Raw genomic sequence first — 55,627 nt, 5'->3', positions numbered from 1 at the left:
AGGGGATGCACCTGCTCACGCCCGCCTACATCGCCTGGCAGGTGGAGCAGACGCGGCGCGCGCTGGGCGTGGAGACCCTGGACGCCTTTCTCATCGACCAGTCGGAGGTCCACATCCCCGAGCTCCAGACCAAGGAGGACCTGAACACCAGGCTCCAGAAGGTCTACGCGGTCCTGGAAATGATGGTCCAGGCCGGCAAGCTGCGGAGCTACGGGCTGGCCACCTGGAAATCCTGCCGGGTGGCCACCAACGACACGCTGTTCCAATCCCTCACCAGCCAGGTGGGAGTGGCGGAGAAGGCCGCCGGCGATCCGCAGAGCCACCACATGCGCCTGGTGACCATGCCCTACAACGTCAATATGCTGGAGGGCTTCACCCGCTTCAATCAGGCCACGGGCCAGGGCAACGTGGCCTCCACGGTGCAGGCCGCCTACCAGCTGGGGCTCTACTTCATGGCCACCCATACCCTTATGGGCGGCCGGCTCCTGGAGCAGCAGCCCCCCATCCTCCGCCAGGCCATGGGGGAGCTTGCTAGCCCCGCCCAGCGGGCGCTGCAGTTCGCCCGCTCCACCCCCGGCGTGGGCACCGCCATGGTCTCCATGGCCCGGGAGGAGCACGTAGCGGAGGCCCTGGAGCTGGGCCGCACCGATCCCATGCCCCGCAAGGCATTCCTCAAGATGTTCGAGCAGGCGGAGGATGACGCCGAGGGGGCCGAGGAGCCGGCGGGAGGCTGAGCCGGCAGCCGGCAACAGCGTATTAACCACGAAGTACACGAAGGACAGCAATAAAAACGCAACAAAAGCAGGGTGGGATAGGCCCTTCGAAATCGCAGGCTCGCGGGCCGAAAAGACCAAGGAGCCCGGGGAAGCCGTTACTTAGTATAAGATGCCGAGCTATTAGGCCATCCGCCAAGCCGTTACGGTTTTACCCGATTTGCTTTTTATTTTCTTTTGCCGTTCTTCTTGGTAAGCGTCGTTGCCGTTTTCGTCTTCCTGTAATCAACCCTGCTTCGAGCCCTCGGTGGTCGCCCCCGGGCGCAGCTCCTCCAGGTGGCCGCGGGCCCGCTCCAGCAGAGGGCCTTCCAGGCCGTTGCGCTCCGCCACCACCAGGCCCAGCGAGGCGCCCGGTTCGCCCACTTCGAGCCGGTAGGTAGGCTGGAGCCGGTCGAAATCGAAGCGCATGTTGGCGTTTGCGATGTCCGGATGCTCCGCGGCAAAGCCCTTCAAGGGCGACAGATGGGTGGTGAAGACCCCCTGGACCCCGCGCCCGGCGAGCTCTTCCAGGACCGACATGGCCAGGGCTGCGCCTTCTTCGGGATCGGTTCCCGTGCCCATCTCGTCCATGAGCACCAGGGTCCGGTCGTCCGCTTCGGCCAGAATCTGCTTGAGCACCTCCACGTGACCGGCGAAAGTGGAAACATGGTGGAGGATATTCTGGTGGTCACCGATGTCTACCAGAATACGATGGTAGGCACCGATCACCGTGCCTTCGGCGGCGGGAATGTGCAGGCCGCAGAAGGCCATGGTGGCGAGCAGGCCGATGGTCTTTATGGCCACCGTCTTGCCGCCGGTGTTTGGGCCCGTCACGAGCACCATGGGGTGCTCGGGCTCCAGATGCACGGACAGGGGCACCGGCGCCGGACCGCCGTTCTTGTGCCCGGCCACCAGGGCCGGGTGACAGGCGGAGCGGAGATCCAGCCGGGGCGCCTCCACGAGCTCCGGGGGACGGGCGTCGATCTTCAGGGAGAGGCGTCCCGCCCCCAGGGCCAGATCGATCCAGGTGACGGCATCGAGAAGCCGCTGCAAGGGCTGGACGTGCTCCCGGACGGTGGCCGTGGCCTCCCGCAGGACCCGGCGCTCCTCGGCATCGATCTCGCGGGATAGCTGCTCGAGCCGATTGTTGAGGGGGATCCACTCCATGGGCTCCACCATGACCCCCCTTCCGCGGGAAAGGGCCTCGCGCCGGACCCCCTTGATGGCGCCGACGGCCTCGGTCTTCACGGCCAGGACGCGGCGTGGCCCGCTGTAGTGCTCCGTCTTGGGCTCCACCAGGCTCGGGGCGAGCTTTTTATCCTTGAGCTTCTTGTCCACCTGCTTGTTCAGGTCGCCCCGAACCTGTTTAACCTCGTCATGGAGGGTGGCCAGATCCTCCGAGGCCCCGGAGCGGACCTTGCCCATGGTGTCCACCAGGGCATCCAGGTGGTCGATCAGGGGACTGGCACCGTTCAGGTCGGCGGGATCGCCCACGTAGAGGCCGGGGCGCTTCTCCAGGGCGCGCCCCAGGTAGTCCCCGGCCTGCAGGAGGGTGACCAGGTTGCGCAGGGCCATGCCGTTCAAGGGGGAGGCGCCCTCCTGGCGGGCCTGGCGCAGGGCGGCCCGGACATCCGGCAGCTCGTCGAGCTGGGGGCCGTCCCCTTCCTCCAGACCCTGGCGGGCGGTGGTGACGGCACCTTGGAAGGCCCGCGCCACCTCCAGGCCGGGAGCCGGCTCCAGATTGCGGGCCGCCTCCTTTCCATAGGGCGTGGCACATTCGCCATCAAGGCTGCGGCGAATGGATTCGAATTCCAAGGTATTCAAATCGCTTTGCATGCGGAGGCTCCCTTTACCGCTGCCCAGCGGGGCGTACAACTGCTATAGTGCCCGGGTTTTCCCGCAATTCGGGCGGGCCATGGCTTGAAAAATTGGATGACTACTTATCCAGAACTCCCACAAAATGCATAGTTGAGGTCACTTCAATGCAGACTCATGATCAGGAAGCGATTTGGCTGGACTCCAATGACCGGACCGGGCTTTTCATAGATGGTCCCAATTTCCATGGCAGCTCCCGGGATATGGGATTCGATGTCGATTACCAGGCGCTTCTCAATTTCTTCCGCCAGCGCGCCAAGCTGACCCGCGCTTTCTACTACACCGCCCTCGACGTTTCCGGCGAGCACACCCCTTTGAAGCCCCTGGTGGATTGGCTTTCCTACAACGGCTATATCGTGGTCACCAAGCCCACCAAGGAATTCAAGAACGGCAATGGCAACCGCCGGATCAAGGGAAACATGGACATCGAGCTGGCCATCGACATGTTAAACCTTGCCCAGTACCTGGACCACGCCATCCTGTTTTCCGGCGACGGGGATTTCCGGCGGCTGGTGGACGCCGTGCAGCAACGGGGGGTAAAGGTGACGGTGCTCGCTTCCTCGGATGTCACCGCCGACGAGCTGCGCCGCCAGGCCGACCAGTTCGTGGAGCTGGCCGATTTCCGCCCGCAGATCGAACGGTTCGGCGAGACGACCCGCGGGCGCACGGGCATGCCGGACCACGAGCCTTCCTAGGGACGCACGCGGCTCAGGAGCTGGATGGGCGCTCCGCGTAGGAGGCCCGCAGGTAGGTAGGAACCGCCTCCCCCGCCGCCAGCACCCGACCTTCCCGCCAGGGAGCGACGGCCAGGGCGGCCACGGCATCGGCGCGAACCGGAATCTCGGCGTCGATGCCCGCCAGGGCCGGGCCAAAGCGACGGGAGAGGGGCTCCGCATGGCTCCGCCAGCCACCTCCGACCCCCCACCAGCCTTCCGGCTCGCCGCCGGGTACCGCCGCATTCTCCGGGGCGAGCACCCGTTCCTCCTCCAGAGCAGCCACCCCCTGTGGCTCCCGGTGATACGCCCCCCAATACACCTCTCCCTGCCCGGCCTCCAGCGCTACAGCCGTGCGCTCCCGTCCGCTGGCCCAGGCAGTGGCCTCCAGGCTGGAAACCGGAACCAGGGGCACACCCAGTCCCAGACCGAGTCCCTGGGCGGTGGCCACCACGATGCGACCCGCGGTGAAAGGCCCCGGGCCACGCGCGAAGGCCACCGCACCCAGCGCCCTGCGGTCCAGGGCGAGCTCGCTTAATAGCTCGTCCACCAGGGGCAGCAGATGGAGGGAGTGCTGCGCCACGCCCTCCCGGGACCGGTGATAGAGCACACCGTCAAGGAGAACGGCCACGGAGGTGGCGTCGGAGGCCCCCGCGAGCGCCAACAGGGGGCCGGGGGCCGCGAGGGGGGGAAGGGAAGCGGACATGACGGGACCTCCGGCTCAGCCCCCCGTTACGGGCGGGAAAAGGGCCACCTCGTCCCCGTCGGAAAGGGAGCGGGCGTCATCGGCATATTCTTGATTGACAGCCACCAGCACCCGCCGTTCCGGGGAGAGCACCTCCGCGTAGGCGCCCCCCCGATTCCGCAGCAGCTCCAACAGGTCCGACACGGTGGCCAGGGACTCGGGGGCCACCTGCTCCTCGCCGACACCCAGCTGCTCCCGGATGGCGGCGAAATACAAGACCTTGATCATGGCACGTTCCCCCGAAACCACGACCCCGGGGCGGTAGACCGCCCCGGGGTCGGTTGCAATGCTCCCGGGTCGGGCGCGGACGCCCCCGGGACCTGTCCCGGCCAGGCAATTACTGCGCCGAATCCATGCGGTTCAGGCGCTGCCTCGCCAGCCGGGCTTCCGAAGAGTCCGGGAAGCGCTCCCGTACCCGTTTCAGGGCCTGCCGGGCGCTTTCCTTCTCGCCCAGCTCGTAGAAGGAATAGCCGATCTTGAGCAGGGCGCCCGGCGCCTTCTGGCTGTCGGGATAATTCTTCAGGACCTTGTTGAATTCCATCAAGGCCTTCTCGAATTCCCGCAGCACGTAGTGGGCCTCTCCCAGCCAGTATTGTGCGTTGGGGGCGAGGGCGCTGTCCGGATACTGCTTCAGGAACCGCCCGAATTCCTTCGCCGCTTCCTGATAAGCATTGTTCTGGATCTTGGCGAAGGCGGCATGGTACATCTCCTCCGCGCTTCCCGATCCGGCTTCGCTGCCCTCGTCGGCATCGGCCGACTGGCCCTCCGGTTCCTGCGGGCTCGCCTTTTCGCGGTCGGACTGCTCAAGGCTGCGCAGGCGCGCATCGATGTCCTCGTAAAGCCGGCGCTGGCGCTTTTCCAGGCGATCCACGCGATGCTTGAGGACCTCCATGGAGCCCTGGTGGGTACGCATGTTGTTACGCAGCTCCTCCACATCCAGGGTCAGGGTCTCCAGGCCTTCCTGCATACCCGACGAAGAGGAGGCTTCCTGCTTCTGGGCCTTCCGCAGCTCGGCCAGCTCCTGCTCCAGGGTCGCCACCCGCTGCTGCAGCTTTTCATGGGGAGAGGGCCCGCCGCCACGGCCCGGAGCAGGCGGTGGCGGCAAGCATCCTCCGAGGGTCGCGACCACCGTTGCCACGGCGGTCAGGCGCACCAGCTTCACGTGGGCCTCCCTTACTGCTTATAGCGGAGCATTACCCGCCGGTTCTTGGCGTAGGCCTCTTCATTGTGGCCATCCACCAGGGGGCGCTCCTCGCCGTAGCTGACCACTTCCAGCCGCTCGGAATCCACCCCTTGCACCAGGAGGATACGACGTACCGACTTGGCACGGCGCTCACCCAGAGCCAGGTTGTACTCCCGGCTGCCGCGCTCGTCGGCATGACCTTCCAGGGCCACGTCCACATCGCCGTTGTTTTGTAGATACTCGGCGTGGGACCGCAGCAGCTTGCGCGCTTCGTCGGTAAGCTCGGAGCTGTCGAAGGCGAAGAAGATGCGATGCTCCTCCGGTTCGGTGACCTCGGGCTCGGCGGTCTCTTCGGCCGCCTCGGCGCCGGCGCCGCGCTCGGCACCTTCCAGGGACTCGGACTGCGCGCCCGCGCCGCCTTCCATGCCCTGGGCCTGGGCGCCTTCCCGCTCGGCACCTTCGCCGGCCTGGGCACCCTGATCCTGCTGGGCACCGGCGTCGGCTTCATCCGCCCGTTCCGCGCCGGGGCCCTGCTCGCCCGTGCTGGCACAGCCGCCCAGAAGCAACAGCAGGGCGGCCAGCCCCGTCCAGATAGTTATCCCGCCTTTTTTGTGCATCCAGTTCTCCTATCCTGCCGGTTCAAGGTTGCATCGGGGACCAGGCCGGCTCCCGTACATCCCCGGAATTTTCCCGTTTCAATCGCTGGTGAACGTTACCATCCACGGAAACCGTTGCCAGCTCCCCCTTGCCATTCGGGCCCTGGGTAGCGTACAGGATCATGCGGCTGTTGGGGGCAAAGCTCGGCGATTCGTTCGGTCCGCGCTCCGTGAGGCTCTGGATAGCCCCTTCCTCTTGCAGGTTCATTACGGCCACCGCGAAGTTCGTTCCATCCCCGTGAACGAAGGCTACCCGTTTCCCGTCCGGTGACCAAGTGGGCGCGGCGTTGTATTTCCCCTCGAAGGTCAAGCGCTCCGCCTCCCCGCCATCCACGGAAGCCCGATAGAGCTGGGGCGTACCACCCCGGTCCGAGGTGAAGATCAACCTGTCGCCGTCCGGCGACCAAGTGGGCTCGGTATCGATGGCCCAGTGCCGAGTTACGCGGGTCAGCTTGCGGGTCTGGAGGTCCAGCACATAGATCTCCGCATTGCCGTCCCGGGACAGCGATAGCGCCAGACGCCTGCCGCCGGGGGAGAATTCGGGGGCGGAATTGATCCCCTCGAAGGCGGCGAGGGTGGAGCGCTTCCCGGTCTCCAGGTCCTGCATGTAGACCATGGAGCGCTGTTGCTCGAAGGAGACATACGCCACGCTCCGCCCATCCGGACTCCAGGCCGGTGACATGATGGGGCTCTCGCTGGTCAGGATCGGCCGCGGGCTGGCGCCGTCGGAATCGGCCACCATCAGCCGGTACTCCTCGTTCTCCCGGACCACGTAGGCGATTTTCGTGGCGAAAGCGCCGGACCAGCCGATGAGCTGCTCGTGGATGGTGTCGGCGATGCGGTGCGCTACCCCGCGCAGCCCGCCCGGCTTCACCTTGTAGCGGACACCGGCGATCTGCTCCTGGGAATAGACGTCGAAGAGCCGGAAGCGCACCTCGATCCGGCCATCCCCGGCGGGCGCCATGCGTCCGATCACCAGGGCATCGGCGCCCACCAGGCGCCAGTCCTTGTACTCCACGTCCTCCGGGCGATGGGGAGCACTGATGAACGCCGAGGAATTGATCATCCGGAACATCCCCGAGCGGCGCAGGTCCCGGCTCACCAGGGCGCCCACGTCGAAGGGCCGCTCACCCGAGCCTTCCCAGGAGAAGTTCACCAACGCTACCGGCAGGGGGTTCCGGACTCCCTGCGTGATGTCGATGGACAGAATGGCGCCGGCCGGCTGCACCAGGAGGAAAAAGAGGGCCAGCGCGGCGAGGTATCGTAATTTGCGGGTCATTGCGCCATATCCGGGCTGAAGTTGAGCTCGAATTCCTGAAAGTACCGGGTCGGCCCATCGGGCATGGGGAATGGTGCCGCTTTCTCCACCGCGCGCACCACGGAGCTATTGAAATAGCCCGGCCCGTTGGAGGCCTTGATCTTGGGCGGTGCCGCCAGCGACCCGGAAGGAGTCAGCTGGACGAGCACGGTGGCCTTGAGGTCCTTGCGCTCCGTGAGGGAGGGCGGAACCAGCCAGTGGTCCTGAATGGCCGCCTGCACGGCGGAAACGAACTGGGTCCGTGCCCGGCGCAGGCGCAGGGAGGAGGGCCGGTCCGAATCCTTCGACAGCTTCTCGATGCGCTGGGAAAGTCCCTCGCCCAGGATAGGCTCCTCTTCCGGTTCTTCTTTCTGTTCCTTCTTTTCCTTGCTTTCCGGTTGCGCTTCCTGCGGCTCGGCCTCGGCCACCTTTTTTAGCGGTTCGGTCTTTTCCCGTTTCTTGGCTTCGGGCTCGGGCTCCGGCTTCGGTTCCGGCTTCGGTTCCGGCTTCGGTTCCGGCTTCGGTTCCGGCTTCGGCTCCGGCTTCGGCTCCGGCTTCGGCTTCGGCTTCGGCTCGGGCTCCGGCTCGGGCTTCGGCTCCGGCTCGGGCTTCGGCTCCGGCTCCGGCTCCGGCTCCGGCTCCGGATCGGGCTCGGGCTCCGGCTTCGGCTCGGGCTTCGGCTCGGGCTTCGGCTCCGGCTCCGGCTCCGGATCCGGCTCCGGCTTCGGTTGCGGCTTCGGCTCGGGCTCGGGCTTCGCGCTTACCAGCCGGGCCTTGATGGGCTGCGTATCCGGCGTCTCCGCGTGCCGCACCAGCGTCCAGGCCCAGCCGCCCGCGACGACGAACAGGTGTACGGCCAGGGAAAAGAGCACCCCCTGGATCCAGATCTTGCGCATCAGTTCTTCGTCGGTTGGGTTACGAGGTCAACCTGGCGAATCCCCCCCTGCCGCAGCAGGTTCAGGGTGACCACCACGGCCTCGTAGTCCACGGTCCGTTGGCCGCGCAGCAGCACGTGCTGGCCCGGCTGCTCCTCGAGGATAGCCTGCACCTTGGTGGCCAGATCCGCGCGGGGGTCGGCCACCCGGGTCTTCTGGATATAGACGCCGTCCTCACGGACCGTGATTTCCAGCGGCTCGTTCTGTGTGGTTACCGGCTGGGAGCTGGCTTCGGGCAGGTCCACGTCCACGCCCCGCGTCAGCATGGGGGCGGTCATCATGAACACCACCAGCAGCACCAGGACCACATCCACCAGGGGGATGATGTTGATCTCCCCCATGAGCTTGCGTCGACGATAGGCCATCAGCTACGGACCTGGCGTTCCAGGACACCGGTGAGGTCGTCCATGAAATTCTCCAGGCGGGTCTGGTGGTGCTCCACCCGCCGGGTCAGCATGTTGTATCCGATGACGGAGGGAATGGCCGCCGCCAGGCCGAAGGCCGTGGCGATCAGGGCCTCGGCGATGCCCGGGGCCACCACCGCGAGGGTGGCCTGGCCGGTGGCGCCGATATTCTGGAAGCTGTTCATGATGCCCCAGACGGTCCCGAACAGACCCACGAAGGGGGCACTGGAGGAAATCACGGCGAGAATGGCCAGGCTGCTATCGAGCCGGTCCACCTCCTCGCTCATGGCCACCCGCATGGCGCGGCGGCCGGCCTCGCGCAGATCCGGCAGGGGCAGCCCCTCGTCCCGGAGGCGCTGGAACTGGCGGTAGCCGGAGCGCAGCACGGAGGCCGATCCGCTGGCGGCCGCCGCATCCTGGCGATTGACGTTGGCCACCAGTTGGTCCAGGTCGCGGGCCTGGTGATACAGGCCGGAGAAGGCGGCTTCCGCCCGGGCGGTGGCCACCATCTGCCGGCTCTTGACGTAGATGATCACCCAGGACACCACGGAGGCCAGCACCAGGAGCAGCATGACGATCTGCACTACCAGGCCGGCCCCGAGGATCAGGTCCCAGGCGGTATAAGCGGTCTCCCCTTCCATAAAGTCCTGCTCTCCTCGGTTATCAGGCTATTGAGAAACGGGTGCGGGGCGCCGCGTACCGTTTCTCAATAACCCGCCAGGGTCGGCTCACGCCTCGCCGAAGCCCAGTGCCCGCCGGACCGCCTCCGGAATCGGGCTGGGCCGGAAATCTCCGGCGCCGACGCAGGCCACCTGCACGCGCCCCCGGCACAGGGGCTTCGTTTCCCCCTCGCGCAGGACCGACTGCTCGAAATCCACGCGGGCCCGCCCCAGATCGGCCACCTCGGTAACCACCCGGAGACGATCGTTGAATACCGCCGGGCGCAGGTAGTCCGCCTCCACCTTGCGGACAACGAACAGCAGTCCTTCGCGCCCCATCAGGTCGTCCTGTTCGAAGCCCAGGGCACGCAGAAGTTCCGTGCGCCCCCGCTCGAAATACTTGAGGTAGTTGGCGTAATAGACACCGCCGCCGTGGTCGGTGTCCTCGTAATACACCCGCACCGGCCACTCGCCGACAACCGACATTCAAGCCCTCCTCTTCCGGGGCGCGGGGCACGGCCCCGTCAAAGCAGGTGCCCCTGGCCGTCATCCGCGCCCGGCTCCTGCCGGACGAAGCCCATGTGGCTGTAGGCGAGCCCCGTGGCGCAACGGCCGCGGGCGGTGCGCTGCACGTAGCCCTCCTGGATCAGGTAGGGCTCGAGGACGTCCTCGATAGTGTCCGCCTCCTCGCCGATGGCCGCCGCCAGGTTGGAGAGGCCCACCGGACCGCCCTCGAATTTGCCGATCAGGGCGGAAAGCAATTTCTGGTCCAACTTGTCGAGACCGGCCGGGTCCACCTCCAGCATGGTCAGCGCCTCCTCCGCCACGGCGGCGGTTACGACGCCGTCGGCGCGCACCTCGGCGAGGTCGCGCACCCGGCGCAGCAGCCGATTGGCCACCCGGGGTGTCCCCCGGGAGCGACGGGCGATCTCCGCGGCCCCCTCGGGCTCCACTGTCACCCCCAGGAGACGGGCGGAGCGCTGGATGATCCGGGCCAAGTCCTCCAGGCCGTAGAAATCCAGGCGCATGGTAATGCCGAAGCGGTCGCGCAGCGGCGAGGTGAGCAAGCCGGCGCGAGTGGTGGCCCCCACCAGGGTGAAGGGCGGCAGGTCGAGCTTGATGGAGCGCGCCGCCGGCCCCTCGCCGATGACGATGTCGATCTGGTAGTCCTCCATGGCCGGATAGAGGATCTCCTCCACCGCCGCCGACAGGCGGTGGATCTCGTCGATGAACAGCACGTCGTGGGGAGCGAGGTTGGTGAGCAGGGCGGCGAGGTCGCCGGCCTTCTCCAGCACGGGACCGGAGGTTACCTTGAGGCCCGCGTCCATCTCGTTGGCGATGATGTGCGCCAGGGTGGTCTTGCCCAGGCCGGGCGGCCCGAAGAGCAGGCAGTGATCGAGGGATTCGCCCCGTTCGCGGGCCGCCGGAATGAAGACTTCCAGGTGCTCCCGGACCCGGGGCTGGCCGTCGTAGTCGGCGAGCCGCTCGGGGCGCATGGCGGGCTCCCCCCGGCCCTCCCCGGGGGTGGCCGCGGGATCGATGACGCGGGAAGCGTGCTCGTCTGCGGACTCCATGCGCTCCCTACCTGGCCATGTTCTGAAGACTGCGCTTGAGAAGCTCTTCCACCGTCAGCCCCTCCTCGGCGACGCCGGCCACCGCCTGCTCCGCCTTCTCGCCGCTGTAGCCCAGCTCCTGCAGGGCGGCGACCGCCTCCTGCCTGGGCCCGCCGGCCGGCGTGGACCCGCCTTCCACCGCGGCCCCGGGAGGCGCGAAGTCCCCGGGCGCGGACAGGGTGTCCCGAAGCTCCATCACCAGCCGCTGGGCGGTCTTCTTGCCGATGCCCGGGACCGAGCTCATGCGCTTCAGGTCCTCTTCCTGGATGCAGCGCCACAGCTCCGCGGGCGGCAATCCGGAAAGCACCTGGAGGGCCAGCTTGGCCCCCACCCCGGTCACCCGCAGCAGGGCGACGAACAGGCGCTGCTCCTCGGCGGTCAGGAAGCCGTAGAGCTGGATGGCGTCCTCGCGCACCACGGTGTGGATGCGCAGGTTCACCTCCTCGCCCACGGCGGGCAGGTGGTAGACCGTGGACAGCGGGGCGTCCACGGTGTATCCCACGCCGCCGGCCTCCACGATCAGGGTGGGCGGCTCCTTCTCCAGGATGGGTCCGCGCAGCCGGCCGATCACGGACGCCGCCCCCCGCCGGCCATGCGGGCCTCCGCCTGCAGGTGGTGAAGGTGGCACACCGCCACCCCCAGGGCGTCGGCGGCATCCTCGGGGGCCGCCTCGCGCAGGCCCAGCAGGTGCTGCACCATGTAGCCCACCTGGTCCTTGCCGGCGGAGCCGCGGCCCACAACTGCCTCCTTGATACGGGCCGGCGTGTACTCGCCCACGGGCAGACCGGCATCCACCAGCGCCGCGATGGCCGCCCCCCGCGCCTGACCGAGCTTCAGCGCCGACTCCACGTTGCGCTTGACGTAGACGGTCTCCACCGCGGCGGCGTCCACACCGTAGCTGCCGGCCACCGCCCGCACCTCCCGGAACAGATGGCCGAGCCGCTCCGGAAACGGACCGTCCCCGAGGCGCAGGGCGGTGTAGTGGAGGGCGCGGAGCCTGCCGCCGCTCTGCTCCACGATTCCGATCCCGGTCACCCGGGAGCCGGGATCGATACCCAGCGTTCGCATCCCGGCTCCCTCCGCGGGCCGTTTACACGCTTACCTGCTCGAACACCTCGTCGGGGATGTCGTAGTTCGCGTAGACGTTCTGGACATCGTCGTGGTCTTCGAGCGTATCCAGGAGCTTGAGGACCTTCTCCGCCTTGTCCCCCTCCACCCGAACGGTGTTGTCGGGCTTCATGGTGACCTCCGCCACCTGGGGCTCGAAGCCCTGCTCCTGCAGGCTGGCCTTCACATCCTCGAAGTCCTGCGGGTCGGTGTAGAGCACCTGCTGGCCGTCCTCGACCTGGATGTCGTCGGCCCCCGCCTCCATGGCCGCCTCCATGAGGGCGTCCTCGTCCACGGACTCCCCATCGAAGATGAGCATGCCGGTCTTGTGGAAGATGTAGGCCGCCGAGCCGTCCTCACCGAGGTTGCCGCCGCCCTTGGAGAAGGCGTGCCGGATCTCACCCACGGTGCGGTTCTTGTTGTCGGTCATGCATTCCACGAGCACCGCCACGCCGCCGGGGGCATAGCCCTCGTAAGTGACCTCCTCGTAGCTCACCCCTTCCAGCTCGCCCGTGCCGCGCTTGATGGCGCGGTCGATATTGTCCTTGGGCATGTTGTTGGAAAGGGCCTTGTCCACGGCCTGGCGCAGGCGCGGATTGGCCTCGGGATCACCGCCGCCGAGGCGGGCGGCCACCGTGATCTCCTTGATCAGGCGGGTGAAGATCTTGCCGCGCTTGGCGTCCTGGGCGGCCTTGCGATGCTTGATATTGGCCCATTTACTGTGCCCGGCCATAGTCCCGAACCTCCTGCTGATGCGGCCGGTACCCCGCCCGGCCGGGAAATTTCTTGCCCGCTAATCGCGGCTGGGAGGCCCCTTCCGGGAAACGGCCTCCGAGCCACGATCCAAACCTGGGGATGACGCCGACGCCGGGCCGCCTCCCCCGTCCGGAGGCGGCGGGCTCCGACCGCCGCTACGGGGCGTTCCTTACCCCGGCCTGCATTCTAGCACAAGCCCCCCGCCGGCTCGCCATGCTCACCGAACCGCCCTTCGCGAAGGAAGTGAGCGGCCGCTTTCGCCACCCGGCGATTGAGAAGAAGCCCAGTGTGCCCCACCGGGAAGGTACGCAGCTCGGTGCGGGGTAGCGCCGTCTCCGCCACCCGCACCAGGCCGTCGTTGGGACGGTCGAGGAACCAGCGGGTCCACCAGCGCCAGCGGGTGCCGGCAATTACCCCGGTCTCGCCGGGGAGCGCGGGCCAGGGCAGCTCGCCCGTACCGCACAGCTCCCGTCCGGCCACCCCCAGCCACCAGCGGCCCTCGCGCCAGCGCGCGATGAAGGCGGCGCCGCTGGCGCCCTGGTTGGGGGTACCGAGCATGACGGTTCGGGCCGTCTCGAACCAGGCGGGATTGCGCTGGGCCAGGGCCCGCAGGACGAGGCCGCCCAGGCTGTGGCCCACGAGTCCGAGGGGCTGGCCGGGCTCGAAGCGAGCTCCCAGCCAGTGGTCGAGCCTGCGGGCATGGTCCGCCACGGAGTGGCGGCGGGAAGGATAGCCGAAGCGGTAGGGCGTGAAGCCGGCGCGGCGCAGCCGGATAGCGAGCGGGAGCATCACCGCGGCCGGCATCCATAGGCCATGGACCAGGACCACCGGACGTTCCGCCGCTGGCCCGGTCAAGGGCGGCCGCCCCTCAGGAGCCGTCCCCTTGCACGGCGCGGCTAAGCCGCAGCCCGAGCTCCTTGAGCTGCTCCGCCTCCACCGCCGAGGGCGCCTGGGTGAGCAGGCAGCTGGCCCGCTGGGTCTTGGGGAAGGCGATCACGTCGCGTATGGAATCGGACCCGGCCAGCAGCGCGGTCAGCCGGTCCAGGCCGAAGGCCAGGCCGCCGTGGGGCGGCGCGCCGTAGCGGAAGGCGTCCAGCAGGAACCCGAACTTCTCCTGGGCCTCCGCCTCGCCGATGCCCAGGGCGGTGAACACCCGGCGCTGGGTCTCCGGGTCGTGGATACGGATGGAGCCGCCGCCCACCTCGGCGCCGTTGAGCACCAGGTCGTAGGCCCGCGACAGGGCCCCGCCGGGATCGGACTCCAGCTTGTCCAGGTGCTCCGGGTAGGGCGCCGTGAAGGGGTGGTGCAGGGGCTCGTAGCGCTTGGAGTCTGGGCTCCACTCGAACATGGGGAAGTCGGTGATCCACAGCGGCCGCCAGCCCGGAGCCAGCAGGCCGCGGTCGCTGCCGAGCTGCTCGCGCAGCGCCCCGAGCGCCTCGTTGACCACCTTCCGGGTGTCGGCGCCGAAGAAGATCATGTCGCCGTTTTCCGCCCCGGTGCGCTCCAGAATGGTGGCGATCACCTCCTCGGGCAGGAATTTGAGGATGGGCGACTGCAGGCCCTCGGCGCCCTGGGCGGCATCGTTCACCTTGATGTAGGCGAGGCCCTTGGCGCCGTAGCGGCCCACGAACTCGGTATAGTCGTCGATCTCCTTGCGCGACAGCTCGCCGCCGCCCGGAAGGCGTAGCGCCGCCACCCGGCCACCGCTGGTGGCGGGCTCGCGGAAGACCTTGAAATCCACCTCCGCCATGACATCGGTGAGCTCGGTGAGCTCCAGCGGGTTGCGCAGATCCGGCCGGTCGCTGCCGAAGCGCCGGGTAGCCTCCCCGTAGGTCATGCGCGGGAAGGGATCGGGCAGCGCCTCGGCCCCCACGGCATCGAACACCGAGCGCACCATGCCCTCCATGAGGCCCATGATGGCTTCCTCGTCCATGAAGGACATCTCGAGATCGAGCTGGGTGAACTCGGGCTGGCGGTCGGCGCGCAGGTCCTCGTCGCGGAAGCACTTGGCCACCTGGTAGTAGCGTTCCATGCCCGCGGTCATGAGCAGCTGCTTGAAGAGCTGCGGGCTCTGCGGCAGGGCGAAGAAGCTGCCGGGGTGGGTGCGCGACGGCACCAGGTAGTCGCGCGCGCCCTCCGGGGTGGAGCGGGTCAGCACCGGGGTCTCCACCTCCAGGAAGTCGCGGTCGTCGAGATAGCGCCGCATGGTCTGCACCACCCGGTGGCGCAGGCGCAGGTTGGCGGCCATCTCGGGCCGGCGCAGGTCGATGTAGCGATAGCGCAGGCGGATGTCCTCGCCCACCTCCTCCGCCTCGTCGAGCTGGAAGGGCGGCGTGTCCGCCTGGTTGAGGACCTCCAGATCGCGCACCTCCAGCTCCACCTCGCCGGTGGGCAGCTCCGGATTCACGGTACCGGCAGGCCGCTCGCGCAGCACGCCGCGCACGGCGATCACCCATTCGCTGCGCAGCTGGTGGGCGCGCTCGAAATCGAAGGCCGGCCGCTCACCCTCGCCGTACTCCTCGGGCGGATGGAGCACCACCTGCAAGAGCCCGGACCGATCCCGAAGGTCCACGAAGATAACCCCGCCGTGATCCCGGCGGCGATGGACCCAGCCGCTGACCCGGATCTCCTCGCCGATCTGCTCCCGGCGCAGGGCGTTGCAAAGGTGGGTGCGCATGATTTCCTTTCCCCGGTGCTCGAAAAGCCGAAATGGTACGGCGCCGCCCGCTTTCAGGCAAGGCGGGCGCCCGTGGGACGGTCCGGCGCGCCGATGTCCTCAGGGCCCGAACCGCAACCTTCCCTTGAAGGGACAGACTCGGCTATAGTCCTGGACTGTCCCCCCCCCCCCGGCTCGCCACCACGAGTGAGTGCGCCATGACCACATCTACCCCCCCGATGGCTCCGAGGCCGGAGCCGGAGCGCAAGCCCTGGGAGGAGCAGAGCCTGCGGGGCCGGCTGCTGTTCGTGGAGGACAGTCAGACCTCCGCGGCGGTAACCGTCCATTACCTGGAGCAGTTCGGCCTCCAGGTACGGCACGTGACCACCGCCGAGGAGGCGCTACAGATCCTCGGCTCCGAGCTCGACCTGGTCCTGTCGGATTTCTTCCTCGACGGCCGGCTCACGGGCCTCGACCTCGTGAAGCGCATCCGCGCCCGGGACGACGACCTGGCCCTCCTGCCGGTGCTCATGCTCACGAGCGCCGAGGAGACCGACCACCGCATCAGCAGCCTGCGAGCCGGCGCCAACGATTTCGTCTACAAGCCCTTCCATCCCGAGGAGCTCTATGCCCGGCTCCACAACCTCCTGGCCCTGCGCCACGCCTACAAGAAGCTCTACACGCAGAAGAAGGCCATGGAGCGCCTCTCCGTCACCGACGGCCTTACCAACCTCTACAACAAGCGCTTCCTCAACAACGAGGCCCCGGCCCTCCTAGAGCAGGCCCGGAGCACGGGCCGGCCCCTGGCCCTCCTGGTGGTGGACCTGGACCACTTCAAATATATCAATGATTCCTTCGGCCACGAGTACGGCGACCGGACCCTGAAGGCGGTGGCCCAGACCCTGGAGGAGGAGTTCCAGGAAGTGGACCTGATCGCCCGCTACGGCGGCGAGGAGTTCGTGGTGGTCCTGGACCAGGCGGACATCGGCCAGGCCGTGCTGCGCGCCGAGCGCCTGCGCCGGCGTATCGCCTCACTGGCCCTGGCTCCGCCGGTCACCGCCTCCGTGGGCATCACCGCCCAGCACGCCGACCAGCCGGGCCGGGACTACGAGCAGCTGTTCCGGGAAGCGGACCAGGCCCTCTACAAGGCGAAGAATTCCGGCCGCGACCGGATCGCGGCGTGGGCGTGGGTGCACAACCGCGCCGAGATCCACTTCCCCTGAGGCTCCGGCACCGCTAACGGCTGGCGGAACCGGGATTGTGCTCGGCGGCGCGGTTATGCCATACAGGGGGAAACTCGAACCGCGACGGGGAGTTACGTGGTCAGAACCCTGCTTTTTGGCGCGGCGCTGGCCGGCCTCTGGATCCTGCTGACGGGGGGAGCACCGATCTCCTGGATCATCGGCGGCCCCTTCGTCGCGGCGGGCGCCCTGGCCGCCCACGGCCTCCGGCCCGACCAGGAGCGCGCCATTCATCCGGTGGCGGCGCTGGCCTTCCTGCCGTTCTTTCTCTTCCATTCCCTGCGCGGCGGCTGGGACGTGGCCTTGCGGGCCTTCCATCCCGCCCTGCCACTGGCCCCGGGCCACATTACCTATCCGTGCCGCTTGCCGCCCGGGCCGGCCCGCCTGTTCTTCGGCAACGTGGTCAATCTGCTGCCGGGCACGCTGTCCGTCGGCGAAGAGGCCGAGGGCATGACCATCCACGTTCTCGACCGCACCGCTTCCCCGGATGCGGAGCTGGCCATCCTGGAGGCGCGCGTCGCCGCCGTGTTCGGCACCTCCACGGAGCGGTCACCGTGATCGAGGATGCCCTCGCCCTGGCCCTGCTCCTGGTGGCGACCGTCAGTCTGGGTCGCCTGGTGTACGGCCCCGGCTCCGTGGACCGCATGCTGGTGGCCCAGCTCATGGGCTCGGCGGGCGTGGCGGTGGCCCTCACCCTGAATAGCGGGAGCCCATCCGGGGCCCTGGTGGTGGCCCTGGTGCTGGCGCTTCTCGCCGCCGTCTCCGGCGCCGCCTTCGCCCGCCGGTTCCACCCGCCTGAACGGGATGGTGGCGATGGCTGAGACCCTGGGACTGCTGGCCATGGCTGCGGGCGTATTCTTCTTCGCCGCCGGGGCCGTGGCGCTGCTCCGCTTTCCCGATACCCTGACGCGCATGCACGCCCTGACCAAGGCGGACAATCTGGGCCTCGGCCTGCTCATCCTGGGTCTGGCCCTTCGCGCGGAAACGGCCGGCGAGGCGGGCATCCTGGTGGTCATCTGGCTGCTGGCCATGGCCGCCAGCGCGCCCCTGGCCACCCTCCTGGCCCGCCTCGCGGTCCGCCGCTCCTCCGGAGGCGCCGATCCGTGATCCTGACGGCGGCCATGGACGGGCTGCTGGCGGGACTGCTCCTGTGGCTCGCCTGGCGCCTGCTGCGGGTGGACGACCTGTTCCAGGCGGGCGTCCAGTTTATCGTCTTCGGGCTGCTGCTGGCGGTGACCTGGCTGCGCCTGGACGCGCCCGACGTGGCCCTCGCGGAGGCGGCCATCGGCGCCGGGGTCACCGGAGCACTGTACCTCAACACCCTGGCCCGGATGGAGACCCATCCCGCCGACGAGGAGCCCCGGGCCGGGCCCCGGACCGAGACGGCCCGTCGGCTGGCCGGACTGGTCGCCGGCCTGTTGGCCCTGCTCATGGTGGTCCTGATGGGCCGGCTGCTTCTGGGCGCGCCGCCGTCCGCACCGCCGCTCCCCGACACGGGCAAGCTCGACAATCCGGTCACCGCCGTACTCCTGGACGTGCGCAGCTATGACACGCTGTTGGAGACGGCGGTGCTGGTGGAGGCCCTGATGGGCGTCTGGATCCTGGGCCGGCCCCTGGCCACGGCCGCGCACCCGGCGCCCGAGGTGCTCCGGGGCCTGGTGCGGCTCCTGGTTCCGGTCATGGTGGTGGTGGCCGGGGCGCTCCTGTGGAACGGCAGCACCGCCACCGGCGGGGCCTTCCAGGCGGCCGCGGTGCTGGCCGCGGCGGGAATCCTGCTGCGCCTCGGCGGCTTCCCCCTGCCGCTGCTTCACCACCCCCGGCCGCGCGCCGCCCTGGCCGTGCTCGGCACCGCCTTCTTCCTGGCGGTGGGTCTGGGCGTGATGGGCGCCACCGGCTCCTTCCTCGCTTATCCGCCGCCCTGGCAGGGCTGGCTGGTGCTGGCCATCGAGACGGCGGCCACGCTCTCCCTGGCCGCCGTGCTGGTGGTGCTGTTCGAGGCCACCAGCCCGCCGGCCCGCGACGGGGAGGCGACCCCATGACCCCGCCACCCGACCTGATCTTCGGAGCCACCGGCATACTGCTGTTCTTCCTGGGCCTCCACGCGCTGCTGGTGCGCCCCCGCTTCCTGCGCAAGGTGCTCGGCCTCAACGTGGCCGGCGGGGGAACCTTCCTGATCCTGGTTTCCCTGGCCTACCGTTCCGGAGGGACAGCACCCGACCCGGTGCCCCATGCCCTGGTCCTCACCGGCATCGTGGTGGCGGTAAGCGCCACCGCCCTGGCCCTGGCGCTGATCCGGCGCATCCACGCCGCCGAGCACCGCGGCGACGGGGAGGATTGAGGCATGGTCTTCGCGGTTGCCCTGGTGGCCGTGCCGCTGTCGGTTTCCCTGCTGGTCTTCGTCGCTCCGGAGCTGCGCCGCTTTCTGGCGGTGGCGGGGCCCGCCGGGATTGTGATCGCGCTGGTCGGCGCCGGCCAGCGTCTGCTCACCGCCGGACCCGAGCGCTACCCCGTGGGCGCCTGGGGCCCGCCGGGCATCGCGCTGCAGCTGGACGCCCTCGGCCTCCTGATGCTGGGGCTCACCGCCGCCGTCACCACCCTGACGACGCTCTACGCCCGCGGCTACTGGGCGGGATCCGGCGGACGCGGCGACGCCGACCGCCGGGAGCGCGCCTTCTGGCCCCTGTGGTGGATGCTCTGGGCCGGTCTGAACGCCCTGTTCCTCACGGGGGACGCCTTCAACGCCTACATCTGCCTGGAGCTGATCAGCCTCTCCGCGGTGGCCCTGGTGGCGGTGGCCGGGAGCACCGGCGCCCTGCGTGCCGCTCTGCGCTACCTGCTGGTGAGTCTCGCCGGCTCGCTGGCCTACCTGCTGGGCGTGGCCCTGCTGTACGGCCGCTACGGGGTCCTCGACCTGTCGGCCATGGCGGCGGCCCTGCAGCCGGGGCCCGCGGGAGCGGCTGCGCTTGCGGTGATGACGGCCGGCCTGCTGATGAAGACCGCCCTGTTCCCGCTGCATTTCTGGCTGCCCACGGCGCACAGCCGCGCCCCGGGCCCGGTGAGCGCGGTACTGTCGGCCCTGGTGGTCAAGGCGGGCTTCTTCCTGCTGCTGCGCCTCTGGTTCGAGGCCTATTCGGGCTGGCCTCTGGCGCCTGGAACCGCGCTGCTCGGCGGGCTGGGCGCCGTGGCCGTGGTCTGGGGCTCCTTCCAGGCCCTCGCCGCGCCCAGGCTCAAGCTGCTGGTGGCCTACTCCACGGTGGCGCAGCTGGGGTATCTGTTCCTGGCCTTTCCGCTCATGAGCCTTCCCGGCGCCGCCGCGGGCTTGGGTCGGGACGGAGCCCTCTACCTGGCCGTGTCTCACGGCCTGGCCAAGGGCGGCGCCTTCCTGGTGGCGGGAACCTGCCTGTGGACGGGGGGCGGCGACGAGCTCGACCGCATCGGCGGGGTCCTCCGCCGGCTGCCCATCTCCACCGCGGCCTTCGCCCTGTGCGGGATCAGCCTCATCGGCCTGCCGCCCACGGGCGGCTTCGTGGGCAAGTGGCTCCTGCTGCGCTCCATGGCGGCGGCCGGGGCCTGGATCTGGCTGGTGGTGATCGCCCTGGGGACCTTCCTGGCGGTGGGCTACGTCTTCCGCGTACTGGTGCAGGTCTTCGACGCCCGCACCGAGCCCGCCGACCTGGCGCGCGTCCCGCCCCGGATCATGGAGATCTCCGCCCTGCTGCTCGCCCTGGGGGCCCTGGGCATGGGCTTCCTGGCGCCGGTTCTGGAGCCCCTCATGCGGGGGCTCGGGGCGGGCCGGCCTTGACGCCCGGCGCCCTGCTCCTGCCACTGGCGGTGCTCTCCGCACTGGGCCCGGGGGTGGTCATCGCCTTCCTCGCCGAGGAGCGCCACCGCCTGCGCACGGCACTGAACCTGGCGGGGGCGACCCTGCAAGTGGTGGTGGTGACCGTGCTCATCGAGGAGGCCGCCCGCGGATTCACTTACGCCCTGCGGGTGCCCTTCGTGGCCGGCATGGAGATCTTCCTGCGCGCCGACCCCCTCGCCCTGTTCCTGGCCGGACTCTCGGCGGTGCTGTGGCTCCTGACCACCATCTACGCCATCGGCTACCTGGAGGGCGCCCCGCACCGCAGCCGCTTCTTTAGCTTTTTCAGCCTCTGCGTGAGCGCCACCCTGGGAATCGCATTCGCCGGCAACCTGTTCACCTTCTTCATCTTCTACGAGCTGCTGACCCTGGCCACCTACCCGCTGGTGGTGCATCGCGGCACCGCGGAATCCCTCCAGGCGGGCCAGACCTATCTCGGCTACACCCTGGCCGGCGGCCTCGCCCTGCTGGTGGGCCTGGCCTGGCTGCAGAGCCTTATCGGTCCAGTGGAGTTCACCCGGGGCGGCGTCCTGAATGCTGGCACGGCCAGCCCGGCTACCCTGAGCGTCATCTTCGCCCTGCTGGTGGGCGGCATGGGCGTGAAGGCCGCCCTGCTGCCCCTGCACGGCTGGCTACCCATCGCCATGGTGGCACCGGCACCGGTGAGCGCCCTCCTGCACGCCGTGGCCGTGGTCAAGGCGGGCGCCTTCGGCATCGTGCGGGTAGTGGAGGAGGTCTACGGAATCGACCTGGTCACCGCGCTCGGTCTGGGCCGTCCCCTGGCCTACATGGCCGCCGCCACCATCGTTTACGGCTCTCTGCGGGCGCTTTTCCAGGATTACCTCAAGCGCCGCCTGGCCTATTCCACCATCAGCCAGGTGGCCTACATCACCCTGGGCGTGGCCCTGGGCGGCACCACCGCCACCGTGGGCGGCCTGGTGCACCTGGTCCATCAGGGCGTCATGAAGATCACCCTGTTCTTCTGCGCCGGGGCCTTCGCCGAGACCCTGGGCGTCCACCGGGTCTCCGAGATGGCCGGCATCGGCCAGCGCATGCCCGGGACCATGGCCGCCTTCACGGTGGGGGCGCTGGGCATGATCGGCGTGCCGCCCACGGCGGGCTTCATCACCAAGTGGTACCTGGGGCTGGGCGGCCTGGAGACCGGGCTGGGCTGGGTGATCCCGGTCCTGGCGCTGAGCAGCCTGCTCAATGCCGCCTACTTCCTTCCGGTGCTCTACGTGGGCTGGTTCCGGCCGGCGGAGCGCGAATGGCCCGCCTCGCACCGCCGCTTCGAGGCGCACTGGATGCTTCTGGCGCCGCCGCTCGCCACCGCGGCCCTGTCGCTGCTCCTGGGCCTCCTGGCCAAGATGCCCTTCAGCGCCTTGCAGTGGGCCAACCTCATCACCACCCGGGAGTTCGGCACATGGCTCCGCTGACGGCGCTGCCCGCTTCCTGGGGGGAACCGCTGCTCCTCGGCGCCTGGCTGGCCCCGCTGCTGGGGCTGCTCCTGCTGGCCCTGCCGCGGGGGCGCGGGCCGGGAATGGGGTGGGCGCCCCTCTGGGGACTGCCGGCCCTGGCCGCCGGCCTGCTGGTGGCCGACGGAACGGCCGTCCAGTGGCCCTGGATGCTGACCGGCACCCGCTTCGCCATGGACCCGGTGGGCCGCGTATTCCTGCTCCTGGCGGCCATCCTCTGGACGGCGGCGGCCGGGTTCAGCCGCGGCTACCTGGGCGCCGACGCCGGCCGCAAGGCCTATCCGGGCTTCTTCCTCGCCGCCATGGCCGGCAATCTGGGACTGACCGTGGCCCAGGACCCGGTGAGCTTCCTGGCCTTCTTCACGCTCATGGGCCTGCCGGCCTACGGACTGGTGGTCCATTCCGGCACCCCCTTCGCCCGCCATGCCGCCAACGTCTACCTGGGGGCCACCGCGGGCGGGGAGGTGCTCGTGCTCGCCGGCCTGCTACTGATGGCGGGAGGCGGCGGGACGACGGCTGGCGCCCTCCTGCTGATCGCCGGGCTGGGCTCCAAGGCGGGTCTGGTCCCCCTGCATTTCTGGCTGCCCCTGGCCCATCCCGCCGCCCCGGCCCCGGCGAGCGCCGTGCTGTCCGGCACCATGATCAAGGCGGGCCTGCTGGGCTGGATCCGCTTCCTGCCCCTTGGGGAGGCAGCCTTTCCGGAGCTCGGCCGGGTGCTCATCGCGCTGGGCCTGGCCGGGGCCTTCCTGGCGGTGGCGGTGGGGCTCCCCCAGCGCGACCCCAAGACGGTGCTGGCCTATTCCAGCATCAGCCAGATGGGTTGGCTGGCGGCGGCGGTGGGCGCCGGGATGGCGGCACCGGCGGCCTGGAGCGGACTGCTCCCGGCCGTGCTCGCCTACGCCTTCCACCACGGCCTGGCGAAGGGGGCCCTGTTCCTCTCCACCGCCGTAACCGGAGAACGGGCGGGCGGCCGGTTCGGGCGGGTGCTCCTCTGGACCGCCGTGGTCCTTCCCGCCCTGGCCATCGCGGGGCTGCCGGGCACCTCCGGCGGGGCGGCCAAGAAGGGGCTCAAGGAGGCCCTGACCCATACCCCGGGCCTGGCGGCCTGGGACTTCGCCACCCTGCTGACCGCGGGCGCGGCCGCCACCACCCTGCTCATGGTGCGCTTCCTGGTGGTGCTCCGCGGCGGCGGGGCCGGCCGGGGGCTGGACGCCCGAGCACTGGCCTGGTGGGGGGCGGTGGTGGCGGCCTCCCTGCTGCTGCCCTGGCTCTGGCCGCGCCTGAGCTACTGGAACCTCAAGACCCTCTCCGCCGCGGAGCTCGTGGACGGGCTCCAGCCGGTGGTGGCGGCAGCCCTTCTCGGACTCGCCTGGGCATGGGCCGCCAAGCGCTTTCGCCTGCCCGGGATCCCGCCGATTCCGGCCGGCGACCTCTATGCCGGCCTGGAGGCCGGCACCCGCTGGCTGGGGAAGCGGACCACGGGCCTGTGGCAACCGCTCGGCGCCCTCTGGCGGCCCTACAACCGGATCTGGGTGGCTGTCTACACCCATCTGTGGCTGCCGAGCCGCCAGCGCCTCACGGCCGCCGATCGCTGGGGCTGGGGCACCAGCGGCGCCGCGTTCCTGCTGATTCTCGCCGCCCTCGCCTGGGCCCTGTTCCCACCGGGCGCGGGATCCTGATCGGGAAACCCGGATTGAGGCCCTTCCGCTGGAAATCAATGCTGTGGGAATGCCCGGACGGGCGGTCCAGGCAACCGGCGGGAGCGCACCATGCTGCGCGTAGCGTCCCTCGCTCTGGCGACACTACTGGCCCTGGCTGGCTGCGCGTCCCATTCCTACGAGGTGGTCCGCATCCCCAAGCGGGACGCCGACGTCTATCCCACCTCGCGGACGCGCCAGGGCGTCTCGGTGGCCGTGGACACCATCGGACAGGGGCGCCGCGCCCGCCGCTATTTCGGCGTCGCACTGCCCGAGGCGGGGATCCTCCCCGTGAACATCACCGTGTCCAACCACGGGGAGCGAGGCATCCGGGTGCGGCCCGCCGATTTCCTGCTCCACGAGTACGGCCGGGTGGTGGATCCCGTGCCGGTGGATCGCGTCGCCGGTGTCATCGAGACCGAATACGGTGTAAAGCGGCGGAAGACCGCGGAGCGGATCCACACCTATCTGGGCGAAATCCACTTCAGCGAGCGGGTGATCGCTCCCGGCGCCACCTACCAGGGCGTGCTCTTCTTCGACATCGGCAAGCCCCCCGACCGGGAGGAGCGATTCGCCGAGATCCGGATCCTGCACGCCTTCCGGGTCTCCGGGTACCGGCTGCGCTTCAAGGTTACCCGCGTGGAGAGCCGGAAGCGGGTCGGCTTCACGCCCTTCACCCTGCGCGGGCTGCCGGATCTGTAGTGGTTTCCGGGCCATCCCTCGGCAGCAAAAAGGCCCGCGCGAGGCGGGCCTCCGTGGAGCCCCAAACGGGGGACACCGCCCCTCAGAAGCTCCCCTGGATCTGGGCCGTGGGCCCGTGCATGAGCAGGTAGGCGACCCCGAGCTGGATCTCGCCTTCGTCGGGGTCCCCCGCATTCCAGCTGGTGATGGGGTCGAAGAACATGTGCATCTGAACCCGATAGCCGATGTTCAAGGCCACGGACCAGTGGTCGCCCCGGTAGCCGGAGAACCAGCCCGCCTCGAGCTTCCCGGCCATTCCGGCGCCCAGGAAGGTCTCGCCGTCCACGCCGTATTCCTTCAGATCGGGGGCATCACTCGTCTGCGCCACGGACAGGCCATACGTGGTGATCGTGGCGCCGTAGAACTGGTGCTTGGCGCCGTTCCCGGCGTCGGAGTCCACCAGGAAGTTGCGCACCGGGTCGGAGTACAGGCCGATGCCGAGGTTGTAGACCTGCATGGCGTCGTCCTGCAATTGGGGCCCGGATATGGTGCCGTCGCCGTACTCGAACACACGCGGGATGGCGTATTTCTGGAACCCGTACCCCCAGCTCACTCCGCCGATTCCCCCGGAATACTCGATCAGGTTGACCGATAGATAGCGGTTGTCGAAGGTGTCCGGGCGCGGGTTGCAGAAGGCGTCATCGGCGTCCTCACACTCGATGTCCCCCCGGATCCGGCCACGCTCCACGTGCACCAGGTGGTCACCGATGATCAGGCCCAGGGTCAGGTCGCGCAGCCGGTTGTCCTCGTCGATGCCGATATCGCCGAACAGACCGGCCACGTCCTTTTTGTCCCAGGAGAACTTCACCGACCGGATCAGGGTCGGCTCCATCACGTACTTGCGGTCGAACTCGTCGCCGTTGGACATCTCCATCCGGGAGGCGCCCACGCCCAGATAGGACCGCTCCGCCGCCTCCGCTCCCTGCGGGGACAGCGCCACCAGCACGCCCCCGACCACGCCAAGCCAAGCCGCTGCTCGCATTTCCCGCTCCTCTCCGTACCCATTGCCCGGAGCTCCCGGACACCTTCCGACCCGCTTCCCCTTACGTCCTGGAAAAGAAGGATACGCGCGGGAACCGCACGGCTCATCCCCCAAATGGGTGATCAGCCAAAATCCGTGATCGCGCCGGTTTCGGGGGCGGTTTAACAGGCGATTCATGCGAATCGGGGATAGTGCCGGCTTCCGGACGGGCAAGGACGGCTGTCCGGGCTTTCCTGGAAAGCGGCGGGGGGATGATAAGCTACCCCCGCCGATTGTCCGCAAAACCCGGACAGACGGGTAGGACCCGGCCCATCCCTTTCATCCTGGCCCGGCGGGGAGCCATGCGCACGAAGAACCGGATACGGAGGATCCTGGGCGGACTGGCGGCCCTGACGGTGCTGATGCCCGGCGCCGCATTCGCCCAGGACACGGCCCAGCAGCGGGAGGACGTGCTCGTCCCGCTGAGCCGGCACAAGCCCATCTACGCCGTCTACGGCGAGCCCACCCCCAAGGCCCAGATCTCCTTCAAATTCGAGATCTACCCGTACACGGAGCTGTTCTTCGCCTATACCGAGACCGCCTTCTGGCTGCTCCGCGAGGAGTCGGTCCCCTTCTACGACATCAAGTTCGAGCCGGAGCTGTTCTACCGCCACGACCTGCCCACCTGGTGGCTCGATTTCGTCCGCTTGGGGCTGTTCTCGCACAGCTCCAACGGCGAGGACGGCGCCGACAGCCGCTCCTACGACGAGGGCTACCTCGAGCTGGTCACGGAGCTGGATCCCGGCGGGGTGAATTTCCACTGGTCGAACAAGTTCTTCACCTACTATGGACTGGGGGAGAACAACCTCGATATCCGCTCCTACCGCAGCGTCTACGAGACCACCATGTCCTTCCACGTGGGCCTGTTTCCGGGGGATCAGCTCCGGTGGCGCGGCTTCCTGCGCCGGGAGGATTTCGGGCCGGGACGCAAGGACCATTACCACGTGGGCGGCGTCCAGGTGGGCTACATGTTCCCCTCCCTGCTCGGTGTGGACTTCGCCCCCCAGTTCTACGTGCAGTACTACAACGGCTATATGGAGAGCTGGAAGGCGTATGACCAGCGCGAGGAGATCGTCCGGGCGGGCATCCGTCTCAAGTAGCCGCCATCCGGATACCTTCGGACAGCGGACTCCCGGGGGCTTTCCATGGCGGGAAAATATGCATAGATTGTAGGCGAAAGCGGGCGACAGCCATCCGGCGGCATGTGCAGGGGGGGCGCCTGCCCGGCCCGGATCCCGGCCAGGGATCCGGGGGCACCGGGACATGGCCGGGCAGAGGGGACCAGCCGACATGACCACCCTGGACAACCAGCGGCTCGCCGGGCTCATCGACCTGATCTATGGGGCGGCCACCGACCCCGAGAGCTGGACGCGCTTTCTGGCCGCGATCGCCGCGGCCCTGGACGCCAAGTCCGCCCTGATCCGGACCATTGACCTCGAAGGACCGCCCAGGGTCCTGATGAGCTACCACCACAACCTCGATCCGAACCTGCAGGACGAGTACTGCGCCCATCTCGTCCAGCTCGACCCCTATCTGGCGGCGCTCCGCCGCCTGCCACCCGGGCGGATGGTCACCGACGAACAGGTCCTGGACCGGCGGAGCCTGCAGAGCACCTCCTTCTACAACCACTACATGCGCCCGCTGGACAACCAGTTCATCGTCGGCGGCTTCGTGCAGCGGGAAGAAACGCGCAGCACCATCTTCGGCGTCCACCGGCACCATGGCAGCACGCCCTTCGAGCGCGAGCACCTGGAGGCGGTACAGCTCCTGGTCCCGCACATCCAGCGCTCCATCGGCCTGCAGCGCATGCTCGACCTGCAGACGCTGCGCGCCGAATCCGCGGAGCGGGCGCTGGACAAGCTGTCCATCGCCACCTTCCTGCTGGACGATGAGACCCGGGTGGTGCACGCCAACCCGAGCGGCGACCGCCTGCTGCGCCACGGCCGCGGACTGCGCATGCGATCCGGCGGGCACCTGGGAGCCCGGGACGCCGAACAATGCGACGCCCTCTCCGCGCTCCTGGCCCGCGCCCGGGCGGCAGCCTCCGGGAACGGCCCGCCTGCGGCGGAAACCATGCTCCTCCAGGGCGATACCGGGGGATCGGAACGCCTGCTGGCCGTGGCCTACCCGGTTCCCGAGCATCGTGAGTACTACCGGCAAGCCTGGCCCACCGCCCGCGTCGCGCTCTATGTGGGCGACCTGGACGATACCGGCGTCCTGCGTGCCGAGTCCCTGGCCACCCTGTACGGGCTGACCCCCGCGGAGACCCGGCTGGCCATGTCCCTGGCCCGGGGTCGGGACCTGCAGGAGCTGAGCCGGGAGTGGTCCATTTCCCCCCATACCCTGCGTACCCAGCTGAAAGCCGTATTCAGCAAGACCGGAGTGCGCCGCCAGACCGAGCTGGTGCGCCTGCTTTCCGGGGCATCCTGGAGGCTGACGGCGGAGCGAACGGCGAAGGAGGACCGCCATGCGGGCGGATACGCTATGTGACCGGACCCTCCACCTGCCCGGCGGACGCCGGGTCGCCTGGAGGGAGTACGGCGACCCCCGGGGCCGGCCGGTGGTCTATTGCCACGGCATGCCCGGCTCGCGCCTGGAGCCGTTCCCCGGCGACGGGGTGCCCGCGGATGCCGGGCTACGCTTCATCGTCCCCGACCGGCCGGGCTACGGCGGCACCGACCCCCGAGCCGGGCGAACCCTCGGCGAGGAGGCCGCGGACGTGGAGGCCCTGGCCGACCGGCTGGACCTGGAGACCTTCGACGTCCTGGGGTTCTCCGGCGGCGGCCCCCACGCCCTCGCCCTGGCGCAGCGGTTTCCCCGCCGGGTCCTGAGCCTGACCCTGGTGAGCAGCTGGGCGCCCTTCCAGCGGGCCGGCCTGGAGGGGATGGCGGACGCCAATCGCCAGCTCTGGGAGCTGGCAGAGGCGGACTTCCCGGCCTTCGCGCACGCCCTGGGGGAGGCGGTGTCGGCCATGGGCGGCGCCTACGATCTGCTCGTCGGCGGGGCGCCGGAGGCGGACCGGGCGATCTTCGAGGACGCGGCGGTGGCCGCCGCCTACCGTCGCAGCCTGGAGGAGGCCATGCGGCAGGGGCTCGACGGCATGCTAGAGGACGCCGCGGCGCTCATCGCGCCCTGGGACTTCGACGTGGCGGAGATTCGCTGCCCGGTCCGCCTCTGGCACGGCGACGGCGACGTCAACGCCCCGGTGGGCATGGGGCGCTGGCTGGCCCGCCATCTGCCGGAGGCAGAGCTGACGGAATGGCCCGGCGCGGCCCACTTCGCGTCCTTCGGACGCCGGATGGAGATCCTTGCCGACCTGGCACCCGCATAGCGCCGCGAAGGCGGCCCGGGAGGGCACCCATGGGCGGTAATGTCCCCGGCATCGATACGTTCTCGACCCTGCTCGAGGCCGTCTACGAATCGGCCCTGGACCCCGGCCAGTGGCGGATTTTCCTGCGCGGCCTGGCGGAGGCGCTGAACGCCAAATCGGGCATGTTCCGGGTGATCGACGAGCGCCTGCCGGCAGTGCGCGCCAACGTGCACTACAACCTGGACCCGGAGCTCCAGGAGGCCCACCGCCAGTACTACGTGAACCGGGACATCTTCATAGAGGCCCTGCGCGGCCAGCCCGCCGGCTTCATCGCCCCGGGCGAGCAATACCTCAGCCTGAAGCAGCTGCAGCGGACCGAGTTCTTCGCCGACTACATGCAGCCGCAGGACAGCTACCACGTCTGCGGCGGCCTGGCCATGCGCAACGAGGAATTCACCATCAAGTTCGGCCTCCAGCGGGATCGGCGCACCGGCCCCTTCTCCCGGGGTGACGCCGATTTCATCCGCCGCTTCGTGCCCCACATCCAGCGCGCCGCCCGGCTGGGCCACCTGCTGGATCTGGCCCGGCAGCAGACCGCGGCCGCGGAGCAGGGCCTGGAATCGCTGGCGGTGGGGGTCATCCTGCTCGACGAGCAGGAGCAGATCTTCCACACCAACAGCAAAGCCGACGCCCTGCTCCGCAACCGCTGCGGCCTCGCCGATATGCAGGGCCGCCTGATGGCCACCAGCGGGGCGGATGCGGAGCGGCTGCGGGGCCTGCTCGGCCTGGTCCGCAGCCGGGCGGCGTCCGGGGATGCCCCCATACCGGAAACCCTGCTGCTCACTCCGGGCCCCGGGGAACCGCAGCTCCTGCTGGTGGCCTGCCCCATTCCGCCCACCCTGCCGTATTTCCGGGGCCCGTGGCCCACGGCCAACGCGGCGATCTTCGTCAGCAACCTCGCCGACGCCGGCCTCCTCAACCACGAGATCCTCATCGGCCTCTACGGCCTGACACCCACCGAAGCCCGCCTGGCGGGCGCCCTGTCGCGAGGCCACGACCTGAACAGCCTGAGCGAGGGATGGAATATCTCCCGCGAGACCCTGCGCACCCACCTCAAGCGCATCCTGGGCAAGACCGGGACCTCCCGCCAGACGGAGCTGGTCCGTCTCCTCACGGGCAAGCCCTGGAGCCTCGCCGGTCACCCCCTGGAAGCTTCCTGAGCGGTACGCCCGCTTCGGCATTCAGTCCGGCAGCTCCGGCGGCGCCATGCGCTGTGGACCGCCGGAGAGGGCCCGCAGGAAGCGCTCCAGGGCATCGAGCTCCGCCCCGGTCAGGCCAAGCGGCTCGATCCGGGGCGAGAGCCGGGCCGTAGGCGCCCGCTCGCCCGCCTGATCCGGCGGGGCGTTCTGCCACCAGCCCGCGTTGTAGAGCTTCAGCACCGACCGCAATTCCGGCACCAGTCCGTTGTGCATATACGGCGCGGTATGGGCCACCCCGCGCAGGGGGGCCGTCCGGAAGGCGCCGTAGTCGGACTCCCGGCCGGTCACCGCGTACCGGCCCTGGTAATTGCCCACGCCGTAGAAGGAGGTCCCCAGGTGATGGAAGCGGCCGTCGGTGAGATTGGCGCCGTGGTGGCAGTTCATGCACCGCGCCTTGGTCCGGAACAGGTGCAGGCCCCATAGCTCGCGGTCGTCCAGGGCCTTCCGGTCGCCGCGCATGAAGCGGTCGAAGGGCGTGTGCCGCATGGTCCGGGAGCGCACGAAGGTGGCGATGGCCCGGGCCGTCTTGCCGATCCCGATGGGTCCCGAACCGAAGACGGCGCGGAACTGCGCCCGGTACCCCTCGATACCGGACAGGCGGGCCACCACCTTATCCGGGTCCGCCGCCATCTCCACCGGATTGGTGAGGCTGGCCACCGCCTGCTCCTCCAGGGAGGCGGCGCGCCCGTCCCAGAACAGGCGCTCCGGATAGCCCGCGTTGAGGATGCTGGGGGCGCTCACCTCGCCGCGCTGACGGTCGTGGCCGTAGGAATAGCGGCGCCCGTCCGCCCAGCCGAGCTCGGGGTCATGGCAGGAGGCGCAGGCGATCTGACCGGAGGCGGACAGGCGGGGATCGAAGAACAGCTGCTTGCCGAGGCGCTCCTTGCGGGCGCTATACGGATTGGATGCCGGGTATTCCGGCTCGGGGAGGGCCGCCAGGAGCCGGGCCTCCCCATCGACGCGCGGGGCGGGCCACCGGGATTGGGGCCCCTCGTAGCGGGCCCGCAGCCCTTCGGGGACGGGACCACCGGCCGCCTTCCCGCCGGGCGGGAGGTATTGCCCGGCGGCGGCCACCAGCAGGCCGGCCACGAATCCGAGACCGATGAGAATTCCGCGCATGGTCCTCAGGCGGCGAGCTCGGCCCCGGCCGAGGCCCGAAGGGTCCGGGCCGGCCATGGGCCATAAATTAAATGAAAATCATTCCCATTAATTTCTCAGAAGGCGGGCCCCTCGTCAAACCCTTTCCGCCCGAACGGCCCCGGTTCACTGCCGCCGTTTCTCCGCCGCGCCGGGAAGGCGGCCCGCCGACCGTTCCCGAAGTATACCCGTTTCCCCTGAAGACCCAACCCGCCGGCCCGGCACGCGGCCATCCGTTCTGTAGGCCGGGAATCGAATGAGGAAAGGAGAAAGGCCGTGTCGCCGCGTGTATGGCCAATGCGGTCCTGTTGCTCGTGGTGAGAGCGCTCGGCACCCAGACGCACCTTCAGCCCGGCGAGGAGTCCGCCCCACCCGAACCCGTGCTGACGGACACCAACCCGTCCCCTGTGGACCGTATTCGCCTCCAGCCGGCGGAGGGCAAGAACATCGAGGCGGCCGCTCGGGCGGTATCGCCGAAGCCGCCTGGCTCCTACAATCGTGGCGTCCGAACCATTACCCGCTGACCCGACCGCGAGGACGGACGATGCCCCTACGGAGGCGCTGCCCGGCAAGATGCTTCCCCTGGATGCTCGCCCCGGCGCTGCTCGCATTCGCGGCCACCGCCTCGGCGACCCCCGCGCCACCCGACCTGAACGCCGATGCCTCGCTGCTGATGGCGACCCGGTCCGGCCGCGTCCTGGCCAGTGAGCACCCCGACAAGCGGTACGCCCCCGCGAGCCTGGCCAAGCTCATGACCGCCTATCTCTCCTTCCGGGCCCTGGACGGCGGCGGGATCGCGGTAACGGACCAGGTACGGATCCGCGAGGACACATGGCGGATGTCGGGCGCCCAGATGTTCCTGGGCGTCGGCGAGACGGTCTCCGTGGACAAGCTGCTCCAGGGGCTGCTCGTGGCGGGCGGCAACGACGCCGCCCAGGCCCTTGCCCGGCATGTGGCCGGGAGCGTTTCCGGGTTCGTGCGCATGATGAACCGCCAGGCCGACGCCCTGGGCATGGAGCACACCCGCTTCGCCAATCCGAGCGGCATCCGCCACGCCGACCAGTACACCACCGCCCGGGACATGGCCACCCTGGCGCGCGCCCTTATCCGCCGATTCCCGAGCCACTACCGCCGCTTCCGCCAACAGGAAATCACGCACAACGGCATCACCCAGCGCAACCGCAACCGGCTCCTGGCGTTCTTCGAGGGCGCGGACGGGCTGATGACCGGATACGGCCGGAAAGCCGGCTACCACCTGATCACCTCCGCCCGGCGGGACCGGACGCGCTTTCTGAGCGTGCTTCTGGGCGCGGGAAGCAGCGAGGCCCGGTTCCAGGACGCCATGGCGGCGCTCGACTACGGCTTCCGCTTCTACGAAACCATCCATCCCTACGGGGCCGGCGAGCGGATCCGCGAGGTGCGGGTCTGGAAGGGCGAGTCGGACCAGGTGGCCGCCGGCGTCAGCCGCGACCTGTTTCTGACCATCCCCCGGAACCGGAGGGACGCGCTCCGATTCCGGCCCGAGATCGAGCGCCCCCTGAGCGCGCCGATCCGGGACGGGGAGCGCCTGGGCCGGCTGCATGTGGACCTGAACGGCCATGCCCTGGCCCGCCGACCCCTGGTGGCGCAGCACGGCGTCGCCTGGGGCGGCTGGATGCGGCACGTGGTGGATACGGTGCGGCTGGAGTGGAAGCGGTTCTGGAAGCGCCAGCGGCGCAAGCTCCTCGCCCACGACGAGGAAAGCACCGGCAACGGCCCCCCGGGCTAGAACAGGTCGTTCAGCAGGGAGCGCGCCTCCCCGGACCCCTCGCTCCCGTTCGCGGAAGGTGGTGTCGAGAGCCCGCCTTCCGGTTCCTCGCCCTGCGCGAGCGTGGGGGTGGTGGCGGTCCGCGCCGGCGCCATGCCGGCACGGAACCATTCGAAACGGGTCCCCGGTCCGGGGGATTCCGCCAACAGGCCGGTCTCCTTGTCGATCTGGACCCGGATGAGACCATCGGGACGCTCGAAGGGCGTGTACGCCCGGCCCCGCAGGGTCCGGGCCATGAATCGCGTCCAGACGGGGCTGGCGGCCCGCGATCCGGTCTCCTTCCGGCCCAGGGAGCGCGGCCGGTCGAAGCCCACCCAGACGCCGGTTACCAGGCGGGGCGTGTAGCCCATGAACCAGGCGTCCTCCTGCCGGTTGGTGGTGCCGGTCTTGCCACCCACCGGCCGGTCCATGCCGCGGTCCACGCGCCAGCCGGTGCCGTTTTCCACCACCTCCTGCAGCATGGCCGTCATCTGATAGCTCACCTGGGGGCTCATCACCCGCCGGGCGTGCTTCCCCGGCACGGTGCCGGTGTCGACGCGCTCCGGATGCCGGTCGAGTAGGACCCGCCCCCCGCAGGTAAGGATGCGCTCGATCAGGTAGGGCTCGGTCCGCACGCCCTGGTTGGCGAAGGCGGTATATGCCCCGGTCATGGCCCAGGGGGTGACGCCGGCGGTTCCCAGGGCCAGGGTCAGGTCGTCGGGCAGGCGCTCCCGTTCCAGGCCGAAGCGGGCGGTGAAGCGGCGCCCGTAATCCAGGCCCGTGCGCCGCAGGACGCGCAGGGCCATCAGGTTGCGGGAATGTACCAGCCCCTCCCGCAACCGGGTGGGGCCGTGGAAGGTCCGGGAATAGTTCTCCGGCCGCCAGGAGGAGGCCTCTCCGGACCCCCGGAACACCAGGGGCGCGTCGTTGATGAGCGTGGCCGGGGTCATGCCGCGGGCCAGGGCCGCCGCGTAGACCAGGGGCTTGAAGGCGGATCCGGGCTGGCGGCGGGCCTGAAGGGCACGATTGAAGGAGCCGGCGCCCGGCTCGAAGCCGCCCACCACCGCCCGGGCGGCGCCGGAATCGGGATCCACCGCCACCAGGGCGCCCTCCACCACGGGCACCTGGCTGAACGCCCACCCCGAAGCGGCTGGACGGAGGTGTACCACGTCCCCGGCACGAACCACCTGGCGCGGACCGGCGGGTGCCGGCCCGCGACTCCGGGTGGTGCGGAAAGGCCGGGCCCACTCCATGGTGGACCAGGGCACGAGCACCCGCCGCCCGTCGGCCAACAGCGCCCGCACCCCCTCGCGCCCCCCTTGCCCGAAGCCGAGCACCAGGGCGGGACGCAGCGGGCCCGGTGCCTCCAGCGCCCGGAGCCGGTTCCGCGCTTCCTTCAGGCCGTCCGGACCGGGCGGTCCCAGGTGGGCCACCGGGCCCCGGAAGCCGTGCCGCCTGGTATAGGCGAGCAGTCCCTCCTGGACCGCCTCCTGCGCGAGCCGCTGCAGGCGCCCGTCGATGGTGGTGACCACCTGGAGTCCGCCGGTGGCGGCGGTCTCCTCGCCGTAGCGGGCGATCACCCGCTTGCGCACCGCCGCGGCCAGCATAGGCCGGGGCTCGGCAACCGGCGGATGATAAGCCGCGTGGACGGGGGTCTCCAGCGCCCGCAGCACCGCATCGGGGCCCACCCAGCCGGCATCCAGCATCTGATGGAGTACGTAGTCCCGGCGGGCGCGGGCCCGCTCCGGATGGCGAATGGGATTGTAGTACGCGGGCCCCTTGGGCAGGCCGGCCAGCAGGGCCCGCTCCGCGAGGGTCAGCTCCGTCACGGGCCGGCCGTAGAACGTCCGCGCCGCGGCCTGCACCCCGTAGGCCCCGCTGCCCAGGTAGACCTGATTCAGGTAGCGGTGAAGCACCTCCCGCTTGGTCAGGGCTACCTCGATCTCGAAGGCGAGGAAGGTCTCCCGCAGCTTGCGGGATATGGTCCGCTCCCGGCTCAGCAGGAAGGTGCGGGCCACCTGCTGGGTGATGGTGCTGCCGCCCTGGACGAAGGCCCCGGCGCGGATGTCCGCGATCAGGGCACGGGTTATCCCCGCCAGGTCGATGCCCGGGTGGCTGTAGAAGTCCGCGTCCTCGGCGGCGAGGAAAGCACGCCGCATGCCCTTGGGAATGTCCTTCAGTGGGAGAGGGAGCCGATACTGCTCCCCGTACTGGCCGATCAGGCGGCCATCGGCGGTATAGATCCGCATGGGGACCTTGGGGTCGTAGGAGACGATCCGGTCGATGGAGGGAACCGTGACATACAGCCAGCCGGCCAGCAGCACCAGGAGCCCGGCGCCTCCACCCAGGCCCCAGCGCATGATGCGGCGCATCCGTACGCCAATCACGCCGGACTTCTTTTCCATGTCGGCCTTTTCCGGAGAATCTTGCATTTCCCTTCGCGGGCCCGCACGGACGGCGCCGGGGACGGTCGGAGCGACACCGGACATGCCCAGCATAGGCAGATTCCCGGTTCCCCTGAAACCCCTCCCGGCATCCCGTGGTCCGGCCACTTAAGGAAACCCCGCAGCGCTCCCGCGAAACCGGGGTCTCGCCCCATACCCGCCCCACTGGACAGCGAAGGCGCGCCGGTTCGGGGGCCGGATCCGGGTTTACCTGGGCGTCCGTGAAGACCTACATTCGGAATCGGGGGACGAATTCAGAAGGGAGACACCTTATGCGCCGCAGCTGGCTGCCCCTTAGTATCCTCACCCTGCTCGCGGCGGGATGCGGCGGCTCTGGCGAAGGCCCCGGCTTTTCCCAAGCGGTGAAGAAGCAGGCGGTTTCCACCACCCGGGCCAGCGTCTGGGTGGAAGAGGCCCACATGACGCGGAAGGACGACACGTTCGTCCTTTCCCTGCGCCTTTCCAAGTTCGCCAAGGACAAGCAGGCCCGCTATGCCGGTGCGCAGTTCGTGCGCCAGCTCCGGGACGCCCTCACCGAGGCCGCGGAGCGCTCGCCGAAGATGCGGGAAAAGACCTTCGCCTACAAAATCACGGTGCGGGACTGGGAGGAGCACACGCTACTGAAAGGGTCCAAGTCCGCCGGGGCGGAGCGGGTCGCCTGGCGGCACCCCGCGCCCCGGAAGGCCCGGGAGGCCGTGGCCGAGCAGAGGAGCCAGGCAATGAAGCAGGACTAGCCCTTCCCCGCCCGCTTGGCCGCACGATTACGAGGTCGTCCTATCGCTAGGGACAATGAGCGGGCAGCCGAACGATGAACTTGGCCCCCTGCCCTTGGCCGGGGCTCTCGGCCCCGACCTTGCCGCCATGCAGCTCCACCAGGCGACGGACCAGGGGCAGGCCGAGCCCCAGGCCGCCCGAATCGGCATCCGGGACGGGCTTCTGACCGACGTCCTGAAAGATATCCGAGAGCTGCTGGGACGTAAGCCCCCTGCCCGTATCACTTACAGCGAGGACAACCTGATCCCCTTCCCGGAAACCGGTCAGATAGATGGTGCCCCCGGTCGGGGTGAATTTATTGGCGTTGGCGAGGAGGTTGTTGAGGATCTGCTCCAGGCGGGTGGGATCGGCGAAGACGGGCAAGGGGGACTCGGGCAGATCCACGGAGAGGACCTGCCGGTCCTCCTCGGTTCTGGGATGAATGGAATCGACGGCCTGCCGGGCGATTTCCCGGGCATCCACCTCCGTCTCCCGCAGGGTGAGGCGCCCCTGCTTGATGCGGCTGAGATCCATGAGCTCTTCCACCAGCCGCGCTAGATGGCTGCCTTGCTGGTGAATGATCTGCACGGCCTCCTTCATGCGCTCGGAGCCCATATCGAGCTGGTCCCAATGCTCCAGGAGGTGTCCGCTGGTGGAGATGATCGGTGTGAGAGGGTTGCGCAGCTCATGGCCGAGCAGGGTCAGGAACGCATCCTTGCGCCGTTCTCCCTCGATACGGTCCCGCTCGTCCTGCTTGCTCTTGGTGATGTCTATGAGCACGCTGCGGTAGCAGGGCTCGGCGCCCTCGAGATTCGCTTCCGGGACCGTTTCCACCAGCACCTCCCGGGAATGGCCATCGGCGGGAGCCAAGGTCAGCTCCGCGACCTGCCTTTTTGAATACCGGGAAAGGGCGCGTCGGTGCAGGTACCAGGCATCCTGTGCCCCGGCGGCGAGGAATTCCGAGAAGGGATGTCCTTCCGCGTAGCTCCGGGTAATGGACAGCAGCTCCGTGGCCCGAAAATTGGCTTCCCGGATGCACCCCTGGCCATCCAGGATCAGGTAGCCGACGGGCGCATGCTGGAACAGGTCCCAATAGCGATCGCGCGCCTCGCTCAGCTCGACCTGCACCTCCTGGAGCTCCTCATTCTGGATGGCCAGCTCCTCCTGGTGGATATGGAGCTCCTCCACCACGGCCTGGATATCCTCCGAGGACAGCTCGGATACGTCTACTCCCTGGGCACCCAAACGCTGCCGCGCCCGGTTCCGCAGGCTATTGCCGCCGGCGTCCGGGGCAGATCCCTCTTCGGCCATTACGGCCTCCTACCGCCCTAGGAGGGCGGTTCTTATTCCGTCGCCATGGAGAGCAGGATCAGCTCCGGCTCTCCGGTTTCCCGCTGAAGCTGCCTGCCATTAAGCCAAACCCGTTCCGGGCCCGCTTCTCCGAAGTCGGCCTCCAGCTCGAAACCCCGAAAAGTCTCGGCCTCGGGCAGCACCTCCTCCAGGAGGGCCCGCAGCTCCGGATGGTCCCATTGTCCCGATCCCATCTCGAACAATTGCCGGCCTTCCACCTGCTGGGGCTTGAGCTGGAACACCCGATAGAAGCCGTCATTGGCGGACACCACCCGCAATTCCGGATCCAGCACCAGGAGGGGCTCCTGAACGGTCTGCACGATGGCCCGGAAATAGGCCTCCTCCGCCTCCACGCGCTTGACGGACTGGATGTCCTGGAAGGTGCACACCAGCCCTTTGATCTGGTTCTGGGTGGTGCGGTAGGGCCGGATACTCAGCAGGAACCAGTGGCCGCGCGTGCTCTGCACCTCGATTTCCCGGGGCGTCAGGGTATCCAGGACCTCTTCCGCGTCCCTGCTCAAGCCGTCGTACTGGAGCTCGGTGGTCAGCTCGTGGATGGGTCGCCCCGCGTCGGAGGGGCGCAGCGGGATCAGTTGCCGGGCCGCCTCCGTGAACCGCTTGACGCGCAGTTCCTCGTCCAGGAACACGGTGGCCAGCTCGGTGCTATCCAGCAGGTTCTTCAGGTCGTCGTTGGCCTCGGACAGATCCCGGACGCGGGCCTCGAGCTCGGCGTTGACGCTGCGCAGCTCCTCGTTGAGCGATTCCACCTCCTCCTTGGATACCTCCAGCTCCTCGTTGCTGCTCTGCAGCTCCTCGTTCATGGATTGGAGCTCTTCGTTCAGGGATTGCAGCTCTTCGTTGGAGGCCTGCAGCTCTTCAACCGTAATCTGCCGGTCCTGCCTGACGGCCTCCAGATCCCGTTTCAGCTGGGTGATCTGGTCCTTGGGCTCGCGCTTCGCCAGCTCCTCGGAGGTTCCCTCCGATTCTCCGGTGTCGGCCATTTCCCGGCTGCGAAAGGTCACCAGGCGAAGCCCCCGCAGGGCGCGGGGCGCACGGATGACCCGAACCTCCAGCACGACTTCCTCGGAACCTTCGTCGGCCTGGAGGTGGACGGCTTGCTGCAGCTCTTCCTGGCCGGCGCCGCCGACCTCACGGAGCGCCTTGCTCAAGGCGGCCCGCAGCCCGGGGCGGGCCATTTCCAGGATCTGGTTCCGCGCCGGCCCCTGGGCCGGCTCCAGGAACTGGCCCGTGCGGCCATGGAAGAACAGCGCCTCGCCCTTGTCGTTCACCAGCACGCTCGGGGGACCGAACTGGCTCGCCAGGAGCTGTTCCATGCCTCGCGTCAAATCACCGGCCCGCTCCTCTCCACTCCGCGCTTCCGCCGGCTCGCGGTGGCGGATTCCGGGGTGCTCCATCCGCTTGCCGGGCAGCTCCGGAAGCTGATTGCGCGACCCGTCCTGCTCAGCTCGATAGATCCGCCAGCGCTTGTGATACACGGAGAAGGCTTCGCTCAAATCATCCACCGACTCCGAGGGCCCCAGAAACAGCAGCCCCCCGGGGCGCATGGCGTAACGGAACAGGGGCAGGAGCTGTTTTTGCAGATCCCGCTCCAGGTAGATCAGCAGGTTGCGGCAGGTGATCAGGTCCAGACGCGTGAACGGCGGGTCGCGCAAGGCGTTGTGCTCGGCGAACACCACCATGTCGCGAAGGTCCTTATTGACCCGGTAGGCCTCCTGCTCGGCGACGAAATAGCGGGCCAGGCGCTCCTCCGAGATATCCTCGGCGATGCCGGCCGCATAGCGCCCCGCGCGCGCGGTTTCGATGGCCCTGGAGTCCACGTCGGTAGCGAAGACCTGCACGGGCGGCGCTTTTTCCAGCCGCTCCAGGCATTCCACGATGAGCATGGAGAGGGTATAGGCCTCCTCCCCGGTGGCGCATCCGATCACCCAGGCCCGGAACTCGCGCTCCTCGGAGGCCGCCGTGCGGAGCTGCTCCAGGAGAGGCTCCTCGGAAAGGATTTGCCAGGCTTCGGGATCCCGAAAGAAATTGGTCACGCTGATAATGACCTCCCGGAACAGGAGGTCCGTTTCGGCGGGGTTCCGGCGAAGGAAGTCCGCGTATTCCCCCGGGTCTTTGATCCGCTGCACGTGCATGCGCCGTTCAAGGCGCCGGAGGAGGGTGCTGCGCTTATAACCGGAAAAATCATTCCCGGTACGCTGGCGCACCAGACCCAGGATCTTGTCCAGCGTGCTCTCGGGAATTTCGGGAGGCTCGCTGGCGGAAGGAGCACGGTGCCATTCCAGCGCCTGCATGTAAGGGAGGAGCGTGGCCACCATCCCCTCCGGGTGCAGTACATAATCCACCAAGTTGGTTGCGATGGCGCTGCTCGGCATGCCGCTGAATTCCGCGGATTCGGGATCCTGGACCATCACCATCCCGCCCTCGGCCTTTACGGCCTTCACCCCCAGCGTGCCATCCGAGCCGGTTCCGGAGAGCACGATGGCGGCGGCCAGATGCTCACGCTCCGCGGCCAGGGACCGAAAGAACGTGTCCACCGAATGCGGCAAGCTCTTCCGGTGGTCGGCCACTTCCAAGGCGGTCGATTCCTGACCATTCCGCTCCCCGCGAACCAGCCGGTCGCCTTTCAGCTTCCATGTGCCCGCATCGGGCAGGGCCACATAAACGTGATCGGGCTCCAGAGGGGCCGCATCCTCGGCCTCGATCACCGGTAGAGCGCAGTTCTGCTCAAGGAGCTGGGGAAGCATGCTCCGGTGACCCGCGGGATGGTGGGTAACAACCACGAAGGCCGCGCCGGTCTCCTCGGGCAGGGTGCCGAGCAGCTCCTGCAAGGGCCTCAGGGAGCCTGCCGAGCCGCCAATGCCTACGACGGGGAAAGAGCCGGCGGGAGAATCATCCGTCGTTTCGGACGACGACTGGGTCATGTCAGCACCTGCAGCTATTGGGCATATGGGCCTCGGGAATAGGGACCATTGTCTGTTTACATGCTTTCTTAGTCCATGCCCGAAATGGGGCGTTCCCTATTCCTTTTGCCTTAAGGCGCAGCTTCGGGAAGTAAAATGCCTCCTCCATGCCCTTTCGGTAATACGCGCGACGGGATGGATGACTTGGAGCTTTATTGCATAACGCCAAGCTCCCCATCTGACAGACCCCCAAGAAATCCAGCAGACCGAAAGTGCCCCACCGCAATAGTCACTTGCATCATTACCCCCCTCAGGCGATCAGAAACAAGAATTTCAACTTATTCAACCCCGGCTTCAACGCGGGGCCACGGCGTTCGTCTCCATACGCGGTCTGATGCCCACAACCCGCCTGTTCATAACCGGTTCCGGGGGAAGCACCCCGGCCTGTGGTGTGCTGATCACCGCCGTCCCCGCCTGAGCAGCCGCGGTGGAAGAAGCCGCTTGAGGCCCGCCGCTTAGCCGAGGACCTTCCGGCGCAGGCTTCCTTTAGGCTGGCGTACCGGGGCACCCCCTGCCCGGCCAGGGATCTTCCGGGAGGGGTACCCGTAGCGGCGAAACAGGGTGCGAACCGCCTCGATGTGGCGCGCCTCCGCCTCGCGGATATTGACGAAAGGCCGTACCTCGCCGGAATCGGCCACTCTCCGGGGCCGGCGGGGGGCGGAAGCCCGTAAGGGCACTTTCCTGTTTCACGCAGTTACCCCGGCGCAAGATGCATGTTATGGGAATAAGAGTATTGGCCCTTTCCGGTGCCCCGGGCACCTGCCCCGAAGTTAGTCCCCGACTAGCCTCCGAGGCGGGAAACCGGGGGATACCGGCCCGAAAAGCGCCGTCAGACCACCCATTCGGTTCCAAGGAGGCACCCATGGCACTGCACATCGGCGATACCGCCCCCGACTTCGAGATCGACACCACCAAGGGCAAGATCCGCTTTCACGATTGGATCGGCGATTCCTGGTGCTTCTTCTTCAGCCACCCGGCGGACTTCACCCCGGTCTGCACTACCGAAATAGGCCGCACCTCCCAGCTGGCCAAGGAGTTCGAGGCCCGGAATGTCAAGCCGCTGGGCCTGTCCACGGATACCGCGGAGGAGCACGTCAAGTGGATCGAGGACGTCAATGACACCCAGAGCACCAGCGTCGATTTCCCCATCGTGGCCGACGCGGACCTCCGGATCGCCAAGATGTACGAGATGATCCATCCGGAGGAAAGCAGCACCGCCGCCGTGCGCTCGGTGTTCATCATCGACCCCAACAAGAAGATCCGCCTGATGATGACCTACCCCATGGCGGTGGGCCGCAACTTCGACGAGATCCTGCGCGCCATCGACGCCCTGCAGATCGGCGACGCCAACAAGATCGCCACCCCGGCGGACTGGCAGAAGGGCGGGAAGGTCATCATCCCGCCGAGCATCAGCGATGAAGAAGCGGAAAAGATGTTCCCGCAGGGATGGGATGAGCTCCGGCCCTATCTGCGCGTGACCCAGCTGCAATAGGGGAATCGCCCTGGACCCCACGAGCCCCTCCTTTGTGGCGGAGGGGCTCGTTCAGGCTTCTCGGCGATTTCGATCCGTGCTACCTGCGCGGAAAAAAAAGGCCCGCTCATAGCGGGCCTCGGAGAGATAGTTTCCATTTAAAGCAGGGGTGTTTTCTAGAACGGAATATCGTCCTCGAAGTCCTGGTCGAAGTCGGGCTGGCCGCCGCCTCCGCCGCCAGGGCTGCCGCCTCCGCCCTGGGGCGGAGTCTGGTCGAAATCGGAGGGCGCGGACTGGTCCCATCCGCCTCCGCCGCCTCGCCCGCCTCCGGAGCCGCCCCCGCCGAGCATCTGCATCTCGTTGGCCACCACCTCGGTGGTGTAGCGGTCATTGCCGTTATTGTCCTGCCACTTGCGGGTCTGCAGGCGACCCTCGATATAGACCTGCGAGCCCTTGCGCAGGTACTCCCCGGCGATCTCGGCCAGGCGGGAGAACATCACCACCCGGTGCCATTCGGTCTCTTCCTGCTGCTGCCCCTCCCGGCCCCGATAGCGCCGGGTGGTGGCCAGATTGACATTGGCCACCGCATTTCCGTTGGTGGTGTAGCGGATCTCGGGGTCCCGGCCCAGATTGCCCACCAGGATGACCTTGTTCACGCCGCCGCTGGCCATGATGTTTCCCTTCTTTTGTGTGCTTTTCGTTCCTGCGGGCCGTCAGCCGGCCGCCTCCGCTTCCGCGCGGGCCCAGTCCATGGCCTCGCTCAGGGAGGCCTCGTCGAGTCGCTGCCGGTCCACCTTGCAGTAGGCGGTCCCCTCGTCGGCGAACACCCGGGCCTCCACCACGCCCTCCACCTTCCGCAGGGCGCGCTCCAGGGCCTGCGCCTCGCCCTGGTCGAGGGCGCCCACGGCCATCATGCGGGTGGAAACATGATGGGGGACCGGGCCGGAGAGGGCCACCCCCAGCCACACCAGGGCCATGACGGCGCCGATCAGGAAAACGCCCTCCGGTCCGTACACGCCGGAAGCCCAGCCACCCAGGGTACCGCCCAGGAAGGCGCCGAAGAACTCCGCCACGTTGTAGACGCCCACGGCGGTCCCCTTGGCCGCGGCCGGAGCCGCCTTGGAGATCAGCGACGGCAGGCTCGCCTCCAGCACGTTGAATCCGGTGAAGAAGGCCACCAGGGCCAGCCCCACGGTCCAGATTCCGACCGGGAGCCAGACGAGCAGCAGCAGCGCCGCCGCGAGGGTAACGATGGCCCCCACGAACACGGGCTGCATGAAGCGCCGGGCCTCCGCCAGGAAGACCAGGGGGAACATGAGCACGAAGGAGACGAGTACCACCGGCAGGTACAGGAGCCACTGGCGCGACGTAGTCAGGCCCAGCTCCTCCACCAACAGCGGCGGAACCACCACGAACAGGGCGGTGAGCACCAGGTGCAGGGCGAAGATGCCGAAATCCAGGCGCAGCAGCGTGGGATCGCGCAGGATGCCCCCCAGCATCTCGCGGCTCAGCTCGGCATCGCGATGGCGGCCGGAATGCTCCGGCTCGGGCACCACCAGGAACACCACGCCGATGGCGCCCACGGAGAGCACGGCGGTGAGCCAGAAGATGCCCGGCACGCCGATCCAGTGCGCCAGGGTGGGGCCCAGCACCAGGGAGACGGCGAAGGAAACGCCGATGGTCATGCCGATGAGGGCCATGGCCCGGGTACGGGTCTCCTCCCGGGTCAGATCGGCCACCAGGGCGATCACCGCCGCGCCGATGGCCCCGGCGCCCTGGAGGATCCGCCCCAGCAGGAGCAGGTATATGGAATCCGCCGCCGCGGCCACCGCCGAGCCCACGGCGAACAGCACCAGGCCGAAGGCGATCACCGGCTTGCGGCCCAGGCGGTCCGAGGCGGCGCCGAAGGGGATCTGCAGCAGGGCCTGGGTCAGCCCGTAGGCGCCGATGGCCATGCCCACCAGCAAGGGCGTGGAGCCGGCCAGGTCGTGGGCGTAGAGGCTGAGGACGGGGAGTATGAGGAACAATCCGAGCATGCGGAGGCCGAATATCCCTGCCAGCGACAGGGAGGCCCGGCGCTCGGCGGAGGACATGGCGATCTTTTCCTCGCTCAAAAACGGTTCTCCTGCGGCCCCCTCCGGGGCTGGCTTTGCTCATCCCGCGCGAAAGGGGCTATGATACATCGTTTCCCGGCCCCCGGCATAACCGGGGGCGGATGGCGGTCCGGGAGCCCCGGGGCGCGATTTCGTTTTCCGACAGCCCGGGAGTCTTCCGGGCCCAAGCCCGAACAACGGATAAGCATGGACTGGATCCAGGTCCGCGGCGCGCGCACCCACAACCTGAAGAACGTCAATGTGGACATCCCCAGGGACCGGCTGGTGGTCATCACCGGCGTCTCCGGCTCCGGGAAGTCCTCGCTCGCCTTCGACACCCTCTATGCCGACGGCCAGCGGCGCTACGTGGAGAGCCTTTCCGCGTACGCCCGGCAGTTCCTCAACATGATGAACAAGCCGGAGGTGGAGTCCATCGAGGGCCTCTCCCCGGCCATTTCCATCGAGCAGAAGACCGCCTCCCACAACCCCCGCTCCACCGTGGGCACGGTCACCGAGATCTACGACTACCTGCGCCTGCTCTACGCGCGGGTGGGCCAGCCGGTGTGCTACTCCTGCGGCAAGCCCATCCGGGCGCAGACCGTCACCCAGATGGTGGACCAGGTGCTGGGCATGGAGGAGGGCACCCGCATCTACGTACTCGCCCCCATCGTGCGCGGCCGCAAGGGCGAGCACCGCGAGCTGCTGGAGAAGGTGCGCGCCCAGGGCTTCATCCGCGCCCGCATCGACGGCGAGATGACCGAGCTCGACGGCGGCGTGCCGGACCTCGACGGCAAGCGCGCCCACCAGGTGGAGCTGGTGGTGGATCGGCTGAAGGTGCGCGAGGACGCCCGCAACCGACTGGCCGAGTCGCTGGAGACGGCCCTGCGCTACGGCGAGGGGCTTTCCCAGGTGCAGGTGATGGACGGCCCGGAGCTGCTGTTCTCGGAGCGCTTCGCCTGCCCCGACTGCAACGTTTCCTATCCGGACCTCGAGCCGCGGATGTTCTCCTTCAACAATCCGCACGGCGCCTGCCCCACCTGCGATGGCCTGGGCGCCATCAGCTCCTTCGACCCGCAGCGGGTCATCCCCCATCGGGACTGGACCCTGCGCGAGGGCGCCATCCGGCCCTGGGACAAGCGCCACAGCCATTTCTACTTCCAGATGCTGGAGGCCCTGGGCGACCACTACGGCTTCGACACCGAAACCCCCTTCGAGGACCTCACCGACGAGGTGCAGCGGGTCATCCTCTACGGCTCGGGCGGCGAGAAGATCCGCTTCAGCTTCGAGTCGGAGTCGGGAAGCGCCCACTACCGGGACATGCCCTTCGAGGGCGTGATCCCCAACCTGGAGCGCCGCTACCGGGAGACCGAATCCGCCGCGGTGCGCGAGGACCTGGCCAAGTACATCACCGAGGAGCCCTGCCCGGACTGCGGCGGAGCGCGCCTGCGCATCGAGGCCCGCAACGTGCTGGTGGGCGAACGGCCCATCCACGAGGTCACCGCCGACCCCGTGCACCGCACCCTGGACTTCTTCCGGAACCTGAACCTGCACGGCAGCCGGGCGCAGATCGCCGAGCGCATCCTCAAGGAGATCAACGATCGCCTATCGTTCCTTGTGGACGTGGGCCTGGACTACCTGACCCTGGACCGTTCCGCCGACACCCTCTCGGGCGGCGAGGCCCAGCGCATCCGGCTGGCCAGCCAGATCGGTGCCGGGCTCGTGGGGGTCATGTACGTACTCGACGAGCCGAGTATCGGCCTCCACCCCCGCGACAACGGTCGCCTGCTGGGCACCCTCAAGCACCTGCGGGACCTGGGGAACACGGTGATCGTGGTGGAGCACGACGAGGAGGCCATCCGCGCCGCCGACCACGTGGTGGACATGGGCCCCGGCGCCGGCACCCACGGCGGCGAGGTTGTGGCCACCGGCATGCCCGACGAGGTGGCCCGCGACGAGCACAGCCTCACCGGCGCCTACCTGTCGCGCCGCCAGGAGATCGCCGTTCCGGACCAGCGCCACCTTCCTGCGGAAGACCACGCGATCACCGTGGAGGGCGGACGCGGCAACAACCTGAACGACGTGAACGTGGACATCCCGCTGGGGCTGTTCACCTGCGTCACGGGCGTCTCCGGGTCCGGGAAGTCCACGCTCATCAACGAGACCCTGGCCAAGGGCGTGTCGCGCGAGCTGCACGGCGCCCGGGCCCAGCCCGCGCCGCACGACGCCATCCACGGCATGCAGCGTATCGACAAGATCGTCAATATCGACCAGTCGGCCATCGGCCGCACGCCGCGCTCCAACCCGGCCACCTACACCGGGGTCTTCACCCCCATCCGCGAGCTGTTCGCCGGCACGCAGGAGGCCCGGACGCGCGGCTACAAGCCCGGGCGCTTCTCCTTCAACGTCAAGGGCGGCCGCTGCGAGGCCTGCCAGGGCGAGGGCGTCATCAAGGTGGAGATGCACTTCCTGCCCGACGCCTTCGTGCCGTGCGACGAGTGCGAGGGCAAGCGCTACAACCGGGAGACCCTGGAGGTGCGCTACAAGGGCAAGAACATCCACGAGGTGCTGGAGATGACCATCGAGGAGGGCCGGGAGTTCTTCGATCCGGTGCCCGCGGTGGCCAACAAGCTCCAGACCCTCATGGACGCCGGGCTCTCCTACGTGAAGCTGGGCCAGAGCGCCACCACCCTGTCCGGCGGCGAGGCCCAGCGGGTGAAGCTGGCCCGCGAGCTCTCCCGACGGGATACGGGACGCACCCTGTACATTCTCGACGAGCCCACCACCGGGCTGCACTTCCACGACATCCGCCAGCTGCTCACCGTGCTCCACCGGCTGCGCGACCACGGCAACACCGTGATCGTCATCGAGCACAATCTGGACGTGATGAAGACCGCCGACTGGATCATCGACCTGGGGCCGGAAGGCGGCGAGGGCGGCGGCCGGATCATCGCCACCGGCACTCCGGAGGATGTGGCCCGGGAGGCGCAGAGCCACACGGGCCGCTATCTGGCGGAGGTGCTGTCCCACCATCCCGCCGCCAAGGCGGTGGCGCGCTGAGGACGGAGCCGTTCGGCCGGACGCCACCGCCCCTTCGGACCGAATGGCGCCGGTCCGTCAGGAGGCCCGCTCCGGATCGGCGCTCACTCCTCCAAGGGAATCTCCCCCTCGCCCGGGAAGTGGCGCTCCGGATCCATGTGCCGATGCCGGTTGCTGTGCGGCGCTTCATGGGAATCCGCTGCCACCGCCCGCATGGTAAGCACCGCCCAGGTGGTGGCCGCCACCCAGAAGAAGGCGGCCAGCCCCAGCCATACCAGGGTCCACGCAGGGGCCAGGAAGAGGGTGGCCAGCGCGGCAAGCCAGAACACCAGGATGGGCGGAACGGTATGACAGCCGAGCCGGCAGACGGCGGCGGGCGGGACAAGCACAGCGAGTATATAGCGCATGGGGAACCTCCCCCTTGCGGAGTCGACCCTTGATCTGCGTCAAAGGGCATTGTAAGTGTCCAATGTATCCCTAAACCGTCCCCTTGGCCACAGGGTCGAGCACTTCGCCATCCCATGTGTCCCAGGCGTCCAATACAGAACAACCATTGTGCCGTTTGGGTCAGATGCGGTATCCTGCAGTCATCGGTTGTTGGGAAGAACATGGCCTCGATGCCCGGAGCACCGCCTCGCTAGGTTTTGGCATCGGACTTGCTTTACAGGAGGGTGAGGCCATAGCGAGGGCGTAGCCCTCCCTTGATGCCCCCGGGCATCGACAATTTGGTTGGTTTAGGGTCGTTCGCGGCCCGGTGGAGCGGATGCCGGTTTCCCCCCCCTTTTCCCGGCCCGCTCCATTTTTTTATCTAAATTCCCCGAACCGCGCCGCCGGTGATGGATTCCAATCCGGGGATGACTTACCCTTCCCCCGCCTCCTCCCTATTCCGGAGTACCTCTCTTGGAGATGGAAGCCCTTACCCTATCCGCCGCGTTCGTGGTGGGACTGCTCGGGGGGCCTCATTGCGCGGCCATGTGCGGCGGCATCACCGCAACGCTCACCTTCGGCCTCGACGCCCGCATCCGGACCTCCCTGTGGCGTCAGCTCCCCTTCCTCCTCGCCTACAACCTGGGCCGCATCGCCAGCTATACCGCCGCCGGCGCCGGCGCCGGGGCGCTCGGTACCGCGCTCGCCCTGGGCGCGCCGCACGCCCTCGGGCCCCTGATCCTGCGCGGCCTGGCCGGCCTCCTCATGGTGGCGCTGGGCCTGTATATCGGCGGCTGGTGGCCCGCCTTCAGTCGCGTGGAGCGCATCGGGATGCCGCTCTGGCGGCGCCTGGAGCCCCTCGGCCAGCGCCTGCTCCCCGTCCGCGGGGTGGGCACGGCCTTGGGGCTGGGGGCCGTGTGGGGCTGGCTGCCCTGCGGCATGGTCTACATGGTACTGATCCAGGCGCTCACCGCCGGCGGCGCGGCACACGGCGCCCTCCTCATGCTGGCCTTCGGCCTGGGCACGCTGCCCAACCTGCTGGCCATGGGGATGTTCGCCGCCGTGCTCGGGTCCTGGCTCGGCGACCACCGGGTGCGTCGCGCCGCCGGCATCCTGCTGATCGGCTTCGGCCTCTGGGCCCTGTGGATGGCCGTGGCTGGCGGACACTGATCGCGCACATGCGCTGCAAGACAGGACATTTTGCGGTAACCTCGCCCACCATGCGGACTTTCACCGCCGGCCACCGGGACCGGCGCCGGGCAAACAGCCTGCCGTAGGGCGAGGCCCGGAACCTCCCAGGGTAAGAAGGGGACTTTAACAGGCCATGGGCACCCTGCTGCTCTTCTCCATCACCACACGCCTGATCGGGGTTGCCCTGGCTCTCTGGCTGCTGCTTCGGGACCGCCGTTTACCGTTCCTGTTGCTGGCGGGCCTCACCACCCTGATGGCCGCGCGGCAGACCTTCACCCTCCTGCACACCGACGTTCCCTGGCGGGGCGGCCCCTGGGAGACCGAAGTGCCCGGACTGCTGGTCTCCTTCCTGGTCCTGGGCGTGGTCCTGGCCTCCATGCGCCTGCTGCGCGAGGACAACCGGCAATTCTCCTTCTGGGACAATGTCTCCCGGGAAGCGGGCTTCGCCTTCGCCCACCTGGACCCCCATCAGACGCTGCGCCGCATTTCCTCCAATATCCGGGAGCTTCTCGGCCACAGCCCCGAGGATCTAGAGGGCCTGAGCTTCCGGACCCTGACGGCTCCCGAGTCCCCCCTGCGTGCGCTCCCCGCACGGCACGAGGCGCCCGCCCTGAACCAGGGGCTGCGCCGGGAGGCCATTCTCCGGGGGCCCGACGGCCAGCGCATTCCGGTGCACGTCTTCGTCCGCTTCCTGGACAACCCCCTGCACGGCTGCCGGGGATACAGCCTGGTTATCGCCGACCGCCGGCAGGAGGTCCAGGCCCGCGACCTGCAGGAAACCATCTCCAGCCTCGCCCGGGAGGCCGAGGAGCTCATCGCCAACGAGGGCTGGGGCCTGGTCCACATCGCCGAGCACGCCGCCCGCGCGCTGAGCCTGGAGCGGATCACCATCTGGTGGTTCTCCCCCGACCACCAGTTCCTGCGCTGCGCGGAGAACTTCCACCGCACCGAGGGCCGCCACACCGCCGGGGAGGTGCTGAATGTGGCCGAGACCCCCCTCTACCTGGACGCCCTTCGCGCCAGCCGGGTGCTCGTGGTGGAGAATCCGGGCTCCCATCCCCATATCAGCGAGCTCCGGGACACCTACATCGCCCGGCACGGCATAACCGCGCTGCTGAACGCCCCCATCCTCATCGAGGGCCGGATGACGGGGGTGGTCTGCTTCGAGCACACGGGCGAGCCGCGCACCTGGAACGAGTCCGAGATCGCCTTCGCCGGCTCCATCGCCGACCTGGTGGCCCTGGCCCGCACCGCCGGCCACCACCGCCAGCGCGCCGAGCATCTCGCCCACCAGGCCTACCTGGATCCGCTCACCGGACTGATGAACTGGCAGCACCTCCAGCGGCGGCTGCAGGAGGAGGTGGACCGGGAGGCGGAGCGGGCCGAAGCGTGCCTCGCGCTGCTCTATATCGACCTGGACCAGTTCCGCTACATCAACGACACGCTGGGCCACGAAACCGGCGACCACCTGCTCGCCGAGGTGGCCAAGGAGCTGATCGCCCACCAGCCGGCCGACTCCCTGCTCGGTCGGGTGGGCGGCGACGAATTCGTCCTGGCGGTGCCCCAGATGGAGCCGGAAGCCGCGCGTACGCTCGGCGAGACCATCCGCCAGCGGCTCGCCCACTTCGGCTTCGACGTGGGTGACCGGGACATCACCCTGTCGGCGAGCATCGGCATCGCGCCGCTGGAGGGCGCCCCCGCCACCGCCGGCGACCTCCTGGCCCGCGCCGACCTCGCCTGCAGCCAGGCCAAGGAGGAGGGACGGAACCGGGTCACCCTCTATGCGCCGGGGGAGACCGCCGAGCAGATCATGAGCGAGCGGCTGGAGACGTTCCACCGCATCCGCAACGCCCTGAACCGGGACCGCTTCCGCCTGCTCTACCAGCCCATCCGCGGGCTCGGCGGCGAGACCGGCGACTTCCACGAGGCCCTGCTGCGCATGGAGGACGGCGACGATCTTCTGCCGCCGGGCGCCTTCCTACCCACCGCCGAGCGTTTCAGCCTCATGGGCGAGATCGACCGCTGGGTGGTCCGCAATGCCCTGGCGGAGCTGGCGGTGCTGCGCCGGCAGCGGCCGGGGCTGACCTTCTCCGTCAACCTGTCGGCCCGCGCCTTCAACGACCAGCCGCTGTTCGACGAGATCCGCGCCCAGATCCACCATTGGGCCCTGGACCCGGCCTCCGTGGTATTCGAGATCACGGAGACCGAAGCCATCGCCAACATCGAAGCCGCCAAGACCATGATCTGGACGCTCAAGGAGATGGGCTGCCGCTTCTCCCTGGACGACTTCGGCAGCGGCTTCGCCAGCTTCGCCTACCTCCGCGAGCTTCCGGTGGATCTGGTCAAGATCGACGGGCGCTTCATCCGCGAGCTGGCCGGATCCACCCTGGACCACGCCATCGTCCGGGCCCTGGTGGACATCGCCGACACCCTGGGCAAGGAGGTGGTGGCCGAGTTCGTGGAGAACGGCCAGACCCTGGCCCTGCTCCGCGACATGGGCGTGCACTACGGGCAGGGCTATTACCTGGGCCGGCCCGCGGAGGAGCCCGCCCCGGTGCTGCGCCGTCCCAACCTCCCCTCCGCCGCCGGGGACCATTGACCGCCAGGCGCGCCGCTACCGGTAGAATGGCCCTTCCAATGCGCCGCAATAGGCAAGGGAACCGTCATGGCCGTTTATGCTGTGGGAGACATCCAGGGCTGCGGGGAAGAGCTGGAGGGACTGCTGGACCGGATCGGCTTCGAGCCCGGCCGGGACCGGCTCTGGGTGGTAGGTGACCTGGTCAACCGCGGCCCGCGCTCCCTGCACGTGCTGCGCCGCCTGCGCCAGCTGGGCGACGCGGTGCGGATCGTACTCGGCAACCACGACCTGCACCTGATCGCCCTCGCCCACGGCCTGGCGGACATGCGCGGCAAGGATACGGTGGGCGAGCTCCTGGAGGCGGAGGACGGGCCGGAGCTGGTGGCCTGGCTGCGCCGGCAGCCCCTGCTCCACAGCGAGGGGGATCCGGGCTGGACCATGGTCCACGCGGCCCTCCACCCCGCCTGGGACCTGGAGGAGGCCCACCGCCGGGCCGAGGCGGTGGCGGAAACCCTGCGGGGCCCACGGGGGCCGGAGCTGGCCGGCTCCCTCTCCAGCAAGGACCTGCCCACCAGCGAGCCCGATCCGGACCGGGAGTGGCAGTGGCTGCGCTTCAACGCCGCCGTTCTCACCCGCACCCGGTTCTGCACCGCGGACGGAGAATTCGCCTGGGGTGGAACCGCCCCGGCGGAGCCCCGCTTCCAGGCCTGGTACGCCCATCCCGAGCGGCGCTCCCGCGGCACCCCCATCGTCTACGGCCACTGGGCGGCGGACGGCCTCACCCGGACCCGGGACACCCTGGGACTCGATTCGGGCTGCGTCTGGGGCGGGGCGCTCACCGCGGCGCGACTGGACGCCGACCCGGTAACGCTCTGGGAATGGGACTGCCGAGGCTACTGGGTACCGGACGGCACGTGAAGCGCGGCCATCCCGGCCGCATCGGCGGAAAGTCGCCCGCTAGTCGAGCCGGGCCTCCAGCTCGGCGAGCATCCCTTCCTCATCCAGCGGCGTCTCCAGGGCCGGGGTCAGGTGCACCACGAAGCCGTTGTCCCGGGCAACCAGCTCCTCCCGGCCGGTCTCGCCCGTGCGGCGCTCCCAGGATAGTCCCCGACCGCTGATGAACCGCTGCACGTCGGCGGGCGTCATCTCTCGCTGGTGGTACTCCTCGAAGGGCGGATACATCCCGCCATCGGGCGTCCTCAGCGTGAGCGACCACCGACAGCCCCGGGCACTGAGCGTGAGGCCCACGCCCCGGGGATGGGCGAACCCCTTGAAGGGGGTCGCGGTGCTTTGCGATTCCGTTCCTTCGGCCACTGTCGACTACCTCCCAATCGGAATGGTTTCCCGGCATCGAGAAATTTTCAAGAAACTGCCGTACCCCCCTTGTCTCCACGGCCATAGAATTCTATTCTACATGGCCCTTGCATACGGAGCCCCACTGCTCCAATCCTGGTATGGGGATGCAAGGCATCCGGCGTCGAGCCGGAGCGAACAATATGCAGCGCGGGTGGCGGAATTCGGTAGACGCGCTAGATTCAGGATCTAGTGGCCGCGAGGCCGTGTGGGTTCAAGTCCCACCCCGCGCACCATTTTTGCGTCGTATGCAAAGCGGGCGTAGCTCAGCTGGTAGAGCACCACCTTGCCAAGGTGGATGTCGTCGGTTCGAATCCGATCGCCCGCTCCATTTTCCCGATTGAATCGCTGGACGCAGTCCCGGCCGAGCGATCAGCCGGGCAAACGGGGTGTAGCTCAGCCTGGCAGAGCACCGCCTTCGGGAGGCGGGGGCCGGAGGTTCGAATCCTCTCACCCCGACCATATTCATGGTCTAAGTAGCACGGGGCGGCGCTTTAGCGATGACCCCGACCACATTTTTCGTGGTCTAAGTAGACCGTAGCGACGCGCCGGTGGGCATTCGAGCCCAAGGCACTCCCGGCGTGCTCGTGAAGGGCTCGCGGAAGCCCTCCCTGCCGGGGTTGGATTTTCCCGCCGGCAGTGGGAACATCACCAGTCGGATGCCCGCGTAGCTCAGCCGGTAGAGCACACCCTTGGTAAGGGTGAGGCCACTGGTTCAAGTCCAGTCGCGGGCACCACCCATGCGCGGGTGGCGGAATCGGTAGACGCGCTAGCTTGAGGGGCTAGTGGGCTTACGCTCGTGTGGGTTCAAGTCCCACCCCGCGCACCATACGAAGCGGCAATTGAAGGCCCGCGGCCCGTTCCGGCCGCGGGCCTTTTTCGTGTCGCGGACAAAAAGCCCCGGGCCGGCCGCGTTCGGCGGCTCCGACCCGGGGTATCCGGCCTTCAATCGATTCCTGGAAATTACTCCTGCAAATGGCCTCCTAAGGGATCGGTCGGCGATTCCCGGAGCTCCGGGACGTGCCGCCCGGGGCGCACCCGCCCCTCCGGAAAGCCGGAGGGACGGCCCCCGTTTTCAGGTGCGCGAGCTGGCGAACTCCGGATAGGCCTCCAGGCCGCACTCGCTGAGGTCCAGCCCCTCGTACTCCAGCTCCTCGGAGACGCGGATCCCCATCACCGCCTTGAGGATTCCCCAGACGATCAGGCTGGCCACGAACACCCAGCCGAAGATGCCCACCATGCCGAGGAGCTGTCCGCCGAGGCTGGCGCCGTCGTTGGAAAGCACCACCGCCAGCAGGCCCCAGATCCCCACCACACCGTGCACGGAGATGGCGCCCACGGGATCGTCGATCTTGAGCTTGTCCAGGGCGATGATGGAGAACACCACCAGAATGCCGCCGATGGCGCCGATCACGGTGGCCAGCAGGGGCGACGGAGCCAGGGGCTCGGCGGTGATGGCCACCAGGCCGGCCAGGGCGCCGTTCAGGGTCATGGTCAGGTCCGCCTTGCCGAACAGGGCGCGCGCCGTGAGGAGCGCGGCCACCACGCCGCCGGCCGCCGCCATGTTGGTGTTGACGAAGACCTTGGCCACGGCGTTGGCCTCGCTCACGTTGGAGACCATGAGCTCGGAGCCGCCGTTGAAGCCGAACCAGCCCAGCCACAGCACGAAGGTACCGAGGGTCGCCAGGGGCAGGTTGGCGCCGGGAATGGCGTTGATGGTGCCGTCGGCGCCGTACTTGCCCTTGCGGGGGCCGAGCAGTAGCACCCCGGCCAGGGCCGCGGAGGCGCCCGCCATGTGCACGATGCCGGAGCCGGCGAAGTCGGAGAAGCCGGCCTCGGTCAGCCAGCCGCCGCCCCAGGTCCACATGCCCTGCACCGGATAGATGAATCCGGTCATGACCACCGCGAACACCAGGAAGCTCCAGAGCTTCATGCGCTCCGCCACGGCCCCGGAGACGATGGACATGGCGGTGGCCACGAACACCACCTGGAAGAAGAAATCCGACAGGTTGGAGTAGTAGATATCCCCGCCGCTGGCGAGCACCTCCTCCGCGGTGTTGTCGGCCCCGATCAGGGAGCCGAGCCCCGGAATCACCGAGCTCACCGCCGGCCCGTACATGATCTGGTAGCCCACCAGCAGGTACATGATGCTGGCCACGGCGAACAGGGCCACGTTCTTGGTCAGGATCTCGGCGGTGTTCTTGCCGCGCACCAGACCCGCCTCCAGCATGGCGAACCCGGCCGCCATCCACATCACCAGCGCCCCGGACATGAGGAAATAAAAGGTATCCAGGGCGTAGGCCAGCTCTTTCAGTCCGTTCAGCGCTTCCATTGCGTGGCTCCTTGGGCCTACAACGCGTCCGTGTCGGTCTCACCGGTGCGGATCCGCACCACCTGCTCCACCGGAGACACGAAGATCTTGCCGTCGCCGATCTTGCCGGTCTGCGCGGTGGCGGTGATGGCGTCCACCACCGGCTGCACCTGGTCCGAGGGGACCACCACATCGATGCGCACCTTGGGCAGGAAGTCGACCACGTACTCCGCGCCCCGATAGAGCTCGGTGTGGCCCTTCTGGCGACCGAAGCCCTTCACTTCGGTCACGGTGATCCCCTGCACGCCGGCCTCGCCCAGGGCCTCGCGCACGTCGTCCAGCTTGAACGGCTTGATGATGGCCGTAATCAGTTTCATGGCTGCACCTCCTTTGACGGGGCCCGTGCGGACCCCGGACAGTTTGCTGAACCGTGACCCGGCTTACAGCAGGTCGGTGGAATGGCTCCAGGACACCACCACCCGGGGGTCGTCGGCGTCCTTACCGGCCGGGTACTCACCGTCCTGATCATTCTTCTCCACGCCGAAGCTGAAGTTCCCCTTGGTCAGGTAGAGGTTGTAGTGGTCGTAGGACGCGTCCGAGACCTCATCGAACTCATAATGCCCATAGGTGGCGGACACACCGAAATCCCCGGCGATGGGGATGTCCAGGGTGGCGGAGTAGTAGAGGTCCCCCTCCATGAACTGGCTCTCGCCTTCCACCTGGCTGTTTACCGTATAGGCGGCGCCCACGGACAGATAGCTGT

The 55,627-nt window shown here is 68.6% G+C and carries 51 protein-coding genes and 5 tRNA genes (2 of these 56 running past the window's edge); 28 read left to right on the top strand and 28 right to left on the bottom strand.

Annotation, left to right across the window (positions count from 1 at the left end; genetic code table 11):
* Positions 1-734: the 3' portion of an aldo/keto reductase gene (locus ACERLL_RS03300; protein WP_373654633.1), read on the top strand. The gene continues 460 nt to the left of window position 1, outside the view; only the last 734 of its 1,194 coding nucleotides appear in the window; its start codon lies beyond the left edge, outside the window; its stop codon occupies positions 732-734.
* A gap of 264 nt (positions 735-998) precedes the next feature.
* Here the strand turns inward: ACERLL_RS03300 and ACERLL_RS03295 are convergent, their stop codons facing one another.
* Positions 999-2,588 (bottom strand): endonuclease MutS2, encoded by a 1,590-nt coding sequence (locus ACERLL_RS03295; protein ID WP_373654632.1) that lies wholly within the window; start codon positions 2,586-2,588, stop codon positions 999-1,001.
* A 146-nt stretch (positions 2,589-2,734) separates the two neighbouring features.
* Here ACERLL_RS03295 and ACERLL_RS03290 point away from each other — a divergent pair, with 146 nt between their 5' ends.
* The gene (locus ACERLL_RS03290; protein ID WP_373654631.1) at positions 2,735-3,322 is read left to right on the top strand and encodes a LabA-like NYN domain-containing protein; all 588 of its coding nucleotides are present in this window, start codon (positions 2,735-2,737) and stop codon (positions 3,320-3,322) included.
* A 13-nt stretch (positions 3,323-3,335) separates the two neighbouring features.
* On the opposite strand, the gene tsaB is transcribed toward ACERLL_RS03290, so the two are convergent.
* From tsaB to aspS, 15 genes are all read right to left on the bottom strand, one after another.
* Entirely contained in the window at positions 3,336-4,046 is a 711-nt protein-coding gene (gene tsaB / locus ACERLL_RS03285; protein WP_373654630.1) for a tRNA (adenosine(37)-N6)-threonylcarbamoyltransferase complex dimerization subunit type 1 TsaB, read from the bottom strand.
* A gap of 15 nt (positions 4,047-4,061) precedes the next feature.
* Positions 4,062-4,313, bottom strand: coding sequence for a molybdopterin converting factor subunit 1 (gene moaD / locus ACERLL_RS03280; RefSeq protein ID WP_373654629.1), 252 nt, complete (start codon positions 4,311-4,313; stop codon positions 4,062-4,064).
* A 109-nt stretch (positions 4,314-4,422) separates the two neighbouring features.
* Positions 4,423-5,247 carry a tol-pal system protein YbgF gene (gene ybgF, locus ACERLL_RS03275; RefSeq protein ID WP_373654628.1) on the bottom strand — a complete coding sequence of 275 codons (825 nt, stop codon included), beginning with the start codon at positions 5,245-5,247 and terminating at the stop codon, positions 4,423-4,425.
* Positions 5,248-5,258: 11 nt separating this feature from the next.
* On the bottom strand, positions 5,259-5,885 hold the full coding sequence (gene pal / locus ACERLL_RS03270) for a peptidoglycan-associated lipoprotein Pal (protein WP_373654627.1): 627 nt from the start codon (positions 5,883-5,885) through the stop codon (positions 5,259-5,261).
* Between the two features lie 22 nt (positions 5,886-5,907).
* Entirely contained in the window at positions 5,908-7,203 is a 1,296-nt protein-coding gene (tolB, locus tag ACERLL_RS03265; RefSeq protein WP_373654626.1) for a Tol-Pal system beta propeller repeat protein TolB, read from the bottom strand.
* Positions 7,200-8,117 (bottom strand): energy transducer TonB, encoded by a 918-nt coding sequence (locus ACERLL_RS03260; protein WP_373654625.1) that lies wholly within the window; start codon positions 8,115-8,117, stop codon positions 7,200-7,202. Before ACERLL_RS03260 ends, tolB begins: the two co-directional genes overlap by 4 nt.
* Entirely contained in the window at positions 8,117-8,521 is a 405-nt protein-coding gene (locus ACERLL_RS03255) for a biopolymer transporter ExbD (RefSeq protein ID WP_373654624.1), read from the bottom strand. Before ACERLL_RS03255 ends, ACERLL_RS03260 begins: the two co-directional genes overlap by 1 nt.
* Positions 8,521-9,201, bottom strand: coding sequence for a protein TolQ (tolQ, locus tag ACERLL_RS03250; protein WP_373654623.1), 681 nt, complete (start codon positions 9,199-9,201; stop codon positions 8,521-8,523). The genes ACERLL_RS03255 and tolQ overlap by 1 nt, the downstream gene beginning before the upstream one ends.
* Positions 9,202-9,288: 87 nt before the next feature.
* Positions 9,289-9,705, bottom strand: a complete 417-nt coding sequence (gene ybgC, locus ACERLL_RS03245; protein ID WP_373654622.1) for a tol-pal system-associated acyl-CoA thioesterase — start codon at positions 9,703-9,705, stop codon at positions 9,289-9,291.
* A gap of 38 nt (positions 9,706-9,743) precedes the next feature.
* Positions 9,744-10,793: a Holliday junction branch migration DNA helicase RuvB gene (gene ruvB / locus ACERLL_RS03240; protein WP_373654621.1), complete on the bottom strand. Its 1,050-nt coding sequence runs from the start codon at positions 10,791-10,793 to the stop codon at positions 9,744-9,746.
* A gap of 7 nt (positions 10,794-10,800) precedes the next feature.
* On the bottom strand, positions 10,801-11,403 hold the full coding sequence (ruvA, locus tag ACERLL_RS03235) for a Holliday junction branch migration protein RuvA (RefSeq protein ID WP_373654620.1): 603 nt from the start codon (positions 11,401-11,403) through the stop codon (positions 10,801-10,803).
* Positions 11,400-11,900: a crossover junction endodeoxyribonuclease RuvC gene (gene ruvC / locus ACERLL_RS03230; protein WP_373654619.1), complete on the bottom strand. Its 501-nt coding sequence runs from the start codon at positions 11,898-11,900 to the stop codon at positions 11,400-11,402. The genes ruvA and ruvC overlap by 4 nt, the downstream gene beginning before the upstream one ends.
* Before the next feature lie 22 nt (positions 11,901-11,922).
* On the bottom strand, positions 11,923-12,672 hold the full coding sequence (locus tag ACERLL_RS03225; protein WP_373654618.1) for a YebC/PmpR family DNA-binding transcriptional regulator: 750 nt from the start codon (positions 12,670-12,672) through the stop codon (positions 11,923-11,925).
* A gap of 209 nt (positions 12,673-12,881) precedes the next feature.
* Positions 12,882-13,550: an esterase/lipase family protein gene (locus tag ACERLL_RS03220; RefSeq protein ID WP_373654617.1), complete on the bottom strand. Its 669-nt coding sequence runs from the start codon at positions 13,548-13,550 to the stop codon at positions 12,882-12,884.
* Between the two features lie 13 nt (positions 13,551-13,563).
* Positions 13,564-15,372, bottom strand: a complete 1,809-nt coding sequence (aspS, locus tag ACERLL_RS03215; protein ID WP_373654616.1) for an aspartate--tRNA ligase — start codon at positions 15,370-15,372, stop codon at positions 13,564-13,566.
* A gap of 197 nt (positions 15,373-15,569) precedes the next feature.
* On the opposite strand from aspS, the gene ACERLL_RS03210 reads away from it, so the two are divergent.
* From ACERLL_RS03210 to ACERLL_RS03165, 10 genes are all read left to right on the top strand, one after another.
* Positions 15,570-16,574 carry a diguanylate cyclase gene (locus ACERLL_RS03210; protein WP_373654615.1) on the top strand — a complete coding sequence of 335 codons (1,005 nt, stop codon included), beginning with the start codon at positions 15,570-15,572 and terminating at the stop codon, positions 16,572-16,574.
* Positions 16,575-16,670: 96 nt separating this feature from the next.
* Positions 16,671-17,150: a Na+/H+ antiporter subunit E gene (locus ACERLL_RS03205; protein WP_373654614.1), complete on the top strand. Its 480-nt coding sequence runs from the start codon at positions 16,671-16,673 to the stop codon at positions 17,148-17,150.
* Complete coding sequence (locus ACERLL_RS03200) at positions 17,147-17,413, top strand: hypothetical protein (RefSeq protein ID WP_373654613.1); 267 nt, start codon at positions 17,147-17,149, stop codon at positions 17,411-17,413. The genes ACERLL_RS03205 and ACERLL_RS03200 overlap by 4 nt, the downstream gene beginning before the upstream one ends.
* Positions 17,406-17,699, top strand: coding sequence for a cation:proton antiporter (locus tag ACERLL_RS03195; RefSeq protein WP_373654612.1), 294 nt, complete (start codon positions 17,406-17,408; stop codon positions 17,697-17,699). Before ACERLL_RS03200 ends, ACERLL_RS03195 begins: the two co-directional genes overlap by 8 nt.
* Entirely contained in the window at positions 17,696-18,631 is a 936-nt protein-coding gene (locus ACERLL_RS03190) for a hydrogenase subunit MbhD domain-containing protein (protein ID WP_373654611.1), read from the top strand. The genes ACERLL_RS03195 and ACERLL_RS03190 overlap by 4 nt, the downstream gene beginning before the upstream one ends.
* Positions 18,628-18,930 (top strand): sodium:proton antiporter, encoded by a 303-nt coding sequence (locus ACERLL_RS03185; protein WP_373654610.1) that lies wholly within the window; start codon positions 18,628-18,630, stop codon positions 18,928-18,930. Before ACERLL_RS03190 ends, ACERLL_RS03185 begins: the two co-directional genes overlap by 4 nt.
* A 3-nt stretch (positions 18,931-18,933) precedes the next feature.
* Positions 18,934-20,394, top strand: a complete 1,461-nt coding sequence (locus ACERLL_RS03180; RefSeq protein ID WP_373654609.1) for a complex I subunit 5 family protein — start codon at positions 18,934-18,936, stop codon at positions 20,392-20,394.
* Positions 20,391-21,887, top strand: a complete 1,497-nt coding sequence (locus tag ACERLL_RS03175; protein WP_373654608.1) for a complex I subunit 5 family protein — start codon at positions 20,391-20,393, stop codon at positions 21,885-21,887. The genes ACERLL_RS03180 and ACERLL_RS03175 overlap by 4 nt, the downstream gene beginning before the upstream one ends.
* Entirely contained in the window at positions 21,875-23,605 is a 1,731-nt protein-coding gene (locus ACERLL_RS03170) for a proton-conducting transporter transmembrane domain-containing protein (protein ID WP_373654607.1), read from the top strand. Before ACERLL_RS03175 ends, ACERLL_RS03170 begins: the two co-directional genes overlap by 13 nt.
* 90 nt (positions 23,606-23,695) lie before the next feature.
* Positions 23,696-24,325 carry a hypothetical protein gene (locus tag ACERLL_RS03165; RefSeq protein ID WP_373654606.1) on the top strand — a complete coding sequence of 210 codons (630 nt, stop codon included), beginning with the start codon at positions 23,696-23,698 and terminating at the stop codon, positions 24,323-24,325.
* An 82-nt stretch (positions 24,326-24,407) separates the two neighbouring features.
* Here ACERLL_RS03165 and ACERLL_RS03160 read toward each other — a convergent pair whose 3' ends face one another.
* Positions 24,408-25,346: a hypothetical protein gene (locus ACERLL_RS03160; RefSeq protein ID WP_373654605.1), complete on the bottom strand. Its 939-nt coding sequence runs from the start codon at positions 25,344-25,346 to the stop codon at positions 24,408-24,410.
* Positions 25,347-25,687: 341 nt separating this feature from the next.
* Here ACERLL_RS03160 and ACERLL_RS03155 point away from each other — a divergent pair, with 341 nt between their 5' ends.
* The 4 genes from ACERLL_RS03155 (at position 25,688) to ACERLL_RS03140 (ending at position 29,915) form a co-directional block, all read left to right on the top strand.
* Entirely contained in the window at positions 25,688-26,485 is a 798-nt protein-coding gene (locus tag ACERLL_RS03155; protein ID WP_373654604.1) for a phospholipase A, read from the top strand.
* 190 nt (positions 26,486-26,675) lie between these two features.
* Positions 26,676-27,875 carry a helix-turn-helix transcriptional regulator gene (locus ACERLL_RS03150; RefSeq protein ID WP_373654603.1) on the top strand — a complete coding sequence of 400 codons (1,200 nt, stop codon included), beginning with the start codon at positions 26,676-26,678 and terminating at the stop codon, positions 27,873-27,875.
* Entirely contained in the window at positions 27,853-28,716 is an 864-nt protein-coding gene (locus ACERLL_RS03145) for an alpha/beta fold hydrolase (RefSeq protein WP_373654602.1), read from the top strand. The genes ACERLL_RS03150 and ACERLL_RS03145 overlap by 23 nt, the downstream gene beginning before the upstream one ends.
* A gap of 29 nt (positions 28,717-28,745) precedes the next feature.
* Complete coding sequence (locus ACERLL_RS03140) at positions 28,746-29,915, top strand: helix-turn-helix transcriptional regulator (protein ID WP_373654601.1); 1,170 nt, start codon at positions 28,746-28,748, stop codon at positions 29,913-29,915.
* Between the two features lie 21 nt (positions 29,916-29,936).
* Here the strand turns inward: ACERLL_RS03140 and ACERLL_RS03135 are convergent, their stop codons facing one another.
* Positions 29,937-31,073 carry a cytochrome-c peroxidase gene (locus tag ACERLL_RS03135; protein WP_373654600.1) on the bottom strand — a complete coding sequence of 379 codons (1,137 nt, stop codon included), beginning with the start codon at positions 31,071-31,073 and terminating at the stop codon, positions 29,937-29,939.
* 604 nt (positions 31,074-31,677) lie between these two features.
* On the opposite strand from ACERLL_RS03135, the gene ACERLL_RS03130 reads away from it, so the two are divergent.
* On the top strand, positions 31,678-32,859 hold the full coding sequence (locus ACERLL_RS03130) for a D-alanyl-D-alanine carboxypeptidase family protein (RefSeq protein WP_373654599.1): 1,182 nt from the start codon (positions 31,678-31,680) through the stop codon (positions 32,857-32,859).
* On the opposite strand, the gene ACERLL_RS03125 is transcribed toward ACERLL_RS03130, so the two are convergent.
* Positions 32,856-35,282 (bottom strand): penicillin-binding protein 1A, encoded by a 2,427-nt coding sequence (locus ACERLL_RS03125; RefSeq protein WP_373654598.1) that lies wholly within the window; start codon positions 35,280-35,282, stop codon positions 32,856-32,858. The genes ACERLL_RS03130 and ACERLL_RS03125 overlap by 4 nt on opposite strands.
* Positions 35,283-35,593: 311 nt before the next feature.
* Here ACERLL_RS03125 and ACERLL_RS03120 point away from each other — a divergent pair, with 311 nt between their 5' ends.
* Positions 35,594-36,055, top strand: a complete 462-nt coding sequence (locus ACERLL_RS03120) for a hypothetical protein (protein ID WP_373654597.1) — start codon at positions 35,594-35,596, stop codon at positions 36,053-36,055.
* 46 nt (positions 36,056-36,101) lie between these two features.
* Here the strand turns inward: ACERLL_RS03120 and ACERLL_RS03115 are convergent, their stop codons facing one another.
* Both ACERLL_RS03115 and ACERLL_RS03110 read right to left on the bottom strand, forming a co-directional pair.
* Entirely contained in the window at positions 36,102-37,385 is a 1,284-nt protein-coding gene (locus tag ACERLL_RS03115; protein ID WP_373654596.1) for a PAS domain-containing sensor histidine kinase, read from the bottom strand.
* A gap of 32 nt (positions 37,386-37,417) precedes the next feature.
* Positions 37,418-40,366 carry a CheR family methyltransferase gene (locus ACERLL_RS03110; protein WP_373654595.1) on the bottom strand — a complete coding sequence of 983 codons (2,949 nt, stop codon included), beginning with the start codon at positions 40,364-40,366 and terminating at the stop codon, positions 37,418-37,420.
* Between the two features lie 901 nt (positions 40,367-41,267).
* Between ACERLL_RS03110 and ACERLL_RS03105 the strand changes: the two genes are divergently transcribed.
* Positions 41,268-41,897, top strand: a complete 630-nt coding sequence (locus ACERLL_RS03105) for a peroxiredoxin (protein ID WP_373654594.1) — start codon at positions 41,268-41,270, stop codon at positions 41,895-41,897.
* Positions 41,898-42,052: 155 nt separating this feature from the next.
* Here the strand turns inward: ACERLL_RS03105 and ssb are convergent, their stop codons facing one another.
* Together ssb and ACERLL_RS03095 are read right to left on the bottom strand one after the other, a co-directional pair.
* Positions 42,053-42,547 (bottom strand): single-stranded DNA-binding protein, encoded by a 495-nt coding sequence (gene ssb, locus ACERLL_RS03100; RefSeq protein WP_373654593.1) that lies wholly within the window; start codon positions 42,545-42,547, stop codon positions 42,053-42,055.
* A gap of 42 nt (positions 42,548-42,589) precedes the next feature.
* Complete coding sequence (locus tag ACERLL_RS03095) at positions 42,590-43,990, bottom strand: MFS transporter (protein ID WP_373654592.1); 1,401 nt, start codon at positions 43,988-43,990, stop codon at positions 42,590-42,592.
* A gap of 186 nt (positions 43,991-44,176) precedes the next feature.
* On the opposite strand from ACERLL_RS03095, the gene uvrA reads away from it, so the two are divergent.
* Positions 44,177-47,026, top strand: coding sequence for an excinuclease ABC subunit UvrA (gene uvrA / locus ACERLL_RS03090; RefSeq protein WP_373654591.1), 2,850 nt, complete (start codon positions 44,177-44,179; stop codon positions 47,024-47,026).
* Positions 47,027-47,109: 83 nt separating this feature from the next.
* On the opposite strand, the gene ACERLL_RS03085 is transcribed toward uvrA, so the two are convergent.
* On the bottom strand, positions 47,110-47,412 hold the full coding sequence (locus ACERLL_RS03085) for a hypothetical protein (RefSeq protein ID WP_373654590.1): 303 nt from the start codon (positions 47,410-47,412) through the stop codon (positions 47,110-47,112).
* A gap of 499 nt (positions 47,413-47,911) precedes the next feature.
* Here ACERLL_RS03085 and ACERLL_RS03080 point away from each other — a divergent pair, with 499 nt between their 5' ends.
* The 3 genes from ACERLL_RS03080 to ACERLL_RS03070 all read left to right on the top strand — a co-directional run bounded on the left by ACERLL_RS03080 (position 47,912) and on the right by ACERLL_RS03070 (position 52,118).
* The gene (locus ACERLL_RS03080; protein ID WP_373654841.1) at positions 47,912-48,601 is read left to right on the top strand and encodes a sulfite exporter TauE/SafE family protein; all 690 of its coding nucleotides are present in this window, start codon (positions 47,912-47,914) and stop codon (positions 48,599-48,601) included.
* Positions 48,602-48,755: 154 nt separating this feature from the next.
* Positions 48,756-51,221, top strand: a complete 2,466-nt coding sequence (locus ACERLL_RS03075; protein ID WP_373654589.1) for a putative bifunctional diguanylate cyclase/phosphodiesterase — start codon at positions 48,756-48,758, stop codon at positions 51,219-51,221.
* Between the two features lie 66 nt (positions 51,222-51,287).
* Positions 51,288-52,118 (top strand): symmetrical bis(5'-nucleosyl)-tetraphosphatase, encoded by an 831-nt coding sequence (locus tag ACERLL_RS03070; protein WP_373654588.1) that lies wholly within the window; start codon positions 51,288-51,290, stop codon positions 52,116-52,118.
* Between the two features lie 39 nt (positions 52,119-52,157).
* On the opposite strand, the gene ACERLL_RS03065 is transcribed toward ACERLL_RS03070, so the two are convergent.
* The gene (locus tag ACERLL_RS03065) at positions 52,158-52,514 is read right to left on the bottom strand and encodes a hypothetical protein (protein ID WP_373654587.1); all 357 of its coding nucleotides are present in this window, start codon (positions 52,512-52,514) and stop codon (positions 52,158-52,160) included.
* A 187-nt stretch (positions 52,515-52,701) separates the two neighbouring features.
* Between ACERLL_RS03065 and ACERLL_RS03060 the strand changes: the two genes are divergently transcribed.
* The 5 genes from ACERLL_RS03060 (at position 52,702) to ACERLL_RS03040 (ending at position 53,382) form a co-directional block, all read left to right on the top strand.
* Positions 52,702-52,789 (top strand) — tRNA-Leu (locus ACERLL_RS03060).
* 19 nt (positions 52,790-52,808) lie between these two features.
* Positions 52,809-52,884: transfer RNA gene (locus ACERLL_RS03055), tRNA-Gly, on the top strand.
* Positions 52,885-52,938: 54 nt separating this feature from the next.
* Positions 52,939-53,015 (top strand) — tRNA-Pro (locus ACERLL_RS03050).
* A gap of 199 nt (positions 53,016-53,214) precedes the next feature.
* Positions 53,215-53,290: transfer RNA gene (locus ACERLL_RS03045), tRNA-Thr, on the top strand.
* A gap of 5 nt (positions 53,291-53,295) precedes the next feature.
* Positions 53,296-53,382 (top strand) — tRNA-Leu (locus tag ACERLL_RS03040).
* A 246-nt stretch (positions 53,383-53,628) separates the two neighbouring features.
* Here the strand turns inward: ACERLL_RS03040 and ACERLL_RS03035 are convergent.
* From ACERLL_RS03035 to ACERLL_RS03025, 3 genes are all read right to left on the bottom strand, one after another.
* Positions 53,629-54,876 carry an ammonium transporter gene (locus ACERLL_RS03035; RefSeq protein ID WP_373654840.1) on the bottom strand — a complete coding sequence of 416 codons (1,248 nt, stop codon included), beginning with the start codon at positions 54,874-54,876 and terminating at the stop codon, positions 53,629-53,631.
* A 26-nt stretch (positions 54,877-54,902) separates the two neighbouring features.
* Entirely contained in the window at positions 54,903-55,241 is a 339-nt protein-coding gene (locus ACERLL_RS03030; RefSeq protein WP_373654586.1) for a P-II family nitrogen regulator, read from the bottom strand.
* A gap of 63 nt (positions 55,242-55,304) precedes the next feature.
* On the bottom strand, positions 55,305-55,627 hold the end of the coding sequence (locus tag ACERLL_RS03025) for a TorF family putative porin (protein WP_373654585.1). 406 nt of this gene lie beyond the right edge of the window; the window shows 323 of its 729 coding nt (coding positions 407-729); its start codon lies off the right edge, out of view; the stop codon is at positions 55,305-55,307.

Source organism: Thiohalorhabdus sp. Cl-TMA (assembly GCF_041821045.1).
In the GTDB taxonomy this organism is placed as follows: Bacteria; Pseudomonadota; Gammaproteobacteria; order Thiohalorhabdales; family Thiohalorhabdaceae; genus Thiohalorhabdus; species Thiohalorhabdus methylotropha.
This window is presented reverse-complemented; position numbering and strand designations above follow the sequence as displayed.

Excerpts from the sequence above, each read along its gene's own strand:
- ybgC (WP_373654622.1), bottom strand. The coding sequence starts at position 9,705 with ATGTCGGTTGTCGGCGAGTGGCCGGTGCGGGTGTATTACGAGGACACC.
- ACERLL_RS03140 (WP_373654601.1), top strand. The coding sequence starts at position 28,746 with ATGGGCGGTAATGTCCCCGGCATCGATACGTTCTCGACCCTGCTCGAG.
- uvrA (WP_373654591.1), top strand. The coding sequence starts at position 44,177 with ATGGACTGGATCCAGGTCCGCGGCGCGCGCACCCACAACCTGAAGAAC.
- ssb (WP_373654593.1), bottom strand. The coding sequence starts at position 42,547 with ATGGCCAGCGGCGGCGTGAACAAGGTCATCCTGGTGGGCAATCTGGGC.
- ACERLL_RS03075 (WP_373654589.1), top strand. The coding sequence starts at position 48,756 with ATGGGCACCCTGCTGCTCTTCTCCATCACCACACGCCTGATCGGGGTT.
- ACERLL_RS03070 (WP_373654588.1), top strand. The coding sequence starts at position 51,288 with ATGGCCGTTTATGCTGTGGGAGACATCCAGGGCTGCGGGGAAGAGCTG.
- ACERLL_RS03145 (WP_373654602.1), top strand. The coding sequence starts at position 27,853 with ATGCGGGCGGATACGCTATGTGACCGGACCCTCCACCTGCCCGGCGGA.
- ACERLL_RS03125 (WP_373654598.1), bottom strand. The coding sequence starts at position 35,282 with ATGGAAAAGAAGTCCGGCGTGATTGGCGTACGGATGCGCCGCATCATG.
- ACERLL_RS03130 (WP_373654599.1), top strand. The coding sequence starts at position 31,678 with ATGCTCGCCCCGGCGCTGCTCGCATTCGCGGCCACCGCCTCGGCGACC.
- ACERLL_RS03160 (WP_373654605.1), bottom strand. The coding sequence starts at position 25,346 with ATGCGAGCAGCGGCTTGGCTTGGCGTGGTCGGGGGCGTGCTGGTGGCG.
- tsaB (WP_373654630.1), bottom strand. The coding sequence starts at position 4,046 with ATGTCCGCTTCCCTTCCCCCCCTCGCGGCCCCCGGCCCCCTGTTGGCG.
- ACERLL_RS03155 (WP_373654604.1), top strand. The coding sequence starts at position 25,688 with ATGCGCACGAAGAACCGGATACGGAGGATCCTGGGCGGACTGGCGGCC.
- ruvB (WP_373654621.1), bottom strand. The coding sequence starts at position 10,793 with ATGGAGTCCGCAGACGAGCACGCTTCCCGCGTCATCGATCCCGCGGCC.
- ACERLL_RS03210 (WP_373654615.1), top strand. The coding sequence starts at position 15,570 with ATGACCACATCTACCCCCCCGATGGCTCCGAGGCCGGAGCCGGAGCGC.
- ACERLL_RS03120 (WP_373654597.1), top strand. The coding sequence starts at position 35,594 with ATGCGCCGCAGCTGGCTGCCCCTTAGTATCCTCACCCTGCTCGCGGCG.
- ACERLL_RS03255 (WP_373654624.1), bottom strand. The coding sequence starts at position 8,521 with ATGGCCTATCGTCGACGCAAGCTCATGGGGGAGATCAACATCATCCCC.
- ACERLL_RS03195 (WP_373654612.1), top strand. The coding sequence starts at position 17,406 with ATGGCTGAGACCCTGGGACTGCTGGCCATGGCTGCGGGCGTATTCTTC.
- ACERLL_RS03105 (WP_373654594.1), top strand. The coding sequence starts at position 41,268 with ATGGCACTGCACATCGGCGATACCGCCCCCGACTTCGAGATCGACACC.
- ACERLL_RS03030 (WP_373654586.1), bottom strand. The coding sequence starts at position 55,241 with ATGAAACTGATTACGGCCATCATCAAGCCGTTCAAGCTGGACGACGTG.
- moaD (WP_373654629.1), bottom strand. The coding sequence starts at position 4,313 with ATGATCAAGGTCTTGTATTTCGCCGCCATCCGGGAGCAGCTGGGTGTC.
- ACERLL_RS03185 (WP_373654610.1), top strand. The coding sequence starts at position 18,628 with ATGACCCCGCCACCCGACCTGATCTTCGGAGCCACCGGCATACTGCTG.
- tolQ (WP_373654623.1), bottom strand. The coding sequence starts at position 9,201 with ATGGAAGGGGAGACCGCTTATACCGCCTGGGACCTGATCCTCGGGGCC.
- ACERLL_RS03260 (WP_373654625.1), bottom strand. The coding sequence starts at position 8,117 with ATGCGCAAGATCTGGATCCAGGGGGTGCTCTTTTCCCTGGCCGTACAC.
- pal (WP_373654627.1), bottom strand. The coding sequence starts at position 5,885 with ATGCACAAAAAAGGCGGGATAACTATCTGGACGGGGCTGGCCGCCCTG.
- ACERLL_RS03180 (WP_373654609.1), top strand. The coding sequence starts at position 18,934 with ATGGTCTTCGCGGTTGCCCTGGTGGCCGTGCCGCTGTCGGTTTCCCTG.
- ACERLL_RS03150 (WP_373654603.1), top strand. The coding sequence starts at position 26,676 with ATGACCACCCTGGACAACCAGCGGCTCGCCGGGCTCATCGACCTGATC.
- ACERLL_RS03135 (WP_373654600.1), bottom strand. The coding sequence starts at position 31,073 with ATGCGCGGAATTCTCATCGGTCTCGGATTCGTGGCCGGCCTGCTGGTG.
- tolB (WP_373654626.1), bottom strand. The coding sequence starts at position 7,203 with ATGACCCGCAAATTACGATACCTCGCCGCGCTGGCCCTCTTTTTCCTC.
- ACERLL_RS03110 (WP_373654595.1), bottom strand. The coding sequence starts at position 40,366 with ATGACCCAGTCGTCGTCCGAAACGACGGATGATTCTCCCGCCGGCTCT.
- ACERLL_RS03115 (WP_373654596.1), bottom strand. The coding sequence starts at position 37,385 with ATGGCCGAAGAGGGATCTGCCCCGGACGCCGGCGGCAATAGCCTGCGG.
- aspS (WP_373654616.1), bottom strand. The coding sequence starts at position 15,372 with ATGCGCACCCACCTTTGCAACGCCCTGCGCCGGGAGCAGATCGGCGAG.
- ACERLL_RS03085 (WP_373654590.1), bottom strand. The coding sequence starts at position 47,412 with ATGCGCTATATACTCGCTGTGCTTGTCCCGCCCGCCGCCGTCTGCCGG.
- ACERLL_RS03295 (WP_373654632.1), bottom strand. The coding sequence starts at position 2,588 with ATGCAAAGCGATTTGAATACCTTGGAATTCGAATCCATTCGCCGCAGC.
- ruvC (WP_373654619.1), bottom strand. The coding sequence starts at position 11,900 with ATGCGAACGCTGGGTATCGATCCCGGCTCCCGGGTGACCGGGATCGGA.
- ACERLL_RS03165 (WP_373654606.1), top strand. The coding sequence starts at position 23,696 with ATGCTGCGCGTAGCGTCCCTCGCTCTGGCGACACTACTGGCCCTGGCT.
- ACERLL_RS03290 (WP_373654631.1), top strand. The coding sequence starts at position 2,735 with ATGCAGACTCATGATCAGGAAGCGATTTGGCTGGACTCCAATGACCGG.
- ACERLL_RS03225 (WP_373654618.1), bottom strand. The coding sequence starts at position 12,672 with ATGGCCGGGCACAGTAAATGGGCCAATATCAAGCATCGCAAGGCCGCC.
- ACERLL_RS03170 (WP_373654607.1), top strand. The coding sequence starts at position 21,875 with ATGGCTCCGCTGACGGCGCTGCCCGCTTCCTGGGGGGAACCGCTGCTC.
- ACERLL_RS03080 (WP_373654841.1), top strand. The coding sequence starts at position 47,912 with ATGGAAGCCCTTACCCTATCCGCCGCGTTCGTGGTGGGACTGCTCGGG.